Here is a 57,671-nt window from a genome sequence, read left to right as displayed (position 1 = left end):
CAGTACCTTCGAAGCATCAGATCGCAATGCTCCTGCAATCGCGCTGACTGGAATCGAGTGACCAACACACACGTCGTAGGGAGCATCTCCCCCAACGTGAATCCGTTTCCATCCAAGATCCACCAAATCCACCACGCGATCGGCAACCTCTGAAGCAGGCCCATCGTCAGACTCAAGCCGAATCGTCTCTACTGCCTCATAGAGTGGCAAACGTTCGCGACGCAGTTGGCGGAGCATCCCCTCAGGATCTTCACGAAGCAAAGGGCGGTGAGCCTTCTTCGTCACCCGACGCACTAACTCATCATGTTCTACATGAATATGGACGACACAGACATCACGCAGGGCATCGCGAACCTCTTCAGATGTCACAGCACCACCGCCTAACGAGATCACCCCGCCCATCTGCACAGCCTGATGCACCGCGCGAATCTCACGCTGACGAAAACCCTGCTCGGCCTCGTCCATAAAAATCTGCGAAATCGACTTACCCGCGCTCTTTTCGATGAGGTCATCAGTATCCACGTGGGAAACCCCAAGCTGGGCGGCAACAAGGCGCCCAACCTTCGACTTACCCGCACCGGGCAATCCAACAAAAACAAGCGGAAGATGCAGTCGAATCGATGAAGGTGAAGAGACACTCATGCGCGCTCCTGAATTGACGCGATATATGCGCCAAGATTGCGACGCATTTCCTCTACCGACATTCCTCCGGCGTGGCCATCGAGAACATCGGCCAGCACAAGCGCGAGCTCAGCTTGCGCAATGACAGCACCGGGAACAACCTGACAGGTATCAGAACGCTGATGCAAGCCGACGGATTCTTCACCCGTCGCAAGATCCACGCTACGAAGAGCACGCGGAACCGTAGAAATCGGCTTGAACGCAGCACGAGCAACAATCGGCTGACCATTCGAGGTGCCGCCTTCGATACCACCGGCACGATTTGACGTACGACGCAGATGCCCGTCGTCGCCCTTCACGATCTCATCGTGAGCAACACTGCCCCGCAACGCCGCCTGAGCAAAACCATCACCGATCTCCACACCTTTGACAGACTGGATCGACATCAGCGCAGCCGCAACCTTCGTATCCAAACGACGCTGGGCATTCACGTGTGTTCCCAAACCAATGGGCACGTTCCACGCAATCACTTCGACGACACCGCCGATGGTGTCCCCGGCTCTCTTCGTTTCGTCGACGACATCAACGAAACGCTGGTCAAGCTCGGTATCAAGGGTACGCATGCGAGATTCGTTCAGAGCACCCTCATCATCCGGAGTCGGAAGATGAGGATCAGTTGCGATCTGCGTTCCCACCTGCACAACATGGCTGACCAGACGAATACCGGCCACCTGGTCCAAAATCGCCTCGGCAACGCAACCGAGCGCCACACGAGCTGCGGTCTCACGCGCGCTCGCACGCTCCAGAATTGGTCTGGCATCATCACAACCGTACGACAGCATTCCCGGAAGATCCGCATGACCTGGACGCGGGCGGGTCAGCTTCTTGTTCCGCGCAATTTCACGTTCGTCGCCAGTACCGGCATCAATCAGCAGAAGATCTGGGGCAACTGGATCGGAGCTCATCACAACTTCCCATTTGGGCCATTCTGAGTTCGCAATCTCAATCGCAATCGGAGCACCCGTCGACATACCATGACGGACACCACCGACGATACGCACGACGTCCTTCTCAAAAGACTGGCGTGCCCCACGCCCATAGCCAAGACGACGACGGGCTAGAGCCCGCACAAAATCGTCGGATTCGATACGAAGACCGGCTGGAACACCATCAATGACAGCGATCAAAGCCGGACCGTGTGATTCACCTGCGGTAAGCCATCTGAGCATGGCTCCAGTCTTTCACACGTGACCGTGCAAGGCCGTGGCGTATCACATGCGAACAGGGAAACCGGCCTGATCCAAGGCCGTTTTCACGTCGCGAATCGCTACTTCACCGAAGTGGAACACGGACGCCGCCAAAATCGCGTCGCTTCCCGCGCGAGCAGCCTCAACGAAATGCTCAACCGTTCCGGCGCCACCCGAAGCAATAATCGGCACGTGCACGCGTTCTTTCACAAGATTCAGTAGTTCGATATCGAAGCCCTGCTTCACCCCATCTGCATCCATTGAGTTCAGCAGAATTTCACCCACACCACGGCGCTCGGCATCCATCGCCCATTCGAGCGCATCAATACCGGTCGAGTGCTTTCCACCGTGAGTGGTCACTTCAAAGCCCGAAGGTGTTTCAACGCCGGGAGGGCAACGCCGAGCATCAACAGACAGAACCAGAACCTGATTACCGAAACGATCCGCAACCTCGGAAATCACGTCAGGGTTGCCGATCGCAGCGGTGTTCATTCCAACTTTGTCAGCGCCCGCTTTGAGTAGGGTCGCCACGTCTTCGCCAGTCCGAACTCCACCGCCAACGGTCAAAGGAACGAACACCTGTTCCGCCGTGGCCGACACGACATCAAGCATCGTGCCACGGTTCTCAGTCGATGCACTCACATCAAGGAAAGTTATTTCGTCAGCCCCTTCAGCCCCGTAGCGCTTAGCCAACTCAACAGGGTCCCCAGCATCGCGCAGATTCTGGAAATTCACGCCCTTCACGACGCGCCCAGCATTCACATCAAGGCAGGGGATAATTCTCAGTGCGACACTCATGTTTATCCTTCTTCGTCGAGGTCTCTTCACTACCTGAGGGCAGTCCTGCCTTGTGCATGCACAGCATGTGTGGGCGAACTACTGGCTGACTGGCTGTCACTTACGTTAGCGGTTCGGACTGTATTTCGCTCCGCATACTCTTCGGCGGTGCTGTGGGCGTTGGAAGAAGACTCAGGTTAATCTGACGGAGCTACGCCCGTCTGCTCGGCTGAAGCACCCGACTGAGACGCATTATCGGATGCTGGTTCAGTGCCCAGAATATCGATGACGATGCACACAGTGTCGTCACCGTTCGCCAGATCGGGCGGAATAGAAATCGCCAGTCGCGATCCCACTCGTTGATCAACAAGAGTCTGCTTCAAGCCGGTCATCGCGGTGAGCATTGAGACGACCTCTGGCTTGCCCGTCCGCCATGTCGATGCTCGAACAACGCCGTCGTTCCATCCCACTGCGGCGTACTGAACCACAATCTGATCGTTCGATGTGACCTGCTGTCCTTCACCTTTGATCAGGATCTGGGTTGTCACGTCCGTGGGCGCATCGCTTCCGTGTTCGATAACAGGACCTTCGTCGGTCATTGTCACAGACAGGACCCCGGAGGATTCACCGGTGTCTTCACTACCGTTCGCGATCGAATACAAAATATCAATCACGAGAAGCTCAGTGTCCTGATCTGTCGGCTTCGCTAACTCGCCCTGGGACGAAGCCAACGGATGGGCAACAAGGACTCGTGATCCTTCGTGAAGTCCAACGACAATGTCAAGAAGAGCATCGTTCAAGGTTGCTTGGTCTGCGGATCCGACAACGAGGTCGGGTCGCCCATCCGCAGACAGATTCTCGCCTGTTTTACCGTCGAACGAGGTGATAGCCAGCAGAATCGGTGAATCCTTCGTGATTTGCCGCCCAGTTCCGATCTCAAGAACCTTGGCTTTTGCGGCATTCACCGTCACTGGCTGTCCCATGGTCACAACAGGGATCGCGCCAATACGACCCGAGACTGACACGGAGTCAAGGGGGCCTCTGATGCCCTGCACCTTCGATGAGCCCGAGCCGTTGTGGGTCGCGTGCACTACGGCGATGATTGCGGCGCCAGCAACCACGACGGTGGCAAGCAACGCAATGGTCAGATTGCGCAGACCATGCCTATACGAGGGCTTGAAAAGATCAATCATGCTCATGCGGGAAGCACCGGTGAGCAGGAAGTGATCTTTCCAATGAGCTCATCCACGCGTGGATCCTCATTGGCCAGAGGATCCTGCAGTGAAAGCGGGGAAGACGATAAGTCGTCAACGCGCACGTGAACCCAGTCAGCACTCAGGTCAACGCGCGCATCTTCGGCAGCGCCGATGATGCGGCCTCGTAGATGAGCGCGGGTGGTCGCAGGCGGAGTATTCACGGCCGCCTGCACACTTTCGCGCTTCGTTAGTCGTTTCACGAGGCCAGACGCCTCCATACGGTCAAGCAGGGAGCTGCCGGTAATATCGTGGTAGCTCAAATCCAAACGAGCCACACGCGGATCGGCAAGGTTCGTCCCTGCCTTTGAAACGTAGGATGAGAAGAGCTTAGCTTTGATAGCGATATCGAGTTCGGTGTCGACCGGAGACCAATCGCCGGATTCGATCGCGTTCAAACCCCGTTCCCAGAGATCAAGAACATAGCGATGTGTATCGTCAAGCTCTGCAGCATCGATTGTGCCCAAGATACGTTCGCGAATCTCACGCTGGATTTGGACGGGAGTCCAGCGACGACCATCGGCAAGCTCGACTTCAGTTCGACCGGTCAAATCAATGGAAATCTCGCGGATGGACCGCATGGGGTCAGCCATCGTCAGGTCTTCGATATGCAAGCCGTCTTCAACTGCTTGAAGGAGAAACTCGGTGGCCCCCACCTTGAGCGCAGTCGTTGGCTCAGCAACGTTCGTATCGCCAACGATCACGTGCATGCGACGGTACGAACCGGAATCTGCTAGCGGTTCGTCACGGGTGTTGATGATCGGGCGTGAACGCGTTGTTGCGGATGAAACGGCATCCCACATCTGCTCAGCGCGCTGGGAGAAAGCGAGTGTTGCACCGGAGGCATTACGTCGAATCAGACCGTTGCCCACCAGAATCTGGCGAGTGATAAAGAATGAAACCAGGGCATCTGCGACCTGACGGAAATCACGACGACGGTGCAGGAGGTAGTTTTCGTGGCAACCGCACGAGTTTCCTTGCGAGTCGACGTTGTTGCGGAACAGGTGCAGGCGCTCAGCGCTCCCCTCTTTTTCAAGCGAGCGATCAGCATCTGCTGCCAGCATCGCGAGCATCAGTGAGCCTGCACGATCCTGGTTCAACAGGTCTTCTAGGCGATCGCATTCAGCGGTCGCATATTCGGGGTGCGAGCCAACATCAAGGTAGAGCCTGCCACCGTTGCGTAAGAAGAGATTCGATGATCGTCCCCGACGTAGCAACGGTTCAAAGAGCTTGCGTGCAGCCATGTCGGCGTCCATTGCCAGAACCCCGGGCGGTGCGGCGCTCATCAGGCCATATTCAGTTTCGATGCCGACTACGCGACGCCTCACTTCACTGGCCACCCTTCTGGACGAAGCCCTGAACGAACGCTTCTGCATTCGTTTCAAGCACGGAGTCGATTTCGTCGAGCAGATCGTCAATCGACTGAGTCTGTGCGTGAACCTGGCCAGCGGCCTCGGTATCGCCGAAATCGTCGTTGTCCCCCGAAGGAGCGAACAGTTGACGGATATCCATTCGTTTCTCCTAAACCTGTGTTGCTTTACTATGTGAAATTATTCCACTGGTGAGGATCATTCCACGGGGCTACGTGTTTGCGCAGTATCCGGAATCGGATAGCGGACAAGATTCCCCTGTCCCGGATCAATGACGAGGGACGTCCACGAGGCTTTCACCAAGTCTGGTCGTGACGCCACAGCCTGACCGCGGGCAAACGCGCGGGTCGTTGTCGGGGCTTGAGAGGCTGCATCCTCAACCTGTTGGTCGCTAAAGAGTCTCTTGATGCGTCCGGCTTTACCCAGCTTCAAAGCAAGCGAGTGCTCCGGGCGAAGATCGGCCCACTGCAAGTCCATCGCCGTCAAACGGGGGTCGTTCCACTCAACTCCCAGACGATCCTTTTGACGACCCAACAGCTGATACTTGCCAATCCATTCAACTTCAGTGGAAACAGAGAACATGTCAGCGCGCATACGATCAAGGACGTCCTGCCAGAGGGTCAGAATCGCTTGGTCTTCACCTTCGGGGCTGATACCCATTCGGTCAAAGGTTGCAAGAATGAGGTCCACATACACCTGAAGCAATTCAGGTCCCGTGTATGCGCGTCCACCGGCCGTGTTCATCTTGTAATCAAGATTCGGGTGGTGGCTGAGGTTCCATGTTTCCTGCACGGCGTCATCGAGCGCGAGGGCTTCCCACTCCAGCCCAATCCCCTGCTCGATTGCCCACAACACCAGCGATGTCGCGCCAAGCTTCAGCAAGATTGACACATCGAACATATTGCCGTCACCACCGATGACGTGCAGACGCCGGTAGTGTGCCGGATTCGCGTGCGGTTCGTCGCGCGTATTAATGATCGGGCGATTAAAGGTGGTTTCCAAGCCCACTTCGTTTTCGACGAAGTCAGCTCGCTGAGAGATCTGGAACCCTGGAACTTGAGATTTCTGTCCCAGACCCACGCGTCCAGCACCGCACATGACCGGTCGAGAAACAAAAAACGGAGTCAGTCCACGAACCACATCGTCGAAGTCAACACTGCGGGGGATCTGGTAGTTCTCGTGAGTTCCGTAGGCGGCGCCTTTACCGTCCGTATTGTTCTTCACTAGGACGATAGGACCGTCTTCGCTCTTGAGCGATTCTTCAATAATCCGGCGTGCGATCACCTCGCCGGCACGATCATAGAGCGTGGCTTCAAGGGCACCCAACGCTTCTGGAGCGGAATACTCCGGATGAGCGTGGTCGACATACAGGCGTGCACCATTCGTCAAAACCGCGGTGGTCTGTGCAGGCAAAGCCATTTCTTCTGGAGTTGGGCGTTCAATCTGCTCACTGCCACCCGACGGCGCCAAGTGATATGGATCGTCTGTCAGCAACGAGGGGTCGGCGGCCGCACGTGACAAGCGGATACCGCGCATATCGTTGAGCGGGTCCTCAGCCCGATAGTCCCAGCGAACGGGTGCAGCGCCCTGTGCCGGCGTCCCATCGCGAGAAATCTCAGCGTAGAGACGAACCGCCTGCGACGAAAGTGCAATGGGGTTCGCCCATGCATCACCTGGGCGATAGACGCCGTACTCGGTTTCGGTTCCAATCACGTGGGTCATCTCAGGCCTCCAAGGCAACGATTGATGCGATTTCTTCACGCAGGCCAATGGTGCGGGCCCAGTCGTCGGGAGACGAAGAGACTGCGAGTTCAATAGACTCGCCCATTTCTTCTTTAACACCGGCAAGCAGGTGCTTCGCCGACAGGCCATATCCCCCGCCTGTGAGCGATTCTTTGATCGCATGTTTCTTTGCGCGCTCAACGATTCCGGCGATCATGGCACCAGAGACGATATCCCCAAGGTGAATGCGCTTCGTGCGTCCAGATGCCAGCACGACATCAAAGAGCGCAGTCGTTTCATCTTCGCGAAACAAGACGTCAAGTGCCTGATCGACCATGTTTCCGAGTGCCTGGCCGAGGGTCATGCCGACGCCGATTTCATCATCACGAAGTGGCACGTCAGTGTTCAAGTGTTTCAAGAAGATGTCGCGGGCACCTGTGCGATCGGGCCGATCCACGCGAATGCGCACATCCAGTCGGCCGGGGCGAAGGACGGCAGGATCGATCATGTCAGCACGGTTCGAGGCGCCGATGATGATGACGTTATCCAGGGTCTCGACACCGTCCATTTCCGCAAGAAGCTGGGGAACGATCATCGTTTCTACGTCCGATGAGATCCCGGTTCCACGCGTCCTGAACAGGGCTTCCATTTCGTCAAAGAAAATGACGACAGGGATATTGCCAGCAGCAAGTGAACGTGCTCGCGCGAAGATCGCGCGAATGTGTCGCTCAGTTTCACCAACAAACTTGTTCAGAAGCTCCGGCCCCTTGATTGACAAGAAGTAGGTTTTCACACCACTTGTCCGACCCGACAGGGAATTTGCGACTGCCTTTGCAATAAGCGTCTTACCTGATCCGGGTGGACCGTAGAGCAGGATGCCCTTAGGCGGACGCAAACCATACTCGCGGTAGAGCTCGGGATGACTAAAAGGAAGCTCAATTGCGTCGCGGACCTGACGAATCTGCGCATCCAAACCGCCGATATCGTCGTATGTCGTATCGGGAGCTTCGGGGGTGAGAAGCTGCTCGACATCGGATCGCACAATCTTTTCCAACGCGATTCCGCTACGTAGATCCACCATCAATGCGTCGCCGAGACGCAGATTGCCGTGACGTAGAGGGCCTGCCAACATCAGCAGATGCTCCTGGCCAGCTTCGCCTGCAACCAGCACGCGGTCATCACCCACCAACTCAAGAATCGAGACAATTGAACCGGACCTCGAAAATCCATCAGCGGCAACGGCGACCATCTTGTCGTCGACGCGCACCCACTGACCATACGACAGCGAGTAAAGATCAAGGTCAGGTGCAACAGCGAGGCGCATACGACGACCGTTCACGATCGCTTCAATCTGACGCGAAGGCACATCCGCGGATACAAACACGGCCATCGTTAGTGGCGGACGATTCACTTCAAGGAGCTGAGACTGCACCTTCACCAACTGTCCGCGAACCTGGGACAGCGCCTGGGCAAGGCGCTCATTCTTCGCTTCCAGAGAGACAACAAGGCGTTGCATCTCTTCGATGCGAGTTGCGTAGAAGTCATCACTCATCAGTGCTGATCCTTCCCTCAACCCACTGGTCAGCCTGACGCGTCACATCACGACGAACCTTGCGTAACTTCTTTTCAGATGCCGTTCGAAGGCCAACGTTGTGTTCATTCCACTCATCAACATCATCCCACTGGCCACCCAGACCTTCAGACGACTTCGCGGGACGAACCGACCTTTCTTGTGGGTTAATTCCCGGAGCAAGACGGCGCGTAACCAACAGGAAACCAGTGTGAGCAACCATGCGGTGCTCGGGACGGACAGCCAAACCATCAACGTGCCATTCACGACGCATGTCTTCCCAGGTGATCGGATCCGTGAAGTTCTCGCTTGCACGCAAGTCTTCAATAAGACGCGACAGCTGCGTAACCGTCGCGACATAGCAGACCAGCACGCCACCGGGGATCAGAGCGTGTGAAACAGCATCAATGTTTTCCCAAGGCGCCAGCATGTCCAGGACTACGCGGTCAACACTGGCCTGGTCCATCGCTTCCAATTCGGTAGCTAAGTCGCCGACGCGCAAATCCCACGCAGGATGTGGCGCACCAAACCAGAGTTCGACATTTCCTCGTGCGATATCGGCGAACTCTTCGCGACGCTCAACTGAGATCAGACGCCCAGTCGGACCAACCGCGTTCAACAACGCCATCGACAACGCGCCAGACCCCGCACCAGCTTCAACGACAACTGCGCCGGGGAAAATATCGCCCATGTGCGTAATGACACCGGCATCCTTGGGATACACAACCGCTGCACCTCGTGGCATCGACATCACGTAGTCGACCATCAACGGGCGCATAATCTGGAACTGGCGACCTTCTTCAGTCGTAATGACCTGCCCATCGGGTTTGCCGATGAGGTCATCATGGAAGAACTCGCCACGGTTCGACTGGAACTTTCCGCCGTGCGTCAAAATCACTTGGTGGAATCGCCCCTTTGGATCGCGAACCTGAACGCGATCGCCTTCTTCCAAGAGACCACGCCGATTCTGCTGACCAAGCGGCGCGTAGTTATCGGTTGTATCTGGCTGTGTATTCATCCCAGAAAGTCTATCGCGGCTATCCACAGCTCCCACTGTGAGATCTGCTGGTGAACGCATTTCACGTTACCGTTGTCCTATGACTGCCACTACCGGGTCGAACCCACGTATTTCAGGTTCTTTCGACCCCGCTCTCTCACCTTCGCGAGCCAAGGAATACTTGAAATGCCCGTTGCAGTACCGCCTGCATGTGGTCGATCGCATCAAAGAACCTCTCACGCCTGCAACCGTTGCCGGCACGCTGGTACATTCGGTATTGGAGAAGCTTTTCGATGTGGCTCAAGCGGACCGAAATGAAGAGACGGCAATGGGACTCTTCGACCAAGAGTGGGCTGCAACAAGAGAGTCTTCAGATGATGTTGTTGCGATGTTCGACGACGAGGCCGCGCTCGATCAATGGATCGACAAGACCCGTGATCTTGTGCGCGGTTATTTCACGCTCGAAAATCCGCAGCGCCTAGAACCAGCTGCGCGCGAGAAGCGCGTGGACGCTTACACTCACGACGGCGTGCGTCTGCGTGGCTTCATCGATCGCATTGACCGTAACCCTTCTGGGGAGTTGCGTGTGGTCGACTATAAAACGGGTAAGGCGCCTTCGCCCCGTTTCCAAGACGAGGCCCTGTTCCAGATGCGCTTCTACGCCCTGCTGTTGAAACTCACCGATCGGATGCCGTTGCGCACCCAGTTGGTCTACATCAAAGCGGGTCAGACCCTGACATTTGATCCGACGGTCGATGACATTGAACGCTTCGAAGACGAAGTGTCAGGTATTTGGGATCGGATTGAGCGTGATGCGAAGCGTGGGGAATTCGCTCCTCGAAAAAATCCCCTATGCAACTGGTGCGGTGTGCGCGCCCACTGTCCTCTCTTTGACGGGGTACTTCCCGATGCGCCAGCAGACGGCATGAAGCGCCTACTGCAAACGCGGGTCCCTGCTTCAATGCAGGAACCCACGTAGACCCCCTACTGGGCGAAAGAACTGGGGCGATCAGCTACATCACCGCAGTTGACGCTGCGCTGAGTACTCCGGTCACCAGCAGAATTGCAACAACAATAGCCAAGCCAATTCGGTACCACACGAACGGCTTGTATGACTTCGTTGAAACCAGCTTGAGGAACCAGATGATGACTGCCCATGCCACAACGAACGCGATCAGTGTGGCGACGATGGTTGGGGCAACATCAACGTGATCTCCGCCGGAGAAGACCTTGTACACCTTGTACAGGCCGGATGCGAAAACTGCTGGCATGGCGAGAAGGAAGGAATAGCGGGCTGCCGCCTCGCGCGTGTACCCTAATGCGCGTCCCATCGTGATCGTTCCACCCGAGCGGCTGACGCCGGGGATCAAGGCCATTGCTTGGGCAAGGCCATAGAGGAGCGCGTCACGCCAGGACATATGGTCAAGGGTGAGTTTCTGAGGAGCATAGCGGTCAGCAATACCCAGAAGAACACCGAAAAGGGCAAGCATGACGACTGTAATCCACAGGTTACGGAAGGAAACGTCAATCCAGTCTTCCAATAGAAGACCAAGGATCCCGATCGGGAGCGAGCCAACGATGATCATCCAGCCCATGCGGACGTCGGGATTGCTTGAGCTCAGACGCTTTTCACGCGGACGAATAGGAAGCGACTTCCACCACGAAGACAAGATCCGGACAATGTCTTTCCAGAACACGATGAGGACTGCGGTTTCAGTACCGATCTGGGTGATGGCAGTAAAAGCCGCGCCCGGGTCAGCATTGCCGACCAATTCCCCAAGAATCCTGAGGTGAGCCGAAGACGAAATCGGCAGGAACTCAGTAAGTCCCTGCACGAGGCCAAGAAAAATCGCATCGAACCAAGTCATAGTCGAAACTCTACGGGCTATTGGCGGGTATTGACGAAACGGTGTGCCACGAAACCTGTGCAACCTGACACGGCTAGGCTAGAGGCTATGGAAATTCGTCAGTGCGGTCGCAGTGGTCTGAGGGTTTCGTCACTTGGCTTGGGCACGCTCACGTGGGGACGCGACACCGATGGTGAAGAAGCATGGGACATGCTTTCTCACTTTGTCGATGCGGGTGGAACGCTTGTTGAATGTTCGCCGATGAACGGCGAAGGAATGGCCACCGACGTTCTTGGAGCAGCGATGAACCGAGTCGGACGCCACCGCCTGACGATTGCTTGGAGGGGTGCCACCCGTCGCGACCACTCAGGTCGTTGGGTTTCCTCGGCTGGGCGTGGTGATATGTTGCGCAGCCTAGACGATGCTCTTGCTCGTTTAGATACCGACTATGTGGACGTGTGGATGGCGGAGCCCGACCCCAGTGTCCCACTCGAAGAAACGCTGGGTGTGCTTGAAGCAGCGTCCCGTTCAGGGCGAGCTCACTATGTCGGTCTTTCTGGCTGGGATACGTGGACAACAGCCTGCGCCCTTACCCGCCTTGGTGAACACGGGCTTGTTCAGCCAGCGGTAGCACAGCTCCCCGTCAGCCTGTTAACTGCTCCGGCTACCCATAGCTTGCGTTCACATCTGGCCGGCGAAGGATTGGGTGTATTTGCTCGGTCTCCACTTGCCGGTGGGGTATTAACTGGAAAATACCGCCATTCCACTCCCCCAGATTCGCGCGGGGCTACCGAACATATGTTGCCCACTGTCGCTCCTTTCCTGACCGACGAATACGCGGGACGTGTTGAAGCAGTTGTTCGCGCCGCGCAAGGGCTTGATCGCAATCCAGGTGACGTTGCTCTTGCATGGGTACGGGATATGCCGGGCATTGCCTCAGCAATCTGCGGTCCGCGAAATGTACGACAGCTTGACCACATCCTTGACTCGACCGAGCCTCTGCCTGCCCCGATTCGCCAAGTACTCAACGAAGTCGCGTACTCGTAAGAACGCATATTTCTTAGATCCCAGCCCTCAAGTTTGGGATCCCAGCCCTCAAGTTTGGGCTTTCAAGCGCGACGTTCAGCAGACAGTGTCGCGCGATATCAAACAAGCGTCTGATATCGCGCCACAAAAGAATTCTTAGAATCGCTCAGTCGTCGACGTCGATGAAATCATCATCCAAATCGTCCGAATCCTCATCGTAGGATTCATCATCGTCCTCTTCCTCATCATCATCTTCGTCGTAATTATCGTCGAGAAGATCGAAGGGAAGCTCGACACCGAACTGTCTGAACAGTTCGTCGTCGTAGGTGAAGAACGCATCTCGCAAAGTGTTCTCTGCTTCTTCAAGCGTCGAAGGATCATCATCGGTTGCCTGCGAACAGGCAACATAATGAGCTTCAAAGGCTGCAATCAGTGCGTCAAGCGCTACGCGAGGATCATGAGTCATGAGAAGATCCTAGACCTTATGCGAACTGGACTCACGGAAGATTAAGTTGCGAGCGGATAACAGAAACCATCAGATCAGCGCCCTTGATTTCTGTTGTCTGATCAGCGCCAACGATGCGGGACACACCTTCAGAGTCAACCAGCTGCGATGCACCCATATTCGGCCCCAGCGGGAGGATCACCCATTCCTTCGTAGGCTCGTAGATTGCTTCGGGCGTCTCGCCAGCGATTTGAGACGAAATATTCGCGATGACAACGCGGGCTTGCTGGCGAGCAGCATCAGCACGCTTTGACTCGGGGACGTCCGTCAGATCGCCAACGGCGTAGGTGTGGGCATGGCCCTCAACCTGCAGGGTCTTACCAACACGGATTGTGCCGTTCGGGCGCAACATGGGCTCGTAATCGGTACCTGCGAGGTAGCCGCTGTTCGCACGAGAGCCGTAGCACTGGAACCAGATATCGCCTTCAATTTCTTCACCTTTGCAGGTCGACACATGGAAGTGACCGAGTTCACCAACGTTGTGCGGAGGCAAGAAAGCAAGTTCAGAACCGGTGATCACGCGAATGCCGAGCTCAGCGAGTTGCGTGGAAATTTCTTGACGCAGGTCTTCGGAGTAGCCGGGAGCAGAAAGGATCTGATCGGCCTTCTCGACGATCGTGATATCAAGGTCGGGGTAAGCGTATGCGAGTTCGCCGGCGAATTCGATACCGACGGTGCCACCACCGACTAGCATGACGGAGCGTGCGCCAGCAAGGTTTTCGTGCAGTTGGTTCAAACGAGCCTTTGCAACAACGGACTTCGCTGACGAGTACTTTGCTGGGAAGGGATATGTTGCGCCGGTTGCAAGAACAACGTAGTCCGCTTCGATGGGTTCGCGACCGAAAATATGGACGGTGTTACCGACAATCTGAGAAACAGTGCCGTGAATGAATTCGCCTCGTGTCAGCAAGTTCGAATAGGGCATGAAGATTGCTTCCTGCCACACGTCGTCTACGGCTGCGCGCAGTGCAGCTGCGTGGTGGACAAACTGGTCTTTTTGTTCAACGAGCGTCACGTCAGCAATAGGATCGAGTCCTTTTGCAACAGTCACGCCACCGTAACCGCCACCTACAACGACAACACGAGCCACTTCATTCTCCTTCACGTCGAGCTGGTCTAATTCTTGCACGTGATACGGGTTTGCGCGCGAGACTATCGGGCGCGTCAGCCCTGATCGATACCGAGTGCTCGGGCAATGTTGGGGACAAAGAAGTTCGGTCCCTTAAGGACTTTGCCGTCTTCACGCAGTTTTACCGAACCGTCGGGCATCAGCTTCGACAGATTCGATGCCTGAACTTCAGCTAAAACCGCGTCCAAATCGATACCCGATTCGATTGCCATTCCGTAGATGACATAGACGAGGTCTGCCAGAGCATCGGCAGTTTCGATGAGATCTCGCGTGTGGTCGTCACCGTCAACGGCCTTTTCAGTTGCTTCTTCAACGAGGCTCCGTGCAGCAGGTCCGTACACGGCGCCCATCAGTTCAGCGAATTCTTCGCGGATCAGTGACATGCGCATGTTGAGACGTTCGTAGTCGATGGTTGGCAGGGAACCGGTGCCAAGGCGCACGGGCATGGAGTAGGTTCGGTGGAACTGCTCAACAAGCTTTCCTGGGCGTGAAGGATCAAGGGCAGGTCCCTGTCCGGCACCGGGGCCATCCCATGGGGTCTTCGGTTCGCGAGCGTCCGTGATTAGAAGGCTTGCCTGCCAGAGGGCCGGGCCTTCAGCTCGCCTGCGGATCCCCTCGCGCTTAAAACCGTTGCGCCACGCTGGCTTCCAAGAACCCCAGTTTTCGACGTGGCAGTACCAGTCGATGCGGGTGACATCCATCTGTTCAAAGGCAAAATCAACGGCAAGACCGAGCGCTTCGGTCATAAACCCTTCACCCCAGGCATCAGTGCGGATGAAGTAGCCAACCTCAGCCGACTTGGGATCACGCTGCCCACGCCAAAACTCCAGGCGACCTAGGAACCTTTGATTCTTGGCAGAAAGAATCGCCCAGTCAGCGTTACCGTTCTTCCAAGACTCTTCAGAGCGCGAAAGATGCTCAACCGCCATATCCCTCGTATACGGGTGGGGAACGGTCGTCGTTTCACTTATGCGCGCGTCTTGGAGCACCTCGGTAATTGCGTCGACGAAATCAAGGTTCATCGGAACCAAGGTGACGCGCGGTCCTTGAAGAGTCTGCGGCAGTGTTTTACTCATGCTTCTTCCTTCCCCGTGTTTGCCCATGCTGTAGCAAGAATATTGCCAAGTGCAGGAACGGTCTGATGATCTTGAACAACGAACTGACGATCGATCAGGGCGGTGGGTACACGGTCGATGCCCATCTGTACACCGATCTGGAAATCAGAGAAGACATCGGATGCAGTGTGCGGATCAGTCAGCGCATCGAGGACGAACTGAGCGTCCAACCCGAGGTCCTGTGCGCAACCGATCACAACGTCGCTGTTTGAAATATCGAGGGCCATCTCAAAGTGGGCACGTCCCAAAGCTTCGGCAAGCTTCAACTGCATTGAGTCGGGACCATAGAGAGTGTCACGATCGTAGTCTTCGATGCGGGCGGCATTGATCACGCGGTGTGCAAATGAGGATGGAGCAACGATCAGTTTCTCGAAGTCAAAAACGACGCCTTCTGCACGTCCAAGCTTTTCAAGTCGCTCGTCCAGCGCCACTGCTTCCTCGTACGTGAGTTCGCCTTCGTTCATCAGATAGACGCGACGAGGTTCTTCACGGGCACTATCCAATTCGGGGTCGAGGAAGAAAGCGTGGAGCGTAATTTCCACCTCGTCACGATGATCGAAAGAGGACAGCGCCTGTCGCCAGTGTCGAATACCCAAGTACGACCATGGGCAGGTCACATCGAACCAAAGATCAATATGCATTCGCACGCTCTTTCATCGCTTCGTTGCATTGATCCGGATTTTCTTCACGGTTGTAAGAAAAATCCGAGATAAAACGAAAGCCCGGAACTTATTCAAGCTCCGGGCTTCCATCTGTGCGCGGAGGGGGACTTGAACCCCCACCCTCTAATACGAGGACTAGCACCTCAAGCTAGCGCGTCTGCCTATTCCGCCACCCGCGCAGGTGACTTGCTCTTCTTGATTACCTCAAGTCGAACGTGGAAAACTCTAACACGGTTGGTAGCCGTACTGCCAAATCGAAAGGAGAAATTCCTGGGGACCATCAGCATTTTTGTTGGAATAGCGCCGATAGTCAGTGTCCACAGGAAGTGGCGACGAGGAAGGTCCCCCAGCAGAGTTAATTCTTGTTCCGTGAACGCAGTCGCTCATCCAACGCGGAAAAAACCCTCACAATCTGGGATATTTCCGCATCGGTCATATCCGCAAGCAAGAATTCGCGAAGCGTCTCTTGGTGAAGACGAGTTGCTTCCTTCACGATCCGCGCACCCTGTGAAGTCAGACACGCTTGATAGCTTCGCCTATCCTCCTTCGACATCACTTTCTTTACCCAACCGTCACGTTCTAAATGAGTGACCAAATAGGTCAGGCGCGACGGAGAATAGACAACCTGGCCGGACAATTCACCCATTTTTAGACATTGACCAGGCGCTTCGAACAGGGCAAGCAGGATATTGTAATCGGGCACCGACAGGCCGAAATTCTTCTTCAAGCTGGATTCCAACAGGCCATGAAGACGCCCATTCGCTTCGAAATAAAGTCGCCAAGCACGCTGACGCAAGTGAGCTGAATCAGTATCCAGAAGCACGGGACTATTCATTTCGTTTTCTTTCACGTGTTGAAGAATATTCTATGAAGCGAGAAAAACACTCATAAATCCTGGTCTATCCCATATTTTTGACTGAATGGTGAGACAGTTGCTCACATACCGTTATGCGTGTTTGCTCCGCGCCACGAAATGCCGAGAGTTTCTCAATGTGCGCAGCCTCGTGCCACCATTAAGACACAAGCGATGAAGGAGTAGTTGGTTGAGCGCAGAAACACAATTCACGTGCGTACTTTTCGATGTTGATGGCACTCTTGTTGATTCTGCCCCCGCAGTGATCCACTGCTTCAACACGGTTCTTTCTCAGCGCGGCATCACGCCCCCGCCAGCGGATGCAATGCGCAAGTACGTTGGTCCCCCGCTCTGGTGGTCATTTGCTGACCTTGGCTTTGAAGGCGAGATCACGAAAGAACTCGTCGATGAATACCGGGCGCTGTACCGCACGATTTTCCTTGAACCCCCGCTTTTTCCTCGGATGGGTGAAGTAGTGCGTGGCGCCCACAACGCTGGGATTCCCGTGGCAACGGCTACGTCGAAGCAAGAGCCCCTTGCTCTGGCACAAATGGAACATCTGGGAATTCTTGACGCTTTCGACGTCATCGCCGGCGCAACTCCGGATCCTGCTTCTTCGAAAGCAACAGTTATCGCCGGTGCACTTTCGCGCCTGAGCGCCAAGGGAATGGATATCTCCCGCCCCGTTCTGATCGGTGATTCCTGCTGGGATGTTGAAGGAGGCCAGCAAGCTGGTATTGACGTCATGGGCGTAAGCTGGGGTTACGCGAAAGACGGCGACCTTGACGATTGTGTTGCTATCGCACATACCCCCGAAGAGCTTGCACACCTACTGGGGTTCACGCTCTGAGCCTTTCAGTTCATCTGTACAGCTAGCGGAAGTCTCGCAAGCGTACGAGGTGCGGATGCTAGTTATCGAGAAGGTCCACCAGGTCGGACATATCGAGCCTGGATAAGAGCTCGCCACCCTCACCATTTCCTACGCTTTCGACGACTGTTGATACGAGTTCGCGTTTGCGTTCTTGGAGTGCGACGACTTTGTTTTCGATGGTGTCAGCGCCGACCAGTCTGTACACGTTGACTTTCTTTGTTTGGCCGATTCTGTGGGCGCGGTCGACGGCTTGTGCTTCAGCTGCAGGATTCCACCAGGGGTCCATCATGTACACGTAGTCTGCTTCCGTGAGCGTCAGACCGGTGCCTCCCGCTTTCAGAGAGATGAGGAATACGGGGACTTCTCCGGATCTGAAGCGTTCGATGACTTCGTCTCGGCGGGTTGTAGATCCGTCGAGTTGGACTGTGGCGATTCCACGTCGTTCTAAGTAGTCACGAATGCGCGTAAGGAACGTTGTGAATTGGCTGAAGACCAGAGCTTGGTGTCCGCTTGGGATGATTTGTTCAAGTTGAGTGGCGAGGTACTCGATTTTTGCCGAGCCGATGTGTCCGCATGTTGCGTCGACAAGACCGGGATCCAATGCGAGTTGGCGCAAACGTGTCAGCGCCGCGAGGATATCGATTTTTGCACTCGGATCGTCGGTCAGCGAGAGTATTTTTGCGCGCTCTGCCATGAGGTGTTGATCGTAGATACGTCGGTGCTCCGTGCCGAGGTCAATGGGGATAACGGATTCGATCTTGTCGGGCAGGTCAGTGGCAACTTCTTCTTTGGTTCTACGCATCATGTTGGGACTAAGAAGAGAGTGAAGACGGTTCAATGCCGTGACGTCGTGATCGTTTTCGATGGGGCGACGAATTTTGTCGTTAAAAAGGGACCATTTGGGAAGTAGTCCGGGCATTGCGAGGGCCATGATCGACCAGAGGTCGCCAAGAGAGTTTTCTACCGGGGTTCCGCTGACCGCAAAAGTCCAGTTTCTTTCTATTCCTCGCAGCACACGGTGAATGGCGGTCCGCGGATTCTTCACATTTTGTGCTTCATCGAGAATAAGGCCGTTAAAAGGAATCTGTTTCCATTCTTCGTCGTCGATGCGCACGATTGTGTATGAGGTGATAACGATGTCTGCGCCTTCGATTTCGCTGGCGAGGCTCCTTTCGCGCCTCTTCCCCGTTGTATTGATCGTGCGCACGTTGAGATCTGGGAAGAATCGTTGAGCTTCTTTTTCCCAGGTACTTAAAACCGATGTTGGCGCGACGACAAGCGTGGGCAGATCGCGTTTGAAAGATGATGCGACGTCAGATTCTTCGTTTTCTTCACATACTGACGCATCTTTGAGGGAGGCAAGAGCAGTTAAAAGCTGAAGGGTTTTACCGAGCCCCATATCGTCTGCCAAGATGCCACCTGTTTGGCTACAGGCTCGAGCGATCAGCCAGTGCGCTCCGTCAACTTGATACGGGCGCAAGGCGGCGCCCACGGGGTTCCGGAGTGGAATATCTGCGCCGGCGTGACGCAGGTGTTCAAGACGGGCTTCCCACTGCTGGGAGTCGACAGTCGTATCCGTCAGGCAGTCGAGTTCTTCCCAGAGGCCAAGATGTGCGGGTACGAGGCGTGGCTCATCATCAAAAGAAAGGGTTCGTGCTTCTTCGAGAAGTGCTGTGATGGATTCAATTGTTTCTTTGTCGATGCTGACCCAGTGTCCGTCAACGTAGAGATAGTGTTCCGAGTGGGCGATTGCCTCGAGAACATCACTGAATGGAACCGGATATCCGCCGACGTCGAGTCTGACGTCAAGGTCGAACCAGTCATTGTGCGCTTCGCTTGGCGTGACGCGGATCGATGAATGGAGCGGGATTTCATCAATCATGAACGTCAGTACTGCGTCGTTGATCTCCCATGCAAGACGCGAGTCATTCAGCTGATCGATCACATCTTTTCGAAATTGCGGGATAGTCCACGCGGGGAGTCGGAGGTTTTTGAATTCTCCGTCCCACAAAGAAGCGGGCACGTGCTGTCGCGCAAGAGTTTTCAGGGAAGCGACGATCGGTCGAACGGCTTCTAAATCCATGACCTGCTGAAGTCGGACTCGCGAGGGGGAACCTGAATAGTCGTATTCCGCCCACCAGGTGAGGGTGAATTCTTTTCCTTCGACAAGGTCGCATTGTCCAATAATGCGCACTGTTGCTTCTTCACCAAGATCGACTGACGAGTCAATTGAAGAGACTTCGAAACGACGTTTGAGATGCGGGATATACGCGGTCGTCAGTTCGGCGATCTGGTCGGCGGGCACACAGATCGGTCCTCGTTCGAATAGGTTCATGAGTTCTTGCCCACCAACACGGGCTACCCGTGTGCCACCGTCCAAGATGAGCAGGCGGGTCGCGGTATCAATTCGGGGTTTGAGGATACGTTTATCCCCGTCAAAGGCCATCATCTGCAGGAGTAGTTCATCCCCCTGCAGGCTAAGGTCGCAGCCCAAATCCCACGATGATCGATCGAAATGTATGGGCGTCAGTGGATCAAGGCTGGAATAGAGTTCGATTCCTTGGTTGATCAGTCTGAGTAGCCACGGTGCAGCATCCATTCCGAGCATCTGAAGACTAATTTCATTTCGTGCTGCGCGACCATCATCCACTTTTGCAAGACGATAGCCTTCTCTGATTAACCCGAGCTGAGAACGCGATAATCCATCTGAAACTGAAGCCCACTGCGTCGACACCAGATCCGGCCACGTTGCTCGCTTCTTTGTCCATTGAATGCGATTGCCGGGGCGTAGTGGGTGCATCCAATACGGGCGCTCTGGGTCGCGAGTATCAATCAATAGCGCGATTGGCTCTCCGCTTGAATCCCCAGCATGAGTGAAGGAGCGGAGACGCGTTTTCCAAACTGGTTCGTCTTCCGTTGTGAGTTCGTTGATTTGGCGTCGTAATTCAAGGAACAGAGCAACCGAATGCTGACAGTTTTTCCCTTCAATACATGCGCAGGTCAGAACAGGTTGCCCTCCGTTGAGTCCAACCCAGGTTTTGAGACGAAGCCCCGTTGAAGCCACACGTCCGCTAAAAACTCCGTCGTCACCGATCTCAACATCGGTGACTTTGTTTCCTTCACACAGTGCACTCGCGCGCGCCCAAGCAGCATAGCCGACTTGATTGCGAATGATTGCTTCGTCGAACTCAGCGACGCGACGAAGTTCTTCGGGTGAAATGCGCATTCTGTCAGTTTATCTTTCACCGTCAGATTCTGCTGAGAAAGCCTCTTCTATCCACCAGTGTTTGTCTGTATAAATCAGAAGGAGATCGCTTCCTTGATCGGTGATGACGCGAAGGTATGCTCGCGCGGGCGATGAATCATCCCGCCAGTTGCCACGGATTATCCAAGGACCGTGCGAGATACGAATGCTTTGCGGAGCTGATAGGTCAACAATTCCGCGATAATCCATGCACGACTGAGCATCCCGCTTATTTTTTGGAACAGATATCCAAGCTGGTTCTTCACTCAGTTTCCCGCATTGAGCAACATGTACAGGTGAGGAAGAAGAGTCGTTCAGATGCACCGGGAGCCGAACGGATAGTAGGGGCTGAGGGCTCATATCGATTGTCCCGTCCCACTCCCCTGCCCCAGGTGTTAAAAAGCTGGGAGTATTCCAGGGAATAAAAGCAATGCGTTCACGCGGATCCCAACCACCTTGACGGTGAATACTGACAACACCGTTCACACCAAGAAGAGATTGCACCCTGTCAATGGAACGTTCGACGTCATCAGAATTTGAATTCCCTCCTCAGAGTGGACCGCTTACCCGCGGTTGGTAGGGAGCGAGTGCGGTCAGAGTAATGGTGAGCGGAGCATGGGAGTCCGCTTCACTCATAGGTAAGAGATTGACCCACCCCTGCAGTTGATAGCGAATCTTGTCAAGGACACGCGATTCGTCTAAAAATTGCCTAGGCCCGACCAGGTTCGTTCGCGACCGCATTGATTCGGCCCTTTAATCGAGACGTTTAAAGCATCTGCCACCAACCCATTAGCGTAAAGTTTTTGCGATAGTTGCCCGATAGCTCACCGAAGCGGAAAAGAAGAGTATCGACGTTGTTATCAGAGGTTTCGCATTCAACAGTGACGCTTCGGTCCGGCTACGCAGATTCCATGGGCGGGACGAAAACATCGTGCCCTTCGCTGAGTTTCCAGTAGATATCAGCATTGCTTCCAAAACGGGCATATATCTGGCCCTTACCTAAATCTTTGAGCTGCCCACAGGTGTGCACCCCCAAAGTGGCAAGCAATTCAATGTCTTGAGCTGCCTGCTCTTTCTCTTTACCGTCAAGAAGTTCCAGAATGTAACGAACGGGAATTGAGGCAAGAAATGAGGGCATTTCTTGATCGGTCACGATTCTTTGGGTTCGCGCCGCATATGTTGCAGCAAATACTCCCTGCGCGACCCCGACGAAGGCTTCGACACCAACCTGTTGTGCAACAGCATCAACGATGGCAGTTGCGGCTGCTTCTTCGCTTCCGTGCCGACGCGTAGCGGGAGTAGCCCACGCCCAACTGAAGCCCGGACGCATACACATCACTTTGGCCATAACTGACTCGAAGGCTTCGATAACAGCGTCAAAACTTCTACCTTCACGCTCTTGATCCCGAGGCACGATGATGAGCTCTGGGCACAGATACCGTGCCGTTTCAATACGCATGCCGTGGCGCACACCATGTTTGCGCGCACTAAAAGAAACGACATCAATTTTTCCGCGATGCCCCACTGCTCCTGGAGCACCCGGAGGAAGATCAATGACCAACGAGCTCACAGGCCAGTTAGGAATCCATAGAGCAATGAACCTCATGAGGCCCTCCTTGGTTCTTTGATAGCGAGATTCCACGGTCGCGAAATACCGACCCAATGTTCGTAGATAAAAAGAGTCCTGCGCTTTGCTCGAAATCGACTTCCACCCCCTTATTTAGAACGTCTGTTCTATACAGTAGGTGCGACCATGTACAAATCAGATTGCAATAGTCCATGTTCTTTCGGCTACCCGTCGCACCAACAATGGTGGCAAGATAAACGAGTGCTTCACATCATCTTCTTCGAACCCGAAATTCCTGGAAATTCAGGCGCAGCAATCCGCCTCTCTGCATGCACCGGATCAATGCTCCATCTGGTCGAACCGCTGGGATTCGATATGTCCGACACAAAACTCAAGCGCGCAGGCTTGGATTACCACGATCTCGCGCACGTGAAAGTACACCCAAACCTTGATGATGCACTTGCGGAAGTTCCCGGACGCATCTGGGCATTCACAGGACGAGCCTCAACAATGTACGCCGACGTTTCCTATCAGGACGGCGATGGACTCCTCTTCGGCCGAGAATCCGTCGGCCTTTCCGAAGAAGCAATGAATCACCCCCGCGTCGAAGATCGCGTCCGCATTCACATGCAACCGGGACTCCGCTCTCTCAACCTCGCCAATTCAGCATCGATTGTTCTGTACGAAGCATGGCGCCAACTCGGTTTCCCAGGTGGAATCTAAACCGACCCCACACTATATTCCGCTTCACACAGCACAATCGGCCTCGTCCCCCGCACATTGGGGCGAGGCCGAAATTTTCACCACCGCCATTTTTACGAACGAGGCCGCTCAAGGCGCTCAGCTAACTCCACAATCCGGCGCGGATTCGACCTCCACATCCACCCCACACCAATCATGGAAATAATGAGTGGCAGATAGTAAAAGTCCGCACCCCACCGGCTCCACGCCGAACGAGCCACAATCAGATCGGGCACATCAAAGCCTGCAATACCGATAATGATCGGCGCCGCAATGCTAATACCGATGCTGTAGCCGGCAATAATGCGCATTCTCCTGCCATTGTGCGTCAAGCCCGCCGCACCAACGAAATACACGATTCCCGCAATCAACGCGACAATTTGAGGACCCCACGGGAGGGCGTTCTGATGATGGAACAGATCAACGATCGCTGTCACGAACACCCAAGCCCCAAGCGCCCAGAACATAGCCATAACAAGACGACCAAGGCCAAGCGCTCGCGGGCGCCTATCTTTCACACTCTTGCCATTGCCGGAAACGTCGGCGCCCTCCAAAAGCTGCGGGGATTCATTCATAGGTTGATCATACGTTGCGCCCACCATCATCCTCACTTCGCACGAATGTTCGGTGTGGCCGGTTCCACCTCATCTCATCCGTCTGCGCGCGGACATCATTGCCCGCAAGTGGGACAATAGGCCTAGATGGTTCACAATACTGTTAGCAGAAAACACGACGTAAGGAGTCTCAGACGTGAGCGAACCAGAATACGACATCGTCGTACTGGGCGCCGGATCCGGTGGATACGCCACCGCTTTACGTGCTTCCCAACTGGGAATGAAAGCTGCCTTGATCGATGGAGACAAGGTTGGTGGCACCTGCCTCCACCGCGGTTACATCCCCACGAAGGCTTCTCTGCACGCAGCTCAAACCGCTGACGCTGCCTGCGAATCCGAAACATTCGCCATTCGTTCCACCTTCGAAGGCATCGACATGGCGATAGCCGGTACCTACCGCGATTCAGTCATCACCAAGCTTGACAAGGGCCTTCAGGGGCTGTTGTCCTCGCACAACGTCAAGGTCGTCAAGGGCTGGGGTCGCCTGACTGGTGCCAACACCCTCACCGTTGACGGACGCGACATCACCGCCCGCTACAGAACCGTCGAATACAACCTTGCGGGCAACAGAAAGTCTAATATCCTGAATACCCAAGGCTTCATCAAGCTCGTGAGCGTTGAAGATGGACCGATCGTCGGTTTCCACGGAAATGGCTCTCGCCGGTAAACCCCTGCACGCCCACAACTAGCACACCCGTCTTTCAAGGAGAACATCCATGGCAACCGCAGTAACAATGCCCGCCCTAGGCGAATCCGTCACTGAAGGCACCGTCACCACCTGGCTGAAGAACGTCGGTGACACGATCGCAGCTGACGAACCCATCGTCGAGGTCTCGACCGACAAGGTCGACTCCGAAGTTCCATCCCCCGTGGCGGGTGTGCTGCTCGAGATCCTCGTCCCCGAGGACGAAACCGTCGAGGTCGGCACTACGATCGCAATGATCGGTGACGCATCCGAGGCCACTTCCGCTCCAGCACCTGTAGCCGAAGCTCCCACAGCGCCAGCACCCGTTGCCGAAGCGCCTGTAGCTCCTGCGCCTGCATCACCCATCGCTTCTGCTCCCGCTTCCGGCACCGAGGTCCTCATGCCCGCCCTAGGCGAGTCCGTGACCGAAGGTACCGTCACCACGTGGCTGAAGTCCGTTGGCGACGCCGTTGAAGCTGACGAGCCTCTGCTCGAGGTTTCCACCGACAAGGTCGACTCCGAAGTTCCATCCCCCGCAGCCGGTTTCCTCGCTGAAATCCGCGTCGAGGAAGACCAGACCGTTTCAGTTGGCACCGTTGTCGCCGTCATTTCGTCTGAGGCTCCGGGCGCAGCTCCTGCAGCTCCTGTAGCTCCGGCAGCAGCCACTCCGGCTCCGGTTGCCCCGGCAATGCCTGTTGCTCCTGCAGCCCCGACTCCGGTCCCGGCAACCCTCGATCAACTGAGCAATGCTGTTGAAACCGCCGCCCCGACCGGAACCCCGGTCGCATCGCAGACTCCGGCAGCAGTGGCAAACACCGGCTACGTAACCCCGATCGTTCGCAAGCTTGCTCGCGAGGCCAACATTGATCTTGCAACGATCACCGGCACCGGCGTTGGTGGCCGTATCCGTCGCGAAGACATCGAGAATGCTGTTGCAGCCCGCGAAGCTGCCAAGGCTCCTGTTGCCCCGGCACCCGTAGCTTCGGCTCCGACTGCTTCAGCTCCGGTTGCACAGAAGCGTGAACCGTCACCACTACGTGGCACGACCGAGAAGATGTCGCGTCTGCGTCTCACGATCGCTCGTCGCATGATGGAGTCCCTGCAGAACTCTGCTCAGCTGACGACCGTGGTCGAGGTTGACGTCACCAAGGTTGCAGCTCTGCGTGCACGCTCGAAGGATGCCTTCATCGCCAAGCACAACACCAAGCTGACCTTCCTGCCCTTCTTCGTGAAGGCCGCAACCGAGGCTCTTCAGTTCCACCCGAAGATCAACGCAACCATTGATGACAACAAGGTCACCTACTTCGACCATGAGCACATCGGTATTGCAGTTGATACCCCGCGTGGCCTGCTGGTTCCGGTGATCAAGGATGCGGGCACCAAGGACATCCCGGGTATCGCAGCTTCGATCAACGATCTTGCCGCTCGTACCCGCGACGCCAAGGTTGGTCCGGAAGAACTCACCGGTTCCACCTTCACGATCACGAACACCGGTTCCGGTGGCGCACTGTTCGATACTCCGGTTCTGAACTCGCCCGAGACCGCAATCATGGGTGTTGGCACGATCGTGAAGCGTCCGATGGTTGTCAAGGCAGCCGACGGTTCCGAGTCCGTTGCGATCCGCTCGATGGTGTACTTGTCGCTGTCGTACGATCACCGCCTGGTTGACGGTGGCGACGCGGCTCGTTACCTCATGGAGGTCAAGAAGCGCCTTGAAGAAGCAAACTTCGACGCTGACCTTGCTCTCTGAGTAGAACCAATCTGGCAAAGTAATCTGCCGATCTGACGTTCAGGCACCCCCAGTTCGTGCCGGGAAACCGGTGGGAACTGGGGGTTTACCAGATCCGCCTAAGGGTCTTGCTGAGCGGTTCGTGAAACTCGTCCCGTCAGACGCATAAAAGTCATCACTACGTCTTGCGAGCTACTAGCAGGAAGAGTCACACACTTTGCCCCTTCGCAGCGTTGGTATTCACTTTGTGTCACCGTTGCTTCGATTGTGAGCTCCGTGTCCGAACAGTATGGTTGGTTGACCACGTGCGATTCGGATTCCAGATGTTTAACGAACGCATCAAAGCGGCGAAGGGTTGCAATCTTTTCAGCTTCGGCTCGAAGAGCATCCCCTTCCATAAAATTGTCCAGGTCAGCGATATTACGATCCATCACTGCTTGATCTCGCGCATGCATAAAAGTGGAGACGATGTCGTTCGCCTGGCTGACGTCGGGGCAGCCATCGATTGCGAAGTCGTCGATCGAAGCAACCTGATTGCGACCAAATGGTTGGATTCCTTGTCCCAGGTCCATTCCCTTCATCGGATCTGCCGGCTTAGTTTCTTCTTGAGTCTCTCCCGATTGCCTATTTTCACTCAGTGGCGCAGATTGCGTGGCATCTGGATGTCGAGATCGTTCAATACCCCCACTCGAGGGCACCGACTGCGCCTTAATTCCGCCCGTTGAGAAGGACGCGTTTGATAGTGTGGGCGGCCTCGTCATTCCATAGATGACGCTAAGGAGAACGATGATGATCCCCGCCAGCGCACCGCGTCGCCGCCCCTGAGTCGCTGGCAATCCCCGTGGATGTTTATCGAGAAGGTGTTCCTTTCGCCACGTGACTACATCGTTCATCTGAGACGGATTATCACAGCGTGAGTCAACTGTCTGTTGTAGCGGGCGTTGCTCGACGCGCGTGGGGTTAAGTCCGAGTGGATCAATATTCAATGCGCATGCGATGGCTTCAACTCCGGCATCGTCACTGCGCTGGTCCTTTGTTGCAGACAGAGAAAAACCGGGGGTTCCTTCACCGGCCTGCGCGGGAATGGCAATATCAATCAGCGTCGCGTGAAAATCACTGCTGATAACAATGTTTGATGGCGCAATATCGGTATGGATAATTCCCCTATCATGTAGCGCACAAACGCCAGCACGCACATCGGCGACGATACGTCGGCGCTGGTTGTCGTTCAGTTGCTGACCGCTATCGAGTAGCGCCTGCAAGGTTCGCCCGGCGTACCGACGCTGAGAAAGACTCACGCGACCATCCGGCTGGGACGATATTTCCACCAGCTCTGCCACATTCGGGTGCACGAGGCCACGCCATGCAATCCAACGCTGCATCTGATCACGCGCGATATCAGAGCTATATACGCTGATCAACAGTGCTTCATTGTCACGAGTGACCTCCCACAGCGGACCGTTGGAGGTCATAAATGCAATCGTTCCAAGGCGATCTGAATGCATAGTCATAGCCGCATTGTGCGGTCCAGATTTCTTGAAAGCGACCGGCCTTGCCTAAGCTTGTGGATAACTGCGATCCCATGCATTGGAATATCGCCATTACAGGTAGAATAGGTTCGCTATGAGTGAGAACACTGCCCCCAAGAAGCGTCGCTGGTACCACAACCTCGCGGACGCATACCGTATTACAAAGCGCTCCTATCCGTGGATCGGATGGGCACTTGCCGGAGCATGGATCCTAACGATCTGTCTTGCACTGGCGATCGCCGCCCTGATGCACGCGAACTACATTGTCTGGACAATTCTGGGCGTTTTGGTAGGTAGCACGATCGCGATGTCACTGCTGTCGTTCTTGGTGCGTCGTGCTCTATACGATCAGATCGATGGCACTGTCGGCTCTGTCTACGCTGTTTTGTCGCAGATCAAGTCCGGTTGGATCATTCCCGAACAGCCGATTAACGTCACGCGCGAGCAGGATGTTATCTGGCGAATTATCGGTCGCGCCGGTGTTGTTCTTATTTCCGAAGGTCCTTCCAGCCACGTTCAGCCACTTCTTTCAGCTGAGCGTAAGAAGGTTCAACGCGTTGTGAAGAACGTTCCTGTTCACGTTATCCAGACTGGCCACGATGAAGGCCAGCTGGAACTTGCGAAGCTGCAGGGCAAGTTGCGTGGTTTCAAGAAGATTCTGACGAAGGAAGAGGTTCCTGCCGTTTCGAATCGTTTGAATGCGTTGCAGTCCAATGCTCTGCCGATTCCCAAGGGAATTGATCCGATGAAGGCTCGCCCGAACCGCAGGGCGATGCGCGGCCGCTGAGAGTTTCGACTCAAATACCGAGACACCCCTATGCATAATATGCATAGGGGTGCATACTTATATGCGTAGAGAGAAAATCTCCGAAAGGTACTCCCATGCGCAAGCTTCCTGCAGCACTCCTCCTGACTGCTACCGCATCGATGGCACTCGCCGCATGCTCCGACCCGTCAACCTCTTCGACTTCTCAGTCCGCTGAGGGGGCAGTATCGGCCACCGCGATTGAATCATTCGACATCTCGTCGATCGAAACCGTCGATGAAATCGCCGCTCTGGTCCCCGTCGCAGTCAAGGAACGAAATATCCTGCGTAACGGCACATCCGCTGACTACGCCCCCGCCGAGTTCCGCGCTGAAGACGGTCAGACCCCCGTTGGCTACGACATTGATATCGTCAAGGCTCTGGCAAAGGTGATGGGTCTTGAAGAAGGCACCACGACTCACGCAGAGTTTCCGACCATCATCCCGGGTCTCGGTTCCAAGTTTGATATCGGCGCTTCTTCCTTCACCATCACCGAAGAGCGTCTTGCTCAGACCAACATGATCTCCTACGTCGAGGTCGGCTCCGCATACGCTGTCGCTCAAGGCAACCCGAAGAACTTCGATCCCGCCAACGCTTGCGGCACCACAATCGGCGTTCAGAACGGCACGTACCAGCAGGAATACGCTGAGCATCTGTCCGAAGAATGCGTTGCTGGTGGCAACGAAGCAATCAAGATTATGCCCCTCGACCTTCAGACCGACATTGCAACCAAGGTCATCGGCGGCCAGTACGACGCCACTCTGGCTGACTCCACCGTAATCGGCTACACGGTTGAACTCTCCGGTGGCAAGCTCGACCAGGTTGGTGACATCATCGAGGCCGAGCCTCAGGGTATTGCTGTCGCCAAGAACGACACTGAACTGGCCAACGCAATCCAAAAGGCCATGCAGTACCTAATGGATAACGGCTACCTGACCAAGATTCTCGCAGCCTACGGCGCCGAGGATGCCGGTCTCACCACGGCCGAACTGAACCCCGGCCTCTGATTTGAACTCAACGTATGGGGCTCGCACCATATGGCGCGAGCCCCATACTGAGCAAGGTAAACATATGGCACACGTTAAAGACGGCATCACCCTCATTGATGCAAAACCGGTACCGCGACCCGGACGGTGGATCAGCGCAGTGATCGTTGCGATCTTTGCGCTGCTCCTCGCCACGGGTTTCATTACCAATGACAACTACCAGTGGGATGTCGTTGGCAAATGGCTTTTCTCGAAGACGATCGTTTCAGGCGTTGTATACACGTTGATTCTGACTGTCATCGCGATGACAATTGGCACGATCCTCGCCATCACGTTTGCGATTATGCGCCAGTCGATTAACCCGGTTCTGCGCTGGGTTGCCACAGCCTATATTTGGTTCTTTAGAGGTACCCCGATCTACACGCAGTTGATCTTCTGGTCACTGCTACCCACGCTGTACCCGCAGATTGAGCTTGGCATTCCGTTTGCTCCACCGTTCGTTTCCTTCGACACGGCAACGTACTTCACACCGTTCTGGATGGCGTTCATCGGTCTGGGACTCAACGAAGGCGCTTACCTTGCTGAGATTATTCGCGCCGGCTTACTGTCTGTTGATAAGGGTCAGTGGGAGGCTGCCACCGCTCTTGGTATGCCTCGTTCGATGATTTTCCGTCGCATTATTTTGCCCCAGGCGATGCGCGTGATTGTCCCGCCGATCGGCAACGAAACGATTTCCATGTTGAAGACGACATCGCTTGTTTCGGCGATTCCGTTCACGTTGGAACTGACGTTCGTTGCATCGACAAAGGGCCAGTCCCTGTTCCAGCCGGTTCCGCTGTTGATTGCGGCTGCTCTTTGGTACCTGTTCATCACGAGCATTTTGATGTGGATCCAGGCACACATTGAACGTTACTTCGGTAAGGGCTTTGATCGTCGCGATAACGCGACCGCTTCAACCTCGACTCAATTCTTGGATGTGACACCGTGAAATCTTCAACTCCTATGGTGAGCGTCAAAGGCGTCCACAAGTTCTTTGGTGACCTTCACGTGCTCAAGGGCATTGATCTTGAGATCGCGTCCGGCGAGGTGTGCGTAATTCTGGGTCCGTCGGGTTCAGGGAAGTCGACGTTGCTCCGTTGCCTGAATCAGCTCGAAGAGATTAGTGCTGGTGAAGTGAGCGTTGATGGCGAGCTTCTCGGATACCGCAGGGACGATGCTGGCCAGTTGCACGAGCTGGCTGACAAGGTCATCGCCGCCCAGCGTTCGCGCATTGGCATGGTATTCCAGCGTTTCAACCTGTTCCCGCATAAGACTGCGTTGGAAAACGTCATGGAAGCACCGATCCATGTTGCGAAGGTGGATAAGGCAACGGCGAAACAGCGTGCGCTTGAACTGCTTGAACGCGTCGGATTGTCGGATCGTGCGGATCACTATCCCTCGGAGCTTTCCGGTGGTCAACAGCAGCGTGTGGCGATTGCTCGCGCTCTGGCGATGGATCCGGAGATCATGCTTTTCGACGAACCAACATCGGCGCTTGACCCCGAACTGGTGGGCGAAGTTCTGCAGGTCATGAAGGATCTTGCACAGTCGGGCATGACGATGGCTGTAGTTACGCACGAAATTGGTTTCGCACGTGAGGTCGCTGACACGGTTGTCTTCATGGATGAGGGAGTTATCGTCGAGGCTGGTAGCCCCGCTGACGTGATCGACAATCCGCAAGAACAGCGAACAAAGGAATTCTTCTCGAAGGTGCTCTGACGCGGTGTACGAGGCTCCTGCTTCACACACGATCCTGAGATGGGTGTGGGCCCAGCGAAATCGCTGGGCCCACACCCATATGTGCTACGCAGGGCAGTCAGCCAGCGCGTAGCAATGTCAGATCAGGTGAGGGTGACGAGATCAAGGTAAGAGTCATCCCAGAGATCCTCGTCCCCATCCGGGAGTAACAGAACACGATCGGGATTCAACGCGGTGACAGCGCCCGGGTCGTGTGTCACCAGAACGACCGCACCTTCATACGTGTCGAGTGCATTCAAGACCTCTTCGCGGGACGCAGGGTCGAGGTTATTCGTCGGCTCGTCAAGGAGAAGGACATTCGCGCCGGAAACAACGAGTGTTGCCAGAGCGAGACGGGTCTTCTCACCACCGGATAAAACGGACGTCGGCTTGTCTGCATCGTCACCCGAGAAGAGGAACTGACCAAGGACGTTGCGGACGTGAGTATCGTCAAGGTTCGGCGCAGCATCAACCATGTTCTGGAAAACAGTCTTGGAATTATCCAAGGTTTCATGTTCCTGCGCGTAGTAGCCGAGTTTCAACCCGTGCCCCGCAACAATCGCGCCACAATCAGGTTCACTGATGCCACCGAGGATTCGTAGCAGGGTGGTCTTACCGGCACCGTTTAAACCGAGGACAACAACCTTTGCTCCCTTATCGATTGCAAGATCAACACCGGTAAACACTTCCAACGATCCAAAGGACTTCGACAGGCCTTCGCCAGTCAGCGGGACTCGGCCACATGGAAGAGGCTCTGGAAAACGTAGACGCGCCACCTTTTCCTGAACTTCCTCGCTACCCGCCTGAGCAAAAAGCTCTTCAGCGCGTCGTAGCATCTGTTGAGCTGCCACTGCCTTTGTGGCCTTCGCACGCATTTTTTCGCCCTGGGCCTTCAGCTGTTCAGCCTTCTTCAAAGCGGTTGCGCGTTCCTTGCGACGACGGCGTTCGTCTTCTTCGCGTTGCTTCAGGTAGGCATCCCAGCCCAGGTGATAGATATCGACCTCGGCACGGTTCGCATCCAAGTAGAAGACCTGGTTGACGGTCTCCCCCAGCAACTTTACGTCGTGGGAAATCATCATGACGCCACCGGGGAATGTCTTGATCCAGTCACGCAACCACATGATCGAATCGTGATCCAAGTGGTTTGTGGGCTCGTCAAGGAGAAGCACGTCAGCTCCGGAGAATAGGACGCGTGCGAGTTCAACACGTCGGCGCTGACCGCCAGATAGAGTGTCGAGGCTCTGTTCAAGGACACGATCTTCGAGGCCCAGTGAGTGGGCAATCTGTGCCGCTTCAGCGTTCGCGGCCCAGCCGCCCTCGTTCGTGAATGCCTGATCGAGTCGCACGTAGCGCTCCATCGCTTTCACTTGGCGATTGCCCTCAGTCGTTGACATCTCGTGTTCGGCTTTACGGATCTTTGCGATGATCTGGTCGATTCCACGCACCGAGATAATGCGTTCGCGAGCAGTGAGGGACTGATCACCGATGTGAGTGTCCTGAGCGAGGTACCCGATCTTTCCGTTGTTCGTAATCGTGCCGGAGTACTCAGCAGCACCATGATCTGATTCGCCGGCAAGAAGACGCATGGTCGTCGTCTTTCCCGCACCATTGCGACCGACAAGACCGATACGCATTCCCTTATCGATCCTGAAGGACACGTTCTTCACAAGGTCTCTTGGCCCAATGCTGAGGGAGAAGTCTTGTACGTTGATCACCCGACAATTTTAGTGGTTGTGGGCAGGTACACCCTACTCAAATAAGGTGATACGCCCTACGGGCAGGCACAATTGAAGGCGTACATCTGAAACAGAGGTAGGGGTATTTCATTGACTTCGCCAGAAGAATCAGCACGCACACCAAAGATCTTCGACATTATTGCCGTGATGTTTGTGGCTTTCCTTCTCATTTCGAATATTGCGGGCACCAAGGTCACGGCGCTTGATGCGGGACCGATCCATCTTGTTTTCGACGGTGGAGCAATCCTTTTCCCGCTGACCTATGTTCTGGGCGATGTCTTGTCCGAGGTCTACGGTTTCCGTCGTGCTCGTCGCGTCATCGTCCTCGGATTCGTCGCATCAGTACTGGCCTCACTCACCTTCCTCCTTGTTCAGGTCGCACCGGTTGGCCCCGGCTACGATAATCAGGCTGCGTTCGAAGCGGTCCTTGGATTCGTGCCTCGTATCGTGGCCGCCTCGATCATCGGCTACCTAGCAGGCCAACTGATCAACGCGCTGGTCCTCGTGAAAATTCGCGAACGCTGGGGTGCGGATCACCTGTGGGCACGCCTCGTCGGTTCCACCGTCGTCGGCGAGCTTTTCGACACCGTCCTCTTCTGCACGATCGCCTTCATCGGTGTCATTCCAGGGGCCGAATTCGCAAATTACATCATCACCGGATACGTCTACAAGGTGGGCGTTGAAATCGTCCTCCTGCCCATTACTTACCGTGTCATTGCCTTCGTCCGTAATCGCGAAGGTCTAACGTCGAACGAGGTTCTTGCCGCATGAGTGAACAATGGCTTGCTGCTCCCCCATCCGATGAACGCCCTCTGGGGGCTAAACCCGGTTCACCGGACCGTGGCTTCGATGTGGGGTCGCGTCTGGAAAGTGGACGCGGTCTCGGGCGTACTGGAATCCTGCACACCGCCCACGGCGATATTCGCACCCCCGCGTTCATTCCCGTCGGAACGAAAGCGAATGTAAAAGCGCTCGTCCCCGAGATGGTCGCGGACTTGGGTGCCCAGGCGGTACTCGCGAACGCTTACCACCTGTATTTACAGCCCGGCTCTGACCTCGTTGACGAGGCCGGCGGACTCGGCGAATTCATGAACTGGCCAGGACCCACCTACACGGACTCCGGCGGCTTCCAGGTTCTTTCGCTGGGTGCTGGTTTCAAGAAGGTGCTCTCCCAAGAGTTTTCCGGTGCAGCCGACCCGAACGACCCGAAGCTCCACATGCAGGCCGTGAAAGCATCCACTGCAGTCGTGGACGATGACGGTGTCGTGTTCAGCTCGCACATCGACGGTACGAAGCACCGCTTCACCGCTGAAGTATCGATGAACATTCAGCATCAGTTGGGCTCAGACATCATGTTTGCTTTCGATGAGCTGACCAGCCTGCTCCACCCGCGTTCCTACCAGGAAACGTCGCTGGAGCGCACGCATCAGTGGGCGAGGCGCTGCCTGCGCGAACACGCACGCCTGACCAAAGTGCGTGCAAACAAGCCGTATCAGCAGCTCTGGGGCGTCATCCAGGGCGCTCAGTACGAGGATCTGCGTAGGCTCGCAGCCCGCACAATGAACGATATGGATGAAGACGGCACGCGTTTCGATGGTTTCGGAATCGGTGGTGCCCTAGAGAAGGAAAACCTCGGCACGATTGTGTCGTGGGTCAGCGAAGAACTCGACGAGGATCGTCCGCGTCACCTGCTGGGTATATCCGAACCTGACGATTTCTTCCGAGGTGTTGAGGCGGGCGCCGATACGTTTGACTGCGTGAATCCATCGCGCGTTGCCCGTAACGCTGCCATCTACTCCCCCAATGGGCGTTTCAACATTACGAATGCTCGATTCAAGAGGGATTTCAACCCGATGGTCGAAGGTTGTGGCTGCTACACGTGCACGCACTACAGTGCCGCCTACGTTCATCACCTGTTCAAGGCACACGAAATCCTTGCCTCTACCCTGGCTACGATCCACAACGAGTGGTTCACCGTCCGACTGGTTGATGCGATTCGTGATTCCATCGACAACGGTAACTTTGAAGTCTTCCGCGCAGATATGTTGGGTAAATACGCAGGGGGGGTCAACGAGGGTGGTGCACTCATGAGTTTCAACGAACAAGTACGGTCGGATTCTGGTCGTCTCAGGTCCCGTGGTGGGCGCTGAGTAGCCGATATCGGTGCGATCCATTGGTTTGGTGTTGGACGCAGTCTGAACCGAGCAACTGAGTGCCCGCCAGACCGTCTGATCCCCTTCCTCAGTGCACCAAAGCCGGTACTCATACGTGAGTGCCGGCTTCATGCTTCCTCAACTAGACGTTCCTCGTGAAGAACTCTTCAAGGGAGCTCCCTTCGGAGCGGATCGTTGATGGGCTTCCGACGCCGACAATCCGACCGCGGTCAAGAAGCACGATCTGATCTGCGCCATCGATCAGGTCAAGACGATGCGTTACTTCGATGATCGTCATATCCAAGGTGTCAAGGTTGTGACGAATCCGGGCTTCCAACTCAGAGTTCAGCTGTGCGGTTGCTTCATCGAGGATCAGAATCTTCGGGTTCATCACCAGTGCGCGTGCAAGACTAAGACGCTGGACTTGGCCACCGGACAGAGCGCTACCTCCCTGAGCGACGCGCGTATGAAGCCCCTGTGGCATCGCTCGTACTTCATCAGCAACGCATGCACATTCAAGAGCACGCCAAACCTGTTCATCACTGGCGTTCGGCGCACCCAGAGCGACATTGTCGCGAATAGTCGTGTTGAGCAATTGGTTCTTCTGCGAAACAGCGACCACGCTGTGTCTCAAACTATCCAAAGTGAACGTTGAAACATCGATGCCGTCGATCAGAACGCGCCCCGAATCGGGGTTGTCGTAGCGTAACACCATTGTCATTACCGTTGATTTTCCAGACCCTGATGGTCCAGCCAATACAACGTGTCCGCCACTTTTGACCGAAATAGTGACATCTTTCAGAGCAGGGGCGCTCACTGACGGGTATGTGTAAGTAACGTTCTCGAAAGTGAGCGTCGGAGCATGGTCAAGGGTGAGTTCCTCATCGCCGTCATCCACATTCGCGGGCGCATGGCATATTTCCCAGAGACGGCGCGCAGCAGAAAGTGAATGATCCAGATATCCGGTCGCATCTTCAACGCCACGAGGCCCTTCAAAAAGACGTAGCGTTCCAGCGGTCAGAATCGCGACGATGACGGGAGAATAGCCGGCATTCATTGCTGACCAGGCGATTGCGAGAGTACTGATAAGTGTGAGTGCAGCATTCAACGCGCGACGCAACGCATTAGCGCGTTTGGCAACACTCGCCGACGATGAGATACGAAAGCCGATAGCGTCCATCTCTTCAAGGCGTTCATTCACACGCCCATATCCCACTACCTCTTCAGCGCCAAAGACAGAATCCGTGACGTGCTGAGCCAGGTGCCGGCGAAGTTCAAGTGTGTGTTTGGTTGCCTCGAGTGAGCTCCTTGCCCCCAGGAACGGGACAACCGCAAGAGCAATCAGGAGGCACAGTGCCGGAACAGCGACGATCTGCCATCCCCAAACAATGCCAGCACCGATAAGAAATACGGGCGGAACGATAATGGCTGAAACGACCGGCGCGAACGTGTGAGCATACACGACTTCAATCCGGTCAACGTCGCGCGTCAGTGACGCTAGGACATCGCCACTCTTCGAACGCAACACAATCCCGGGGGCCTTTGGCCACAGTCGCGAAAACACCATCGTGCGCAGTAGTTCCAGCGCCTTGAAAGCGACGTAATGACCGGTGAATTGCTCGCAGTAGTAGGCGCTAGCTTTGATCAGGGCAACAACGACTAGCCAGAACAGGATCGTGGCACATTTTCCATTTCCCGCCACCACTGCGACGAGTCCCCCTGCCCCCAGGGCAAAGAGCACAATATCCATTGACAGATTGACGAGGCGGAAAAGGGTGCTGACATAGAGGGGCTTGTGGACGTCTCGCGTATGCGAAGTCAGCCATTTCACCAGCTGAAGAACGCTCGGCTGTGATTCCATCAGAGAACCTCCTGGCCAATTGTGTGTTCGTTTGCATTCACGCGGTGCAGTTCCCCTTGGCGCATCTCATACACTAAGTCAGCAAGTGCAAGCAGAGCCTTACGGTGTGTCACCACCACAATCGTCCACTCTCGTCCAAGTTCAGAAATCGCTCGAATAATCTTCTTCTCGGATTCAATATCAACCTGAGACGTGGGCTCATCGAGAAGCAGAATTGTGCGTCCGGATAAAAGAGCCCGAGCAATCGAGATTCGTTGCGCTTGCCCACCAGAGATCAGCCCACCCTGCTCTCCAATCTGGGTATGAAGGCCTTCGGGCATCCGCTCAATCTCATCAGCTACCTGCGCTTGTTTCAAGGCCTGCCACATCTCTTCTTCGCTGGCATGGGGGCGTGCAAGACGTAAGTTGTCAGCGATCGAACCGGTGAAAAGCCAGGTTGATTGCGCAACCGAGGCGCTTAAAGCGTGCGCCTGATCGATCGACAGAGATGCCAAAGAGTTGCCCGAAACAGCAACGGAGCCGGACTGGGGTCTCAAGTCACCGCGTAGCAGGCGAAGAAGAGTAGTCTTGCCCCCGCCCGAACGACCGATGATTGCCACGCGATGACCAGCTGGGACCTTCAAAGAGACCTCGTGCAACACTTCACCGCGACCATAGTCGTAGGAAACAGCATCAACACTGATCGATCCGTCGTTCGCGATCGAATCGTGGCTGACGACATGGGAGGCGCGGTCATGGGTCGCTTTGTAACGCCCGATTGCTTTCTGCGATGCAATACCGCCCATTCCGATGTAGAAGAAGCCGGCGACCTGCACCAAGGGTTCGACGAGCAGTACGGTCAGAAGCATCGTTGCGATCGCTTGTCCGAGGTCGACAGCACCCGCATTAAATCGTGCGATTGTCAGTGCAGTCGTGGCACAGATCAGGATCAGCGAGAACAACCCGTCTAGAACAATGATGACGATCTGGTTTCCTGCCAGCAATTTCATGATTGCGCTTCGGTTTTTCTCGCCCTGAACGCGCAGATCCTCTTCAATTCGTGGGCCAGCCCCGAACAGACGAATAGTGATGAGATTTCGGATCGCATCAAGATAACGGCCAGCCAGTTGGCCTCGTTGCTTTCGCGAATCCGATGAACGCTGACGGAAAAGCTTCTGGAAGCCACCAAGCAGCAAAGGAATCAGCGGGCAAAGCATCATGATTCCCAGCCCCAGAACCCAGTCAAAAGCAACGGCGACAAATCCGAGAGTGAGGAACGGCGCCACAATCGTCGCGATCGTCGGGCCCAAGTAGACCTGGCGAAATTCAGTGACACGTTCCGTATTGTCGGTTGCCAGCTGAACAACATGCGCTTGATCAGATGCTTCTTCACTGGTTGAGCTGAACACACGCATCAGAAGATCGCGACGAATACGTTTTTCTTCCGCACGGGCGACCTTGCCACCATATACGATTTCAACGCCGGCGAAGGTCGCAACGAAAAGACAGGCGATGATCGGAATAAGAAGCGAAATAGTACGACCGCCAGTCGCATAGTTCCCAATTTGGATTCCAAGCCACACAAGGACGACTCCGAACGCAATCAGATATCCCAATCGCAAGGCGGCGACAATAATCGAATCACGGCGTCCACGGTCGGTGATGACCGAGTTTTTTATCTGTTTCATTTCATCAATCCGATATGAGGCTCAGGAAATAACGACTGAACGGCTGTTATTCTCCGACGACGACCATGACCGAGTGCGGGGCAAGAGCAACGTGCCCCGTGCACGTATTACCACTGATGACATCTAATCCATGAACGTTGGAGAGTTCTGCCATCGTGCTACCGTGATTCACAATAAACGTCATGTGAGCGCGTTGGACGACTTCGATACCGCGCGGGAATTGTAGGTTCATTGGCCGGATACGCGCATGAACGCTGATGAGTCTGAGCAGTGTTGCTCGGGTGAATGCATCAAGATCAGCGCCGACAAGCCACACGTTTCCGCCCGCTTCCCCGTGCGCGTTTGCGACGGCACGTTTGGTGATGATCGGGTGACCATCAAGCTCACTGAGTGGATCATCAACGCTCGCTAACGTGGTGGTCGAGTCACCCGGGGTGAAGACACGTGCCCAGTTTGCTGCGCGCAATGCTGGCCGAGGCTCATTCATCAGTTGACGTGTTCGTTCAAGGCTCGGATCAGTCGCGGTAAGTTTCAGGGGAGCAGTCGAAGTCTTCAGATGCGTTCCGGCATGCTTGAGTGATGGTTCTGTGAGGCGACCGGTGAGGTGCCACGTTGCATCATTGGCTTCGTCGAGCCTCTGAAGGTGAGACTCCCCCTCGAACTGAACTCCGGCGGTCTTCGCGAAAGCGGAATCTGAAGGTTGCGTGGTTGAAGGAGCAATAAGGAGAACCTGGTTGCCGCTTTCTGCTAGGTGCTCGATTGCGCTGTGAGGCAAGGTGTTCGTCTGATTCGCGTCGATGATGATAAGAGATTCGAAGATCGCCTGGTCGATATCGGTGAGCATGCGAACGCCGTACCCTTGCTCCCATGCGGTTCTCTGCCACGTAGAAAAATTCGTGAAGGCTGGGCGTCTGTCGTATGAGTCAGAGTCAACCAGAATCGCGATTTGAGTTGTGGGCGGGACATCATCGACAGCGGACAGGTAGTCAACCAGATGTGACAGGGGTTCTTCCTCAATGTCGATGCTGGAACGAACAGCTGAAGAAGTCGCTCCCGATGCAAACATCCGAACAATGTCAAAAGTGCGGGCGACTAATGTGGTATTGGCTCCCATTCGTCGCCTCCCCTGTTGATTCATACAGTCACGCTTTAATCGACTTAACTATATTGACCGATCGCGATATTTCCTTAGGTCATCCTACGTGGTTGTGAATAACGAGGTTGCCTTGAACCACTCCATGACCGTCGTATCCAACTGCGTGTTCGGCCCCGGTGTACACACGAGTGTGCCCCTCGTGCGCGAATAATTATCGCACGAGGGGCACACCCAGCCTCATCTGACCTGTGGGATGACCAGACATACTAGACGGTCGCTGAATGATGCTCTGCTTTCGTAGCCTGAGCGCCACGCCTCCGGAAAGAGGCAGAAGCGAACCTGCCATGATCCCCGCCATCCCTTAATCGGCGTGTCCTCAACCGTGCCGGCGTCGAGAGTCCACCACTGATCACGCTCAGACGTTGAAACCAGCTCAGATGTTGAAACCAATTGCGCGGAGTTGCTCACGACCATCCGGAGTAATACGATCCGGCCCCCACGGTGGCATCCACACCCAAGAAATAGTCACTTCAGGTGTCAATGCGGAAAGAACGGACTGTGCCTGACGCTCGATGACATCCGTCAGCGGGCAGGCAGCAGAGGTCAGTGTCATATCGAGAACAACTGTGTCGTTCTCAGCAATATTCACGCCGTAGACCAGTCCAAGGTCAACGATGTTAATGCCAAGTTCAGGATCGATGACGTCTTTGAGTGCTTCGAGGATATCTTCACCCTTCAAAGAACCGTTTTCAACGATGTCTGTGCCGTCAATCTGGCGAACATTCTCAGACTGTTCGTGTGCCGGTGGTGCGCCGAAACGCTGCTCCACAGGCTCCGGAGCTGCCATGGGGTTATTCATTTATTACCTCCTGCGATGTCGGTTCCGAGCTGTGCAAGCGCGTCACGCAAGGCATACCAGCCGAGCAGTGCACACTTCACGCGATTGGCAAACTGAGAAGTGGATTCAAGAGCCGCTGCATCCCCCAAAGCATCAAGGACTTCGTCGGGCACTCCCCTGTTCCTCGAATGCATCATCGATTCCATGGACGCATATGCTATGCGTGCTTCCTCAATCGAGTGGTTCGCGACCAGGTCGTTCAGCATGGACAGAGATGCTTGAGAAATCGAGCAACCATCGCCATCCCACACAAGCTTTTCAATCGAGCCGTCGTTAGCGAGAGTAACGCCAAGGGTTACTTCGTCGCCGCACGTGGGGTTGACTTGGTGCGACGAGGCCGCAACCTCTTCCACATCGCCTCGGCCGTGTTTGGCGCGGGCATGATCCAAGATGACCTGCTGATAGAGCTGATCCAAGCTTGACATCAGAATCCTCCGAAAAACTCTCTCACGCGTCCAAGGGATGCGACCAGACGATCGATTTCTTCTTCAGTCGTCGACACTGCAACGGATGCTCGTGCGGACGATCGAACAGAGAAGAACGTATGAAGTGGGATCGCGCAATGATGACCGACACGAATCGCGATATCATCAGCATCCAAAATCTGACCGACATCGTGCGGATGGACACCATCGACTGCGAATGCCACGACGCCCACACGATCCACATCGGTTGTTGGGCCAAGGACTTTCACACCGTCGAGTGAGGCAACCCCATCAAGCAGACGCTGCGTTAGGGCTTTCTCATGGGCGTGTACGCGATCCATACCAATAGCGCTCAGGTATTCAAGCGCAGCCGTCCAACCTGCGATTTGAGCTACGGGCTGAGATCCCGCTTCAAACCGTTCGGGAGCGGGCATGTACGTCGATTCCTCCATCGTCACGTATTCGATCATTGATCCGCCGGTCAAAACCGGAGGCATCATGTCGAGGAGTTCCCGCCTGCCCCACAACGCACCGACGCCGGTAGGACCAAGCATCTTGTGCGATGACATGACAGCAAAATCCACGTCCATGGCACGAACATCAATCGCCATATGCGCGCTCGACTGACAGGTATCAGCCAAAACAAGAGCTCCGACACTGCGTGCCTTTGCGACAATCGCATCGACGGGAGAGATCGCGCCCGTCACGTTCGACACGTGAGTGAAAGCAACCAGCTTAGTGTTGGGCGTAATGACGTCGAGTGTCTCAAGGTCAATGCGACCGTCAGGAGTCAGATCCAGCCATTTGAGTTCAGCGCCGGTTCGTGCGCACAATTCCTGCCACGGAACGAGGTTCGCATGGTGTTCTGAGCGAGTGGTGACGATCGTGTCTCCTGGCCCAATTCTCAGTGGAGTCGAAGCCGTGCCTCCACGGCCAACAGACGCATGACCGATAGACAGAGCAACAAGGTTGATGGCTTCGGTCGCGTTCTTGGTCCACACGATCTCATCGCTGCGCCCACCGATAAACGAGGCGAGCGCACTACGTCCGTCTTCGAACGCGCTGGTCGCTTCGTCCCCCAAAATATGGGTTCCGCGGTGAACAGCAGCATTCGAACGACGGTAGAAATTCGCTTCCGCATCAATGACGCTGGCAGGCTTTTGAGACGTTGCAGAGGCATCAAGGTACGCGATCGGCTTCCCTCCGCGCCCCAGTCGAGCGAGAATCGGGAAATCCGAACGGATAGCTTCGAGCTCTACAGCGCTAAAGTCTGCTCCGAGAAGCGAATTCATGTTGATCAGAGACCCAGGTACTTGTCGTAGCCTTCTTCTTCAAGCTGGTCAGCAAGCTCGGGGCCTCCTTCGGCGGCAACATGGCCGTTCACGAAGACGTGAACGTGGCTCGGCTTGATGTAGCGAAGAATGCGCGTGTAGTGAGTGATCAGCATGACGCCACAGCCGGTGGTGTCATGGACACGGTTCACACCCTCAGACACGATGCGCAGAGCATCGACGTCCAGACCGGAGTCAGTTTCATCCAGGACTGCGAAGGTCGGCTGCAGGAGTTCCATCTGGAGGATCTCAAGACGCTTCTTCTCACCACCGGAGAAACCGACGTTGACGTCACGCTCAGCGAAGTCTTCGTCCATACGCAGGTGCTCCATAGAGGACTTCACGTCCTTGACCCACTGGCGGATCTGCGGTGCTTCACCGTTGATAGCGGTCTTAGCGGTACGCAGGAAGTTGGAAACGGAAACGCCCGCAACCTCAACCGGGTACTGCATGGCCAGGAACAGACCGGCCTTGGCGCGCTCGTCAACGCTCATCTCAGTAATGAGCTTGTCGTCGAGCCATGCTTCGCCCTGGGTGATGGTGTATTCGGGATGGCCGGCGAGTGCATAGGCAAGCGTGGACTTGCCCGAACCGTTCGGCCCCATAATGGCGTGGATTTCACCGGACTTGATGGTCAGATTCACGCCCTTCAAGATCTCCTTGGGGCCGTCAGCGGTTTCAACCGTGACATGCAGATCTTTGATCGTCAAAGTCGACATTGTTTCTCCTTGTCGGCGCGAGGCCGCAATAGTTGGTGCGCCACATGGCGCGCAGGGTCAGTTCGTTCGGGACTTGGCGAGTTCGGCCTCGACGGCCTCCATGAGGTGGTCAACCACCTCGGGCACACCAATCTGATTAATGAGCTCGGCGAAGAAACCACGGACAACAAGACGACGTGCCTCGTGTTCGCTGATTCCTCGGCTCATCAGGTAGAAGAGCTGTTCGTCATCGAAACGGCCGGTTGCGGATGCGTGTCCAGCTCCGCGGATTTCACCGTTTTCAATTTCGAGGTTCGGAACAGAGTCGGCCTTGGCGCCCTCGGTGAGGACCAGGTTGCGGTTCAGTTCGTAGGTGTCGGTGTCGTCGGCTGCTTCCCGGATCAGGCAGTCGCCAATCCACACCGAGTGTGCGCCGTTGCCCTGCAGAGCACCCTTGTAGGTGACTCGCGAGTAGCAGTTCGGCTGGGAGTGGTCAACGAACACGCGGTGCTCGAGGTGCTGACCGCCGTCAACGAAGTACAGGCCCAGCATGTTGAGTTCGCCACCGGGGCCTCGGAAATCAGTATCGGAAGAGATACGGACCAGGTCGCCACCGAAAGTAACAACGATGTGCGTCAGGGAAGCATCCTTGCCCAGTGCCAGTCGGTGGTTTGAGGCGTGCAGTGTGGTGTCATCCCATTCTTGGATTGAAACGAAGGTGACCTTCGAGCCGTCCCCTGCGTTCACTTCGATGGTCTGATTGACAGCTGCTTCTTCAGAGCCACGGTGGTTCAGGATGATCGTCGCTTCGGCAAGTTCGCCGACCTCAACGAAGATGTGCTGGGCGCGAGTTCCTTCAACAGCGTCAACGTTCAGACGGATCGGTTCGCTGACCTGCATCTGGGCAGGAACAGAAACAATTGTCGACTCACCATACTGATTCCATGCGACAACCGCTGTGCGATCACCGGGAGCAAGAACAGTACCCAAGCGAGAATCGGAGCGATCAGCCTGTTCAACTGTCACGCATTCAGGAGCCTCAACGGTGACCGGGGCATCACCCTGGTCATAGTTTTCAACCTCAAAAAGACGTTCGATGCGACGCATCGGGGTGAAACGCCAGTCTTCTTCGCGACCGTGCGGGGTCGGGATTGCATCGAGATCGAAGGAAACCGGGCGGTCTGCGCGGCTGGCGTGGCCGCCCTTTTCGACGCCGCCGTGAGAGTGCGCTTTATTCATCACTTCTTGTGTCGTCATATCAGCCGACGGATCCTTCCATCTGCAGTTCGATCAGGCGGTTGAGTTCGAGCGCGTACTCCATCGGGAGTTCCTTCGCGATCGGCTCAACGAAGCCACGAACGATCATTGCCATTGCTTCGTTCTCATCAAGGCCACGGCTCATCAGGTAGAAGAGCTGGTCTGCCGACACCTTCGAAACGGTTGCTTCGTGACCCATTTCGACGTCATCGGTTCGGACGTCAACATAGGGGTAGGTATCGGTACGTGAAACCTTGTCGACAAGAAGCGCGTCGCACAGGACGTTGGACTTCGAGTGCCGTGCGCGGGCGTTGATCTGAACCAGACCGCGGTACGAGGTACGGCCACCGCCACGAGACACGGACTTCGACACGATCGAAGAAGAGGTGTGCGGTGCCATGTGGACCATCTTGGCGCCAGTGTCCTGGTGCTGACCGGGGCCTGCAAAACCGATGGACAATGTCTCTCCACGGGCATGCTCGCCCATGAGGAAGCAGGCGGGGTACTTCATGGTAATCGCGGCACCCATGTTGCCATCGACCCACTCCATAGTTCCGCCTTCTTCGACGATGGCGCGCTGGGTCACGAGGTTCAGAACGTTGGTCGACCAGTTCTGGATCGTCGTGTAGCGAACGCGTGCACCCTTCTTGACGAAGATTTCGATAACACCTGAGTGCAGTGAGTTCTCGTCATAAATCGGCGCGGTGCACCCTTCGACGTAGTGAACGTAGGAGCCCTCATCAGCGATGATCAGCGTACGTTCGAACTGGCCAAGAGCCTCAGTGTTAATGCGGAAGTAGGCCTGAAGCGGGATGTCGACGTGAACGCCTGGTGGCACGTAGACGAAGGAACCACCCGACCAAGCGGCGGTGTTCAGTGCGGAGAACTTATTGTCACCGGAGGGAACAGCTTTGCCGAAGTACTCCTGGAAGATTTCTGGATACTCACGGAGACCCGTGTCGGTATCGAGGAAGATGACACCCTGGCGTTCAAGATCTTCCTGAATCTGCTGGTAGACAACCTCAGACTCGTACTGGGCAGCGACGCCGGAGACCAGGCGATTCTTTTCAGCGTCCGGAATACCCAGACGATCGTAGGTATTGCGAATTTCCTCGGGAAGGTCTTCCCACGCATTCACCTGACGGTCGGTGGGGCTGACGTAGTACTTGAACGTATCGAAGTCGATATCCGAAAGATCCGGGCCCCATGTGGGCATCGGCTTGCGATCGAAGATTTCAAGTGCCTTCAGACGACGTTCACGCATCCACTCCGGCTCATTCTTATGATCCGAGATCGAACGAACAACGTCCGCATTAATGCCGTATTCAGCATTCTTTGAGTACTCGTCGCTATCGCGCCATCCATACTCATACGCGCCAATTGAGTCGATGATTTCATCATCACTCATGTGACGGTCATCGAGGTCAGTGACCTGCGGTGACTGGGTCATAGTGGTGTCAACCTTCCATTCTTAATTTCAAGCACGCTCTACTTACGCCGAGTGGCTCGTGAAGCCGAACGAAGCACGGGTGCGCCCACGGGAATGTGAGTCGTACAGACGTGACCACCGCCGGCAAGAGTTGCAAGCCTCTGAATGTGAACATCAAGAAGTCGACTAAACGCTTGGGTTTCTGCCTCGCAGAGCTGCGGGTAGTCACCGGCAACTTCCTGAATAGGACAGTGCCCTTGGCATAGCTGAATAGCAAAATTGCCATTACCGATGTCTCGAACCGTCGCAGCATAACCGTCTTGAGTCAGTGCATCGGCAAGAGCCTGAGCACGGACCTTCGGGTCTGAGCCAGCTTCGCGCACGATAGGCGCATAGCGACGCTCAATTTCACGCGAACGAGAGGCCGCGAAAGAATCAATCGCTTCCCCACCGCCAACCTGTCCAAGGTAACCGAGGGCTTTGACAGCTAGCTCGGAATATCCGTCAGGCAACTTCGTGTGCGCGTTCGGTGTTGCGACATAGTGACGAGCCGGGCGTCCACGACCGCGCTTTTGCAACTGCGCCGGTTCCATCTCCATGATTTCTTTCGAATCCAACAAGATGGTGATGTGCCTGCGCACGGCTGCGGTAGTCAGCTTAAGAATTCGAGCGATGACGGTTGCAGTCACGGGTCCTTTTTCGACGATCAAATCGAGGACTTGCTCGCGAGTTCGCGCATCGAGCTGTTCGCCCACAAGGCCTCCGATCATCTGTTCACATGGGAATCTATGTCAGAGTCTACGTCCTTTTACGCACAATATGCTTATCGAAATTCAGACGTGTCAAAAACGCCACACGTTTCCTTAGCGCATCCAGGGTGAATCCGCAGGTCGGAGGTTCTTCCAACCACGTGCTCGCGCATTCCAGGTTGCAAGAATTCCAGTTACCGCAGATGGGTTGTGCAACTTGCCAGCAAAGATCATGTCCACAGCGTCATCAAGCTTCACCCAGGAACTCACCATGAGTGCCTCTTCGTCCAGACGTTCGAACTCCTGATCAAGCTCGACCAGATCACGCGCGAGGAAGATACGAAGCGATTCAACAGATCCTCCCGGCGATGTGAAGTAGTCGACCAGAACATCCCATTGATTGGCTTGAAGATCAACTTCTTCAGCCAGTTCTCGCTGGGCGGCACAGACATAGTCTTCCCCTTCGATATCGAGCAATCCCGCGGGAATTTCCCATAGGTTTGCTCGCACCGGATGACGATACTGACGTTCAAGAAGTACCTCTTCGTTGCCAGCTTCGCCCCGCAACGCCACGACAGCGACCGCACCTGGGTGCGTGGTGTACTGGCGAAGGACAGGTTCAGCGTCTTCAATCAGACGAACTTCATCCTCTTCAAGCCCGATGACCCGACCATCCCACAGATGACGGTGTTCAATGACCTCGAATTGAGCTGGAGTGTCGCCTTCGGCCTTCGCCTGAGAGGCCGCAACTTCACGCAAGGTCATTTCGCCGATTCCTCAACGACATGAGTGTCTTGGTTCGACGAGTAGCGTCCCTTGTGGCGTTCCAGGGCAGCGTGGACGAGGCTCGCGAACAGTGGATGCGGGTTCGTCGGACGCGACTTGAACTCCGGGTGAGCCTGGGTCGCCACGTAGTACGGGTGCACGGAACGATCAAGCTCAACGAACTCAACCAGATCACCCGAGGGCGAAGTACCGGAAATATGCAGGCCCGCCGCTTCAAGGCGATCGCGATAGGCGTTGTTGACCTCGTAGCGGTGACGGTGACGTTCGGTCACCTCGGTCGTTCCATACGCCTGAGCAACAATGGAACCTTCGGTGAGTTTTGCAGGGTAAGAGCCAAGGCGCATCGTGCCGCCAAGATCACCTTCGCCGGAAACGATGTCCATCTGGTCGGCCATCGTGGCAACAACCGGATCGGAAGTCTCGGGATCCATCTCCGTCGAAGAAGCGCCAGCCAGACCCAGCATGTTACGCGATGCTTCAATCACCATGCACTGCAAGCCAAGGCAGAGGCCCAGAGTAGGAACGCCGTGTTCACGTGCCCAGCGCAGGGCACCAAGCTTGCCTTCGATGCCTCGTACACCGAAACCGCCGGGGACACAGATCGCATCTACACCGGCAAGTTCACGACTGGCACCTTCGGGCGTCTCGCAACCATCGGACGCGACCCAGCGGATGTCAACGCGAGCATTGTTTGCAAAGCCACCGTGCTTGATGGCTTCCTGAACCGACAGATACGCATCGTGCAGATCAATGTACTTGCCAACCAGGGCAACCTCAACGCGGTACTTCGGGGAATGAACCCGCTCGAGCAAGCCATTCCACTCCGTCCAATCAACATCGCGGAACTGCAATCCAAGACGTTGAACCAAGTAGGCATCAAGTCCCTCACGGTGAAGCGTCGGCGGAACCTCGTAAATCGACGACACATCCTTGCACTCGATGACGGCATCGCGGTCAACGTCGCACATCAGCGCGACCTTGCCCTTAATCCCCTCAGGAAGCGGACGATCCGTGCGCAACACAAGAGCATCGGGAGCAATACCGATCGAACGAAGAGCAGCAACAGAGTGCTGCGTCGGCTTCGTCTTCAGTTCGCCGGCAGCCGGCAGGAACGGAATCAGCGAAACGTGAACAAAGGCAACGTTCTCGCGACCAAGATCGGCGCGCACTTGACGTGCAGCTTCGAGGAACGGCTGAGATTCAATATCACCGACGGTGCCACCAATTTCCGTGATGATCACGTCAGGAGTGTTGCCTTCGGCATCAGGACGAGCCTGGGAACGCATCACGCGTTTAATTTCATCAGTAATATGCGGGATAACCTGGACGGTATCACCAAGGTATTCACCACGACGCTCCTTCGCGATCACCGTCGAGTAGACCTGACCGGTTGTCGCGTTTGCGTCACCCGAAAGAGCAACATCAAGGAAACGCTCGTAGTGACCAATATCGAGGTCGGTCTCAGCACCATCTTCCGTCACGAAAACTTCACCGTGCTGGAAGGGGTTCATTGTGCCCGGATCGACGTTAATGTACGGATCAAGCTTCTGCATCACAACAGAAAGACCACGAGAACGAAGAAGACGACCAAGACTTGAAGCGGTCAACCCTTTACCCAGTGAACTGACGACACCGCCAGTAACAAAAATCTGCTTGGTTACCATTTGATCTGCGCCCATAGCGCGCGTTGAAGACATCACCATGGGACTCCAGCATAACAAAACGGTGCGTATCACCTCGACTCAGAAGGCCAAGATGATACGCACCGCACAGTTGGAAACGCCACGTGGTGGAAGCGCTAGTGGCTCGCTGTCACGAACGTTGAGGCGAAACGATAGCTCCTATCACGGAAGCTCAGGTATAACCGCAGTGGCGCCATTTTGAACGCCGTATGCGCGAGCAGTTGCGGACGCATCCTTCAGGGAGATGACGGCTGAGATTGCCGACAGCGTCGTGCCAGGCGAATCGATTGACGTGACCTGGGCACCCTGAGTGCGCAGAACCTGTCCCATGGACGAATCCGTCGAAGCATCGGCGACGATAACCGCAGACTTCGGAACAGAAGTAACCGCCTGAGCAAGACCCAACCACGCCTGAGGAGCACGTTCCACAACGCCAGACTGGGAAGAATCTGCAGAGTTCTGAGCTAAAACAGTTGCCGAAGCACGCGGGCCGACGACAACGATGGCTTCTGTTGCTCCGGCCGGATCCGTGGCGATCGACATAATCGGAGTGGAATCGTCAGTCAAAATCTCCTTCACGAGGTCCGTTTCAGAACCCGTAGTCGTCAAGACTGCAACGATGCCGAAGCTGATGATTGCTTCGCCCGATGCAGATGAGGGCAGATTAGACATATGGCTCGAAAGGGGGCTTGAAAGGGTCTCACGGTACTGAGACATTCCAGCGTTATCAAAGTTGTCCGTCAGCGAGACATGGCCGATTACCTCGGCGCCAGCGGCGGACAGGCGATCGCTGACCGTAGTAATGTCTTCAGCCGTAGCTCCGGGCAGACCAATTGTTGTTACCTTCATGCCGGACAGAGTGCCATCAAGCTTGTTCGATGCAATCGCATCAAGACCTGCTGCTTCAGCGCTTGCCAAAGCTTGAGCCTGAGCAAGAGCCTGGGCATCGGCAACGGAAGATGCTGCATTCTTATCTGCAAGAGCCCCAGAGATTCGGGACTGCAACGGACCAGAACCGAGGATGACACCGATCGAAAGCGCCACGAACACTGCGATCAGCGATACCAGGTGGTAACGGAAATTCATCATTTTGTATCTCCTCAGTTGAGGTTCGTCAAAGAGTCAGGGGACAATGGGGTGGACGGGCTCGCAAGCGAAATAATCGATGAGAACAAATCATTGCCCCACGGCGTCGCCCAGAGAGCAACACCGATTCCACCAATCATCACCAACGCCAGTAGCACGATCCAGAAACCTGAGAGTCGTGGGCGGTGGCTGGCGGCAACTGCTCGAGCCTGAACGAGTTCATCCCCGGCAACGAGTCGAGTAAAGAATGAGGGCGACATCGCGGAGCGACCACGGTCAACGAAATCGTCAAGATCGTGGTGACCACCGACGAGAACGATCGACGAGGCGCCCGAATGCTTAGCTACCAGCAGGGCAACGTCTTCGGACGAACCCGACATTTCGACAACGTCGGCGTGCAGACCCATGCGGTTGAGTCGTTCGCTTCCTTGAGCGATACCGTCGTGACCGCGTCGAAGAATCCTACGGCCTGCTCCACGAAGAACCTTATCGCTGATCTGATCCATGTCACCGACAACGATCTGAGGTTTAAACCCGGCAGAACGCGCCAGATCACTACCTCCGTCAACACCGATGATGATCGGAGACGCATCGCCGATCCAACGCTTCAGGTTCTTCAGCTGTTGTTTGGTCTGGGAATCGTCAAGGACGACAACAACGGGCTTTCCTTCGAGGTCTTTCTTAAAGGTCGGAACGCCAACACCTCGTAGGACGCCTCCATCACGATCAAGGAATTCTTCGATCGAGGCTGCGAATGAACCGATCTGCGTTGAAATGAGCTGTCGGCTTTCGACTTCGTCGTTTTCCAAATCGCGCAGGGAAAGCAGACGACCTGTCGATACGACTTCATCGTCGCGAAGAACACGACCATCTTCGATTGTGATGGTGTCACCTTCACGCAGGGACATCACGTCGGGGCCAAGATCATCGATGACGATGATTCCTGCTTCGAGAAGTACACGAGGTCCGCGCACCTGTTGGCGACCTGACGACGAAGGCGCGGCATTAAGGACGGCCTTCGGTTCACGCGACACGAGAGCGTGCGCGCTTTGACGATCAAGGTCAACCTGATCGATTACTGCAATGTCACCGGGTTCCATGCGAGCAGTAATGTTTCGAACACGACTGTCAACGCGTACGATACCCGTGATTTGTGTCGCGCCTGAAGCGGACTGGATTTTTTCGCTACTCATCCCTGTGATTGTGGCACGGCTGAAGTCAGGACTTCGATAGCGTGTCGGCGCGCCGCCGGAGAGTGAGCATCTCCACCCATCATCCGCGTTAATTCAGCCTCTCTGGCTTCACCTTCCACCACGTGCACGTCGGTGAGACCGTCATTCTTCGTCACCACTAGGTGGTGCGAGGCGAAGACAGCGACCTGCGGGAGGTGAGTGACGACAATAACCTGCCGGTTTTGCGCCAGGCGTTTCAAACGGGCACCCACTTCAGTCGCCGTTTGCCCGCCAATTCCCGCATCAACTTCGTCGAAAATGAAGGTCTTCGTGGTGCTCTTTTCACCCAAGACGACTTCGAGTCCCAGCATGATGCGGGACAGCTCGCCACCGGAGGCTCCTTGCCCAAGTGGGCGTGGTGTGGCCGACGAGTGCGGTTGAAGCAGGATAGTGACGTCGTCGAGGCCATGCGACGTAGGTTTTGTCTTTTCAACGATACAAATAAGCTTCGCGTCTGCCATGGCAAGCGCGTGCAGCTCCCCCGTTACTTTTTCCGCCAGCTCACAACCGCATCGGACGCGGGAATCGTGAAGCCGTGAACCGACTTCGAGGACACGCGCTTGAGCTTCCTTCAGTTTCTTTTCGGCGACCTCAGGATTATTTCCACTGGTCACAAGCTCTTCAAGACGCCTACGTGCGCGTTGCGCCCATTCAATGAGGCCAGTCGCATCATCGGCCCGGCCTTCAAGAAGTTTCTTCAGATCAGCGCGTCGCGAATGAACCCATGCAAGACGACTGGGGTCAGCGTCGAGGCTACGAGCGTAGGCTCCCAGGTCATCCCCCAGAGTCTCAACATCGATTGCGATCGATTCTGCCTGTCGTTCAAGAGACGCGAGCGACTCGTCGAGACTGCGCGCGCAAGAAATCTGGTCGCGACTGTGTCGAAGAAGGCTCGAGGCTCCATCTGTATCGTCAGTTCCTCGGATGAAAGCCGTTGCAGTATCAATAAACCGACGGAGGTCTTCCACGCTCATCAGGCGACGCGCTTCAAGTCGTAGCTCTTCGTCCTCACCTTCATGAGGGTCGAAAGCATCAATCGCTTCAAGAGCTGCGCTTAGCGATTCTGTTTCTCGGATACGCTCATCTGCGTTCTTCGTAATGTCGTCGAAAGAACGCTTGGCGTTCACCGCTTCTTTCCAAGCTTTCTCGTATTCGGCCAGCAGATCCTGGTGCGCTTGGTCGCCGTAGGAATCTACGAGGTCACGTTGCGCGTTCGGGTTTTTTAAACGCATTTGTTCGGCCTGCCCGTGCACTGTGATCAGAGGGGCAACCGTCTGGGCAAGCCCCGATGCTGGAACCATTCGCCCACCGACGTGTGCGCGCGAGCGCCCCTGGGCTAGAACGGTACGCGAAACAATCAGCTCCGAATCTTCAACGTCAATTCCCTCTTCGACCAGAGGAGCTATGTGTTGCTCATCCAGAATGAAGACACCATCGACTTGCGCGCGAGATCGTCCTTCGCGCACTAAGGCTGGCTCTGCCCGCGAGCCCAATAGAAGATTGACCGATGTGAGCACCATCGTTTTACCGGCACCCGTCTCGCCGGTAAGGACCGTGAGCCCCTCACCGAAGTCAAGAGTGGCGCGGTCAATCACACCGATCCCGGAGATTTCAATCGTTGAAATCATTTCCCGACCGACCTGTTACGTCCGTTCCTCCAACCGCGGGTCGGAAGATTAAATTTCTGAACCAGACGAGTCGAGAATGGAGTGTCATCAAGACGGACAAGTCTCACCGGCCACTGACCAACCGTTGTGGTCACGCTCGAGCCCGGAGGCAAACTGTTCCGTCGTTTGCCATCGCACCATAGTTCTGGCGAGGTCCAGTTTTCACTGAGCACGCCCACTTCAAGCTTGGAAGATGGACCCACGACAAGCGGCCTCGTAAACAATCCATGAGCCGCCAACGGCGCCATCACGATCGCCTCCATATCGGGCCATACAACTGGTCCACCGGCAGAGAAACTATATGCGGTTGAGCCTGTTGGCGTCGCCAAAACAATGCCATCAGCGCCATACGTTGAAACGTCCTGTCCGTCGACTGCCAGCGCAAGATGCACCGGATGGGCAACATCCGTGTGGATAACGACCGCTTCGTTCAACGCCCAGTCAGTAATGACTGTCCCATCGGGTTGGCGAACAACAACGTCCAACGTCATGCGGGTTTCCAGATGGAAATCTTCGTTCGCGATGCGTTGTGCCAGTTCGTCGAAGCCCTGATCGGTTGCCTCAGCGAGAAAGCCCATGTGGCCGAGGTTCACTCCGAGAAGGGGTACATCGCAACGGCGAGCATATTCAGCTGCCGCAAGGATCGTTCCATCGCCACCGAGGGCAAGAAGAAGATCGGCAGAATTTGGGCGTGCTTCTTCGACGACCTCTACGCCAAGAGAGTCGAGCTCGCTCATCATGACCGATGCTGCTGTCTGCGCGTCAGGACGATGCTTATGCCAGACAAGCATGACGCGACGAATCATTGAAGTCCCTTCGAATCTGCGGGGCCAGCGATCACTGCCTCTTTGATACGTGAGCGTAACTCATCAGCATCAATTCCGCCTGAGCCAGATGCGGACATATGGATAAAGTACTCAACGTTCCCAGAAGGCCCCGGAAGAGGCGAAGCTGCGACTGCGCGGACTGTCAGACCGTTGTCGATGGCGCAGAGCGCAACATTTTCGACGGTTTCCACGTGATGGTTCGGGTTGCGAACAACGCCACCGTGGCCGAGACGTTCTTTGCCGATCTCAAACTGCGGCTTCACCATCAGCAGGAAATCAGCGTCATCGGTTGCAACTGCAACGAGAGCCGGGATAACAAGCGTCAGTGAAATAAAGGACATATCGCCAACAACGATCTGTGGCTTCGGATCCAGATCGCCGTCTTTCATCGTGCGTACGTTGGTACGATCCGTCACGACAACACGAGGATCTGACTGGAGCTTCCAAGCAAGCTGACCGTAACCAACGTCAACGGCAAACACCTGGCGGGCTCCCCTGCGTAACAACACGTCAGTGAATCCACCGGTTGAAGCGCCGGCGTCCATACACACTGTGTCCGCAATCGTGGGAGCAGTATCGCCCAGAATATCTAGGGCACCGGCCAGTTTATGCGCACCACGAGAGACGTATTCAATCTCTAGTGCCTCGCTGATCACGATCGCCTGTGCAGGATCCATTTGACGTGCGGGCTTCAGAACAATTTCTCCGTCGAGCTTCACACGCTGGTCAGCGATCATTTCTTGGGCGTGGGTACGAGATCGAGCCAATCCCCTGCGCACAAGCTCCGAATCAATTCGACGCAGTTTCACAAGAACTCCGGACCGGATAGACGCGTGCGTAGAACAACGTCGCGTTCTTTCAAACGAACGATCTCGCGTTCAAGTTCTTCGATGCTCACCGTTTCAGACTGGGCATTCTGTCCTGAATTCGTAGCCTGGTGAGCATCATCATTGCGAAGGCTCCGGTTCTGGGGCGGCATCACGCCCGCCCCAGAACCGTCACTGAGATTAGTCATCACTCGCCTTGAGTTTCGCCCGCTTCGTCATCGTCTTCAGTTTCGGCAAGAAGACGTTCGAGTTCTTCTTCGCCGGGAAGGAACGCAGGAGTTTCCAATGCTTCATCGAGTTCATCTGCTTGAACTGCAAGCAGTTCGTCAGAGGAGGTGAAGCCCTCGTCGCTTTCTGCGTCTTCTAAGATTTCAATCGGCGCAACAACGATTCCGGACTCATCGTCGTTCGGAACGACTGTGAGCTTGGGGCAACGCGGGGTCTCTCCGGCGTTTTCGTCAGAGTAATCCCAGCCTGCTGCCGCCATTGCACGGTAGGTGTCGAGCGTAATCGTGTAGATCTCATCCGCGGCCAGTTCAACATCGTCGACGAAAATTCCACCGTGACGTGCTATGCGGACAACCTGAGAGACGCCACAGGTCCAGGAGTTATCCAGGTGGTGCTTAGCGCGCGGATGAGTTTCCTGAAGGCCTCGGATATCGAGGGCAAGGAAGCTGGGGCGCTGGCCGCGAGGAGCCGTCACAATGGCTTGTGCGTCATGAATACCGGTAAGAACATGCATTGCCGGCATGCCTGCGCGAATAGCACCCAGGATGTCGGTTTCAAGGCGGTCGCCAACAGCGATCGGCTTCTCTCCGCCAACCAGCGCAGCAGCACGCTGGTAAATACCCGGTTCCGGCTTGCCCGCTGCAAACGCACGCTTGCCCGTTGCATGTTCAATGGCGGCGACAAGAGAGCCGTTGCCAAGAGCAAAGCCACGTTCCTGTGGAAGAGTTGTGTCAAGGTTCGTTGCGAAGAAGCGCGCACCGCGTTGAATGGCAAATGCGCCTTCCGACATGAGCACCCAGTTCACGTCCTTGTCGAGGCCCTGAACAACGGCAACCGGCTCATCATCAGCGGAATCAACAAGCTCATATCCCGCTTCGGTCAGTGCAACGCGAAGACCGTCGCCACCGATAGCAAAGACCTTCGAACCGTCTTCGATACGTTCCTTCATCAAAGCAATAACATCCATGGCGGAGGTCATCACCATCGACGGATCTGCTTCAAAGTCCATCGTGTTCAGCTTGTCGGCAACCTGGCGAGGGCTACGCATCGCGTTATTCGTAACGAACACGGTCTTCATGCCGGCTTCGCGTGCTTCTTTCACTGCGTCAGCTGCATGTTCGATCGGCTCATCACCATTCCATGCGGTGCCATCGAGATCAAAGAGGGCAACATCGAATTCTTCAACCAGCGGTCTTGACATTGCACGAAGCTGAGTGCGCTTATTGTCAACGTCAGCATCCGCATAGAGCGAAATATCAACGATATCGGGGTCTTCAATTTCTTCAGGAAGTTGGGATTCGAGTTCGTCGGCTTCATCATCGCGTCCAAGTTCACGCAGACGATCAATCTTGACCTCGTTCAAGCGACGCAGGAGGAAGGGATCCGTGTCTGCGGGCAGTACAGCCAACGCATCATCGACGATGAGCAGACCAACTTCGCTCTGGCCAAGATCGGCGCGAGCGCCGGAAGAAACCAGAATCAGTTCGACTTGCTCAGACAGTTCCATGCCTTTGGTTTCAGTCTGGTCGATGATTTCGACAGCCTTTTCAGGGCGTCCCAGGCCACGTTCACAATCGGCTTCGACTGCACGAAGCGAGTTGTCACCGCGCATACGACGGACGGCGCGGACCTCACGGAGCGCCTCGTCATAGCGACCGGATGCGTATGCGGTCAAGGCACTTGCTTCGCGGACAACGTCGACGCGACCGGCACGCGCAGATGCTGCTGAAGCATGCTTGTAGGCAAGTTCCGGATCAAGGTCAATCAGTTGTCCGGCCATCACGAGGTGGCGGGCAACGATGTCCTTATTCGGGCCGGAAAGTGTAGTAAGTGCGCGCAGTGCTGCGGCATCAAGTTCCTGGGCGGACACACCTGCGGGAATCGTGGGCTCATTCGGATTGGGCGAGACGTACTCGTCAGTGGAAGCGTAGTTTTGGTACTGCTCTTGGTTATGGCTGGGAGGCATGCGATCACCGCGCTGGCGATCGCCACCGCGACGCTCATTGTTACGGTCAAAACCACCGGAACGGCGATCGTTGTTACGGTCGAAACCACGACCACGATTATCATCGCGACGACCATAACCGCCCTGACGACGATCATCACCACGACGCCCATATCCGCCTTCACGGCGGTCATTGTTACGATCAAAGCTACGACCACGATTGTCATCACGACGTCCATAACCACCGTCACGCCGATCATTGTTACGGTCGAAACCACGACCACGATTATCATCACGACGACCATAACCACCGTCACGCCGATCGTTATCGCGTCGCGCGTATCCGCCGTCACGGCGATCGTTGTTACGGTCGAAACCACGACCACGATTGTCATCACGACGACCATAGCCGCCGTCACGCCGATCGTTATCGCGTCGCGCGTATCCGTCTTCACGGCGGTCATCGTCGCGACGGCCGTATCCACCTTCGCGACGGTTGTTGTTTGCGCGGGATTGATTGTGGTCGCTCCACCGTGAGCGACGTTGGAATCCACCACGACCCTTATCAAAACGTGATCCTTGTTCTTCTGCCATGGCTTCTTCCTCTATTCCTGCGCGGTTGCGCTTTTCAAACGTGGGCGTTCTAGCCCTGATAGCTACATTTCTACTTTAAAAAGCATAGCCGGTTCACGGCGATAATCCGCCAGATAACTGCCACATTGTGCGTGAGTCCACTCGCCTACCGCTGTTCGTTGCCGAGCTTTGACTGAAGGGCACTTTGTGCACAGTAGTAAACCCCTTGGAGGGGTGCTCCAAGGGGTTTACGTGAGTTAAAATTGCGGCGGTGTCC

At 55.5% G+C, this 57,671-nt stretch carries 51 protein-coding genes, 1 tRNA gene and 1 pseudogene (1 of these 53 running past the window's edge); 12 read left to right on the top strand and 41 right to left on the bottom strand.

The annotated features are described in order from the left end of the window. From aroB to QP503_RS04760, 9 genes are all read right to left on the bottom strand, one after another. Window positions 1–642 carry the beginning of a 3-dehydroquinate synthase gene (gene aroB, locus QP503_RS04800; protein WP_006680987.1) on the bottom strand. 966 nt of this gene lie to the left of the window's left edge, so 642 of the gene's 1,608 nt are visible here — the first part of the coding sequence; the start codon lies at window positions 640–642; its stop codon lies beyond the left edge, outside the window. Next, window positions 639–1,850, bottom strand: coding sequence for a chorismate synthase (gene aroC / locus QP503_RS04795; RefSeq protein WP_006680986.1), 1,212 nt, complete (start codon window positions 1,848–1,850; stop codon window positions 639–641). The genes aroB and aroC overlap by 4 nt, the downstream gene beginning before the upstream one ends. Window positions 1,851–1,892: 42 nt before the next feature. Continuing rightward, window positions 1,893–2,666, bottom strand: a complete 774-nt coding sequence (gene hisF / locus QP503_RS04790) for an imidazole glycerol phosphate synthase subunit HisF (RefSeq protein WP_006680985.1) — start codon at window positions 2,664–2,666, stop codon at window positions 1,893–1,895. Between the two features lie 176 nt (window positions 2,667–2,842). Further along, window positions 2,843–3,844, bottom strand: coding sequence for an FKBP-type peptidyl-prolyl cis-trans isomerase (locus QP503_RS04785; RefSeq protein ID WP_103633733.1), 1,002 nt, complete (start codon window positions 3,842–3,844; stop codon window positions 2,843–2,845). After that, window positions 3,841–5,226, bottom strand: a complete 1,386-nt coding sequence (gene pafA / locus QP503_RS04780) for a Pup--protein ligase (RefSeq protein ID WP_103633732.1) — start codon at window positions 5,224–5,226, stop codon at window positions 3,841–3,843. The genes QP503_RS04785 and pafA overlap by 4 nt, the downstream gene beginning before the upstream one ends. Window position 5,227: 1 nt before the next feature. Beyond that, window positions 5,228–5,410, bottom strand: coding sequence for a ubiquitin-like protein Pup (locus QP503_RS04775; protein ID WP_006680982.1), 183 nt, complete (start codon window positions 5,408–5,410; stop codon window positions 5,228–5,230). Window positions 5,411–5,466: 56 nt separating this feature from the next. Further along, window positions 5,467–6,990, bottom strand: coding sequence for a depupylase/deamidase Dop (gene dop / locus QP503_RS04770; protein ID WP_179370385.1), 1,524 nt, complete (start codon window positions 6,988–6,990; stop codon window positions 5,467–5,469). Between the two features lies 1 nt (window position 6,991). Next, window positions 6,992–8,542, bottom strand: a complete 1,551-nt coding sequence (gene arc, locus QP503_RS04765; RefSeq protein WP_006680980.1) for a proteasome ATPase — start codon at window positions 8,540–8,542, stop codon at window positions 6,992–6,994. Continuing rightward, window positions 8,535–9,578 (bottom strand): tRNA (adenine-N1)-methyltransferase, encoded by a 1,044-nt coding sequence (locus QP503_RS04760; RefSeq protein WP_040318537.1) that lies wholly within the window; start codon window positions 9,576–9,578, stop codon window positions 8,535–8,537. Before QP503_RS04760 ends, arc begins: the two co-directional genes overlap by 8 nt. A gap of 79 nt (window positions 9,579–9,657) precedes the next feature. Here QP503_RS04760 and QP503_RS04755 point away from each other — a divergent pair, with 79 nt between their 5' ends. Continuing rightward, complete coding sequence (locus QP503_RS04755) at window positions 9,658–10,536, top strand: RecB family exonuclease (protein ID WP_103633730.1); 879 nt, start codon at window positions 9,658–9,660, stop codon at window positions 10,534–10,536. 34 nt (window positions 10,537–10,570) lie between these two features. On the opposite strand, the gene QP503_RS04750 is transcribed toward QP503_RS04755, so the two are convergent. Next, window positions 10,571–11,425, bottom strand: a complete 855-nt coding sequence (locus QP503_RS04750; RefSeq protein WP_006680977.1) for an undecaprenyl-diphosphate phosphatase — start codon at window positions 11,423–11,425, stop codon at window positions 10,571–10,573. A gap of 87 nt (window positions 11,426–11,512) precedes the next feature. Here QP503_RS04750 and QP503_RS04745 point away from each other — a divergent pair, with 87 nt between their 5' ends. Then, window positions 11,513–12,451: an aldo/keto reductase gene (locus QP503_RS04745; RefSeq protein ID WP_103633729.1), complete on the top strand. Its 939-nt coding sequence runs from the start codon at window positions 11,513–11,515 to the stop codon at window positions 12,449–12,451. Between the two features lie 145 nt (window positions 12,452–12,596). On the opposite strand, the gene QP503_RS04740 is transcribed toward QP503_RS04745, so the two are convergent. The 6 genes from QP503_RS04740 to QP503_RS04715 form a co-directional block, all read right to left on the bottom strand. Beyond that, window positions 12,597–12,896: a hypothetical protein gene (locus QP503_RS04740; protein ID WP_006680975.1), complete on the bottom strand. Its 300-nt coding sequence runs from the start codon at window positions 12,894–12,896 to the stop codon at window positions 12,597–12,599. A gap of 31 nt (window positions 12,897–12,927) precedes the next feature. Beyond that, window positions 12,928–14,025, bottom strand: a complete 1,098-nt coding sequence (locus QP503_RS04735; protein ID WP_103633728.1) for an FAD-dependent oxidoreductase — start codon at window positions 14,023–14,025, stop codon at window positions 12,928–12,930. Between the two features lie 74 nt (window positions 14,026–14,099). Next, window positions 14,100–15,140, bottom strand: a complete 1,041-nt coding sequence (locus tag QP503_RS04730) for a GNAT family N-acetyltransferase (RefSeq protein WP_103633727.1) — start codon at window positions 15,138–15,140, stop codon at window positions 14,100–14,102. Beyond that, on the bottom strand, window positions 15,137–15,820 hold the full coding sequence (locus QP503_RS04725; protein ID WP_006680972.1) for a DsbA family oxidoreductase: 684 nt from the start codon (window positions 15,818–15,820) through the stop codon (window positions 15,137–15,139). Before QP503_RS04725 ends, QP503_RS04730 begins: the two co-directional genes overlap by 4 nt. Window positions 15,821–15,934: 114 nt before the next feature. Continuing rightward, window positions 15,935–16,020, bottom strand: a tRNA-Leu gene (locus QP503_RS04720). A gap of 176 nt (window positions 16,021–16,196) precedes the next feature. Beyond that, a complete protein-coding gene (locus QP503_RS04715; protein ID WP_285069725.1) occupies window positions 16,197–16,676 on the bottom strand; it encodes a MarR family winged helix-turn-helix transcriptional regulator in 480 nt (159 codons plus the stop codon). Between the two features lie 208 nt (window positions 16,677–16,884). Between QP503_RS04715 and QP503_RS04710 the strand changes: the two genes are divergently transcribed. Beyond that, a complete protein-coding gene (locus tag QP503_RS04710; protein ID WP_103633726.1) occupies window positions 16,885–17,544 on the top strand; it encodes an HAD family hydrolase in 660 nt (219 codons plus the stop codon). A 58-nt stretch (window positions 17,545–17,602) separates the two neighbouring features. Here QP503_RS04710 and QP503_RS04705 read toward each other — a convergent pair whose 3' ends face one another. The 3 genes from QP503_RS04705 to QP503_RS04695 form a co-directional block, all read right to left on the bottom strand. Next, a complete protein-coding gene (locus QP503_RS04705; protein WP_103633725.1) occupies window positions 17,603–20,791 on the bottom strand; it encodes a DEAD/DEAH box helicase in 3,189 nt (1,062 codons plus the stop codon). Window positions 20,792–20,800: 9 nt separating this feature from the next. After that, the gene (locus QP503_RS04700; protein ID WP_141089667.1) at window positions 20,801–21,313 is read right to left on the bottom strand and encodes a hypothetical protein; all 513 of its coding nucleotides are present in this window, start codon (window positions 21,311–21,313) and stop codon (window positions 20,801–20,803) included. 394 nt (window positions 21,314–21,707) lie between these two features. Beyond that, window positions 21,708–22,415 carry a DNA polymerase Y family protein gene (locus QP503_RS04695; RefSeq protein WP_103633723.1) on the bottom strand — a complete coding sequence of 236 codons (708 nt, stop codon included), beginning with the start codon at window positions 22,413–22,415 and terminating at the stop codon, window positions 21,708–21,710. 222 nt (window positions 22,416–22,637) lie between these two features. Between QP503_RS04695 and QP503_RS04690 the strand changes: the two genes are divergently transcribed. Next, window positions 22,638–23,099, top strand: coding sequence for a tRNA (cytidine(34)-2'-O)-methyltransferase (locus tag QP503_RS04690; protein WP_101628207.1), 462 nt, complete (start codon window positions 22,638–22,640; stop codon window positions 23,097–23,099). A gap of 92 nt (window positions 23,100–23,191) precedes the next feature. On the opposite strand, the gene QP503_RS04685 is transcribed toward QP503_RS04690, so the two are convergent. After that, window positions 23,192–23,692, bottom strand: a complete 501-nt coding sequence (locus QP503_RS04685; RefSeq protein WP_179370395.1) for a hypothetical protein — start codon at window positions 23,690–23,692, stop codon at window positions 23,192–23,194. A gap of 175 nt (window positions 23,693–23,867) precedes the next feature. Between QP503_RS04685 and QP503_RS04680 the strand changes: the two are divergent. Both QP503_RS04680 and sucB read left to right on the top strand, forming a co-directional pair. Beyond that, window positions 23,868–24,266, top strand: a pseudogene (locus QP503_RS04680) (FAD-dependent oxidoreductase); the annotation flags it as partial. 181 nt (window positions 24,267–24,447) lie between these two features. Beyond that, entirely contained in the window at window positions 24,448–26,166 is a 1,719-nt protein-coding gene (gene sucB / locus QP503_RS04675) for a 2-oxoglutarate dehydrogenase, E2 component, dihydrolipoamide succinyltransferase (protein ID WP_103633720.1), read from the top strand. A 98-nt stretch (window positions 26,167–26,264) separates the two neighbouring features. Here the strand turns inward: sucB and QP503_RS04670 are convergent, their stop codons facing one another. Then, window positions 26,265–27,656, bottom strand: coding sequence for a protein kinase domain-containing protein (locus tag QP503_RS04670; protein WP_103633719.1), 1,392 nt, complete (start codon window positions 27,654–27,656; stop codon window positions 26,265–26,267). Window positions 27,657–27,768: 112 nt separating this feature from the next. Between QP503_RS04670 and QP503_RS04665 the strand changes: the two genes are divergently transcribed. The 4 genes from QP503_RS04665 (at window position 27,769) to QP503_RS04650 (ending at window position 31,223) form a co-directional block, all read left to right on the top strand. Next, window positions 27,769–28,461 carry a DUF4191 domain-containing protein gene (locus QP503_RS04665; RefSeq protein WP_103633718.1) on the top strand — a complete coding sequence of 231 codons (693 nt, stop codon included), beginning with the start codon at window positions 27,769–27,771 and terminating at the stop codon, window positions 28,459–28,461. A gap of 95 nt (window positions 28,462–28,556) precedes the next feature. Beyond that, a complete protein-coding gene (locus tag QP503_RS04660; RefSeq protein ID WP_103633717.1) occupies window positions 28,557–29,486 on the top strand; it encodes an ABC transporter substrate-binding protein in 930 nt (309 codons plus the stop codon). Between the two features lie 64 nt (window positions 29,487–29,550). Then, a complete protein-coding gene (locus tag QP503_RS04655) occupies window positions 29,551–30,453 on the top strand; it encodes an amino acid ABC transporter permease (RefSeq protein WP_006680959.1) in 903 nt (300 codons plus the stop codon). Between the two features lie 14 nt (window positions 30,454–30,467). Then, on the top strand, window positions 30,468–31,223 hold the full coding sequence (locus tag QP503_RS04650; protein WP_040318535.1) for an amino acid ABC transporter ATP-binding protein: 756 nt from the start codon (window positions 30,468–30,470) through the stop codon (window positions 31,221–31,223). A 122-nt stretch (window positions 31,224–31,345) separates the two neighbouring features. Here QP503_RS04650 and QP503_RS04645 read toward each other — a convergent pair whose 3' ends face one another. Continuing rightward, a complete protein-coding gene (locus tag QP503_RS04645) occupies window positions 31,346–32,956 on the bottom strand; it encodes an ABC-F family ATP-binding cassette domain-containing protein (protein ID WP_103633716.1) in 1,611 nt (536 codons plus the stop codon). A gap of 168 nt (window positions 32,957–33,124) precedes the next feature. Between QP503_RS04645 and QP503_RS04640 the strand changes: the two genes are divergently transcribed. Both QP503_RS04640 and tgt read left to right on the top strand, forming a co-directional pair. Continuing rightward, window positions 33,125–33,748 (top strand): queuosine precursor transporter, encoded by a 624-nt coding sequence (locus QP503_RS04640; RefSeq protein WP_103633762.1) that lies wholly within the window; start codon window positions 33,125–33,127, stop codon window positions 33,746–33,748. Further along, complete coding sequence (tgt, locus tag QP503_RS04635; protein WP_285069723.1) at window positions 33,745–35,127, top strand: tRNA guanosine(34) transglycosylase Tgt; 1,383 nt, start codon at window positions 33,745–33,747, stop codon at window positions 35,125–35,127. The genes QP503_RS04640 and tgt overlap by 4 nt, the downstream gene beginning before the upstream one ends. Window positions 35,128–35,272: 145 nt before the next feature. Here tgt and QP503_RS04630 read toward each other — a convergent pair whose 3' ends face one another. From QP503_RS04630 to QP503_RS04540, 19 genes are all read right to left on the bottom strand, one after another. Then, a complete protein-coding gene (locus QP503_RS04630) occupies window positions 35,273–36,991 on the bottom strand; it encodes an amino acid ABC transporter ATP-binding/permease protein (protein ID WP_006680954.1) in 1,719 nt (572 codons plus the stop codon). After that, window positions 36,991–38,658, bottom strand: coding sequence for an ABC transporter ATP-binding protein/permease (locus QP503_RS04625; RefSeq protein WP_103633715.1), 1,668 nt, complete (start codon window positions 38,656–38,658; stop codon window positions 36,991–36,993). Before QP503_RS04625 ends, QP503_RS04630 begins: the two co-directional genes overlap by 1 nt. 46 nt (window positions 38,659–38,704) lie before the next feature. Beyond that, window positions 38,705–39,772, bottom strand: a complete 1,068-nt coding sequence (locus QP503_RS04620; protein ID WP_103633714.1) for a hypothetical protein — start codon at window positions 39,770–39,772, stop codon at window positions 38,705–38,707. Window positions 39,773–40,187: 415 nt separating this feature from the next. Next, entirely contained in the window at window positions 40,188–40,613 is a 426-nt protein-coding gene (locus tag QP503_RS04615; protein ID WP_103633713.1) for a metal-sulfur cluster assembly factor, read from the bottom strand. Continuing rightward, window positions 40,610–41,077, bottom strand: a complete 468-nt coding sequence (gene sufU, locus QP503_RS04610; protein ID WP_006680949.1) for a Fe-S cluster assembly sulfur transfer protein SufU — start codon at window positions 41,075–41,077, stop codon at window positions 40,610–40,612. Before sufU ends, QP503_RS04615 begins: the two co-directional genes overlap by 4 nt. Next, window positions 41,077–42,369, bottom strand: coding sequence for a SufS family cysteine desulfurase (locus tag QP503_RS04605; RefSeq protein WP_006680948.1), 1,293 nt, complete (start codon window positions 42,367–42,369; stop codon window positions 41,077–41,079). Before QP503_RS04605 ends, sufU begins: the two co-directional genes overlap by 1 nt. Window positions 42,370–42,374: 5 nt before the next feature. After that, window positions 42,375–43,127 (bottom strand): Fe-S cluster assembly ATPase SufC, encoded by a 753-nt coding sequence (gene sufC, locus QP503_RS04600; RefSeq protein ID WP_006680947.1) that lies wholly within the window; start codon window positions 43,125–43,127, stop codon window positions 42,375–42,377. 57 nt (window positions 43,128–43,184) lie between these two features. Further along, a complete protein-coding gene (gene sufD / locus QP503_RS04595; RefSeq protein ID WP_006680946.1) occupies window positions 43,185–44,363 on the bottom strand; it encodes a Fe-S cluster assembly protein SufD in 1,179 nt (392 codons plus the stop codon). 1 nt (window position 44,364) lies between these two features. Continuing rightward, window positions 44,365–45,813 carry a Fe-S cluster assembly protein SufB gene (gene sufB, locus QP503_RS04590; protein ID WP_006680945.1) on the bottom strand — a complete coding sequence of 483 codons (1,449 nt, stop codon included), beginning with the start codon at window positions 45,811–45,813 and terminating at the stop codon, window positions 44,365–44,367. Window positions 45,814–45,851: 38 nt separating this feature from the next. Continuing rightward, window positions 45,852–46,562 (bottom strand): helix-turn-helix transcriptional regulator, encoded by a 711-nt coding sequence (locus QP503_RS04585; RefSeq protein ID WP_243440772.1) that lies wholly within the window; start codon window positions 46,560–46,562, stop codon window positions 45,852–45,854. A gap of 93 nt (window positions 46,563–46,655) precedes the next feature. Then, window positions 46,656–47,306: an NUDIX domain-containing protein gene (locus QP503_RS04580; RefSeq protein WP_006680943.1), complete on the bottom strand. Its 651-nt coding sequence runs from the start codon at window positions 47,304–47,306 to the stop codon at window positions 46,656–46,658. Next, window positions 47,303–49,024, bottom strand: coding sequence for a CTP synthase (gene pyrG, locus QP503_RS04575; protein ID WP_006680942.1), 1,722 nt, complete (start codon window positions 49,022–49,024; stop codon window positions 47,303–47,305). The genes QP503_RS04580 and pyrG overlap by 4 nt, the downstream gene beginning before the upstream one ends. 147 nt (window positions 49,025–49,171) lie before the next feature. Then, window positions 49,172–50,098: a copper transporter gene (locus QP503_RS04570; RefSeq protein WP_006680941.1), complete on the bottom strand. Its 927-nt coding sequence runs from the start codon at window positions 50,096–50,098 to the stop codon at window positions 49,172–49,174. An 11-nt stretch (window positions 50,099–50,109) separates the two neighbouring features. Next, a complete protein-coding gene (gene steA / locus QP503_RS04565) occupies window positions 50,110–51,288 on the bottom strand; it encodes a putative cytokinetic ring protein SteA (protein WP_006680940.1) in 1,179 nt (392 codons plus the stop codon). Beyond that, window positions 51,285–52,955, bottom strand: a complete 1,671-nt coding sequence (gene recN / locus QP503_RS04560; protein WP_006680939.1) for a DNA repair protein RecN — start codon at window positions 52,953–52,955, stop codon at window positions 51,285–51,287. Before recN ends, steA begins: the two co-directional genes overlap by 4 nt. Further along, window positions 52,952–53,800 (bottom strand): NAD kinase, encoded by an 849-nt coding sequence (locus QP503_RS04555; protein ID WP_006680938.1) that lies wholly within the window; start codon window positions 53,798–53,800, stop codon window positions 52,952–52,954. The genes recN and QP503_RS04555 overlap by 4 nt, the downstream gene beginning before the upstream one ends. After that, window positions 53,797–54,630, bottom strand: coding sequence for a TlyA family RNA methyltransferase (locus QP503_RS04550; RefSeq protein WP_103633712.1), 834 nt, complete (start codon window positions 54,628–54,630; stop codon window positions 53,797–53,799). The genes QP503_RS04555 and QP503_RS04550 overlap by 4 nt, the downstream gene beginning before the upstream one ends. Beyond that, window positions 54,627–54,836, bottom strand: coding sequence for a hypothetical protein (locus tag QP503_RS04545; protein WP_006680936.1), 210 nt, complete (start codon window positions 54,834–54,836; stop codon window positions 54,627–54,629). Before QP503_RS04545 ends, QP503_RS04550 begins: the two co-directional genes overlap by 4 nt. Further along, window positions 54,836–57,415 carry an HAD-IIA family hydrolase gene (locus QP503_RS04540; protein WP_285101367.1) on the bottom strand — a complete coding sequence of 860 codons (2,580 nt, stop codon included), beginning with the start codon at window positions 57,413–57,415 and terminating at the stop codon, window positions 54,836–54,838. Before QP503_RS04540 ends, QP503_RS04545 begins: the two co-directional genes overlap by 1 nt. Window positions 57,416–57,671: the final 256 nt, after the last annotated feature.

This window comes from Pauljensenia sp. UMB0895 (assembly GCF_030218905.1).
Taxonomy (GTDB): domain Bacteria; phylum Actinomycetota; class Actinomycetes; order Actinomycetales; family Actinomycetaceae; genus Pauljensenia; species Pauljensenia turicensis_A.
Note: the sequence above shows the minus strand (reverse complement) of the source record. Positions and strands in the feature narration are given on the sequence as shown.

Excerpts from the sequence above, each read along its gene's own strand:
- QP503_RS04585 (WP_243440772.1), bottom strand. The coding sequence starts at position 46,562 with ATGATCGGAGGCCTTGTGGGCGAACAGCTCGATGCGCGAACTCGCGAG.
- QP503_RS04695 (WP_103633723.1), bottom strand. The coding sequence starts at position 22,415 with ATGAGGTTCATTGCTCTATGGATTCCTAACTGGCCTGTGAGCTCGTTG.
- steA (WP_006680940.1), bottom strand. The coding sequence starts at position 51,288 with ATGAGTAGCGAAAAAATCCAGTCCGCTTCAGGCGCGACACAAATCACG.
- QP503_RS04670 (WP_103633719.1), bottom strand. The coding sequence starts at position 27,656 with ATGACTATGCATTCAGATCGCCTTGGAACGATTGCATTTATGACCTCC.
- QP503_RS04685 (WP_179370395.1), bottom strand. The coding sequence starts at position 23,692 with ATGAATGAATCCCCGCAGCTTTTGGAGGGCGCCGACGTTTCCGGCAAT.
- QP503_RS04650 (WP_040318535.1), top strand. The coding sequence starts at position 30,468 with ATGGTGAGCGTCAAAGGCGTCCACAAGTTCTTTGGTGACCTTCACGTG.
- QP503_RS04615 (WP_103633713.1), bottom strand. The coding sequence starts at position 40,613 with ATGAATAACCCCATGGCAGCTCCGGAGCCTGTGGAGCAGCGTTTCGGC.
- dop (WP_179370385.1), bottom strand. The coding sequence starts at position 6,990 with ATGACCCACGTGATTGGAACCGAAACCGAGTACGGCGTCTATCGCCCA.
- QP503_RS04620 (WP_103633714.1), bottom strand. The coding sequence starts at position 39,772 with ATGGGAGCCAATACCACATTAGTCGCCCGCACTTTTGACATTGTTCGG.
- QP503_RS04625 (WP_103633715.1), bottom strand. The coding sequence starts at position 38,658 with ATGAAACAGATAAAAAACTCGGTCATCACCGACCGTGGACGCCGTGAT.
- aroC (WP_006680986.1), bottom strand. The coding sequence starts at position 1,850 with ATGCTCAGATGGCTTACCGCAGGTGAATCACACGGTCCGGCTTTGATC.
- QP503_RS04630 (WP_006680954.1), bottom strand. The coding sequence starts at position 36,991 with ATGGAATCACAGCCGAGCGTTCTTCAGCTGGTGAAATGGCTGACTTCG.
- QP503_RS04705 (WP_103633725.1), bottom strand. The coding sequence starts at position 20,791 with ATGCGCATTTCACCCGAAGAACTTCGTCGCGTCGCTGAGTTCGACGAA.
- QP503_RS04775 (WP_006680982.1), bottom strand. The coding sequence starts at position 5,410 with ATGGATATCCGTCAACTGTTCGCTCCTTCGGGGGACAACGACGATTTC.
- QP503_RS04555 (WP_006680938.1), bottom strand. The coding sequence starts at position 53,800 with ATGATTCGTCGCGTCATGCTTGTCTGGCATAAGCATCGTCCTGACGCG.
- QP503_RS04725 (WP_006680972.1), bottom strand. The coding sequence starts at position 15,820 with ATGCATATTGATCTTTGGTTCGATGTGACCTGCCCATGGTCGTACTTG.
- recN (WP_006680939.1), bottom strand. The coding sequence starts at position 52,955 with ATGATTTCAACGATTGAAATCTCCGGGATCGGTGTGATTGACCGCGCC.
- sufC (WP_006680947.1), bottom strand. The coding sequence starts at position 43,127 with ATGTCGACTTTGACGATCAAAGATCTGCATGTCACGGTTGAAACCGCT.
- QP503_RS04580 (WP_006680943.1), bottom strand. The coding sequence starts at position 47,306 with ATGACCTTGCGTGAAGTTGCGGCCTCTCAGGCGAAGGCCGAAGGCGAC.
- sucB (WP_103633720.1), top strand. The coding sequence starts at position 24,448 with ATGGCAACCGCAGTAACAATGCCCGCCCTAGGCGAATCCGTCACTGAA.
- tgt (WP_285069723.1), top strand. The coding sequence starts at position 33,745 with ATGAGTGAACAATGGCTTGCTGCTCCCCCATCCGATGAACGCCCTCTG.
- QP503_RS04640 (WP_103633762.1), top strand. The coding sequence starts at position 33,125 with ATGTTTGTGGCTTTCCTTCTCATTTCGAATATTGCGGGCACCAAGGTC.
- QP503_RS04545 (WP_006680936.1), bottom strand. The coding sequence starts at position 54,836 with ATGACTAATCTCAGTGACGGTTCTGGGGCGGGCGTGATGCCGCCCCAG.
- QP503_RS04740 (WP_006680975.1), bottom strand. The coding sequence starts at position 12,896 with ATGACTCATGATCCTCGCGTAGCGCTTGACGCACTGATTGCAGCCTTT.
- sufD (WP_006680946.1), bottom strand. The coding sequence starts at position 44,363 with ATGACGACACAAGAAGTGATGAATAAAGCGCACTCTCACGGCGGCGTC.
- QP503_RS04755 (WP_103633730.1), top strand. The coding sequence starts at position 9,658 with ATGACTGCCACTACCGGGTCGAACCCACGTATTTCAGGTTCTTTCGAC.
- sufB (WP_006680945.1), bottom strand. The coding sequence starts at position 45,813 with ATGACCCAGTCACCGCAGGTCACTGACCTCGATGACCGTCACATGAGT.
- QP503_RS04570 (WP_006680941.1), bottom strand. The coding sequence starts at position 50,098 with ATGATGAATTTCCGTTACCACCTGGTATCGCTGATCGCAGTGTTCGTG.
- QP503_RS04665 (WP_103633718.1), top strand. The coding sequence starts at position 27,769 with ATGAGTGAGAACACTGCCCCCAAGAAGCGTCGCTGGTACCACAACCTC.
- QP503_RS04605 (WP_006680948.1), bottom strand. The coding sequence starts at position 42,369 with ATGAATTCGCTTCTCGGAGCAGACTTTAGCGCTGTAGAGCTCGAAGCT.
- QP503_RS04655 (WP_006680959.1), top strand. The coding sequence starts at position 29,551 with ATGGCACACGTTAAAGACGGCATCACCCTCATTGATGCAAAACCGGTA.
- QP503_RS04730 (WP_103633727.1), bottom strand. The coding sequence starts at position 15,140 with ATGAGTAAAACACTGCCGCAGACTCTTCAAGGACCGCGCGTCACCTTG.
- sufU (WP_006680949.1), bottom strand. The coding sequence starts at position 41,077 with ATGTCAAGCTTGGATCAGCTCTATCAGCAGGTCATCTTGGATCATGCC.
- QP503_RS04715 (WP_285069725.1), bottom strand. The coding sequence starts at position 16,676 with ATGAATAGTCCCGTGCTTCTGGATACTGATTCAGCTCACTTGCGTCAG.
- QP503_RS04750 (WP_006680977.1), bottom strand. The coding sequence starts at position 11,425 with ATGACTTGGTTCGATGCGATTTTTCTTGGCCTCGTGCAGGGACTTACT.
- QP503_RS04540 (WP_285101367.1), bottom strand. The coding sequence starts at position 57,415 with ATGGCAGAAGAACAAGGATCACGTTTTGATAAGGGTCGTGGTGGATTC.
- QP503_RS04745 (WP_103633729.1), top strand. The coding sequence starts at position 11,513 with ATGGAAATTCGTCAGTGCGGTCGCAGTGGTCTGAGGGTTTCGTCACTT.
- QP503_RS04785 (WP_103633733.1), bottom strand. The coding sequence starts at position 3,844 with ATGAGCATGATTGATCTTTTCAAGCCCTCGTATAGGCATGGTCTGCGC.
- arc (WP_006680980.1), bottom strand. The coding sequence starts at position 8,542 with ATGAGTGATGACTTCTACGCAACTCGCATCGAAGAGATGCAACGCCTT.
- pyrG (WP_006680942.1), bottom strand. The coding sequence starts at position 49,024 with ATGTCTTCAACGCGCGCTATGGGCGCAGATCAAATGGTAACCAAGCAG.
- hisF (WP_006680985.1), bottom strand. The coding sequence starts at position 2,666 with ATGAGTGTCGCACTGAGAATTATCCCCTGCCTTGATGTGAATGCTGGG.
- QP503_RS04660 (WP_103633717.1), top strand. The coding sequence starts at position 28,557 with ATGCGCAAGCTTCCTGCAGCACTCCTCCTGACTGCTACCGCATCGATG.
- QP503_RS04760 (WP_040318537.1), bottom strand. The coding sequence starts at position 9,578 with ATGAATACACAGCCAGATACAACCGATAACTACGCGCCGCTTGGTCAG.